51 protein-coding genes, 1 tRNA gene and 1 pseudogene (1 of these 53 running past the window's edge) are annotated in these 57,671 nt (G+C 68.6%); 46 read left to right on the top strand and 7 right to left on the bottom strand.

The features are described 5' to 3' along the window. From B8W67_RS10310 to nrfD, 4 genes are all read left to right on the top strand, one after another. On the top strand, window positions 1-176 hold the 3' portion of the coding sequence (locus B8W67_RS10310) for a carboxymuconolactone decarboxylase family protein (RefSeq protein ID WP_069392237.1). The gene continues 160 nt to the left of window position 1, outside the view; only the last 176 of its 336 coding nucleotides appear in the window; its start codon lies off the left edge, out of view; it ends in the stop codon at window positions 174-176. Window positions 177-225: 49 nt separating this feature from the next. Continuing rightward, window positions 226-3,423 (top strand): formate dehydrogenase-N subunit alpha, encoded by a 3,198-nt coding sequence (gene fdnG / locus B8W67_RS10300; protein ID WP_207567700.1) that lies wholly within the window; start codon window positions 226-228, stop codon window positions 3,421-3,423. After that, window positions 3,423-4,421 (top strand): 4Fe-4S dicluster domain-containing protein, encoded by a 999-nt coding sequence (locus B8W67_RS10295; protein ID WP_085303870.1) that lies wholly within the window; start codon window positions 3,423-3,425, stop codon window positions 4,419-4,421. The genes fdnG and B8W67_RS10295 overlap by 1 nt, the downstream gene beginning before the upstream one ends. Before the next feature lie 71 nt (window positions 4,422-4,492). Then, the gene (nrfD, locus tag B8W67_RS10290) at window positions 4,493-5,464 is read left to right on the top strand and encodes an NrfD/PsrC family molybdoenzyme membrane anchor subunit (protein ID WP_085303889.1); all 972 of its coding nucleotides are present in this window, start codon (window positions 4,493-4,495) and stop codon (window positions 5,462-5,464) included. Between the two features lie 35 nt (window positions 5,465-5,499). Here nrfD and B8W67_RS10285 read toward each other — a convergent pair whose 3' ends face one another. Then, the gene (locus tag B8W67_RS10285) at window positions 5,500-6,126 is read right to left on the bottom strand and encodes a TetR/AcrR family transcriptional regulator (protein WP_085303868.1); all 627 of its coding nucleotides are present in this window, start codon (window positions 6,124-6,126) and stop codon (window positions 5,500-5,502) included. Between the two features lie 117 nt (window positions 6,127-6,243). Between B8W67_RS10285 and B8W67_RS10280 the strand changes: the two genes are divergently transcribed. Both B8W67_RS10280 and B8W67_RS10275 read left to right on the top strand, forming a co-directional pair. Next, complete coding sequence (locus B8W67_RS10280; RefSeq protein WP_069392242.1) at window positions 6,244-7,323, top strand: oxygenase MpaB family protein; 1,080 nt, start codon at window positions 6,244-6,246, stop codon at window positions 7,321-7,323. Beyond that, window positions 7,320-8,657 carry an oxygenase MpaB family protein gene (locus tag B8W67_RS10275; RefSeq protein WP_085303866.1) on the top strand — a complete coding sequence of 446 codons (1,338 nt, stop codon included), beginning with the start codon at window positions 7,320-7,322 and terminating at the stop codon, window positions 8,655-8,657. The genes B8W67_RS10280 and B8W67_RS10275 overlap by 4 nt, the downstream gene beginning before the upstream one ends. A 21-nt stretch (window positions 8,658-8,678) precedes the next feature. On the opposite strand, the gene B8W67_RS10270 is transcribed toward B8W67_RS10275, so the two are convergent. From B8W67_RS10270 to B8W67_RS10260, 3 genes are read right to left on the bottom strand one after another with little or no spacing between them, the layout of a single operon-like run. Next, the gene (locus B8W67_RS10270) at window positions 8,679-8,888 is read right to left on the bottom strand and encodes a hypervirulence associated TUDOR domain-containing protein (protein ID WP_069392244.1); all 210 of its coding nucleotides are present in this window, start codon (window positions 8,886-8,888) and stop codon (window positions 8,679-8,681) included. Beyond that, window positions 8,885-9,880, bottom strand: coding sequence for a selenide, water dikinase SelD (gene selD, locus B8W67_RS10265; protein WP_085303864.1), 996 nt, complete (start codon window positions 9,878-9,880; stop codon window positions 8,885-8,887). Before selD ends, B8W67_RS10270 begins: the two co-directional genes overlap by 4 nt. Beyond that, window positions 9,877-10,128 carry a hexameric tyrosine-coordinated heme protein gene (locus B8W67_RS10260; RefSeq protein WP_069392246.1) on the bottom strand — a complete coding sequence of 84 codons (252 nt, stop codon included), beginning with the start codon at window positions 10,126-10,128 and terminating at the stop codon, window positions 9,877-9,879. The genes selD and B8W67_RS10260 overlap by 4 nt, the downstream gene beginning before the upstream one ends. 108 nt (window positions 10,129-10,236) lie before the next feature. Here B8W67_RS10260 and B8W67_RS10255 point away from each other — a divergent pair. The 5 genes and pseudogenes from B8W67_RS10255 (at window position 10,237) to B8W67_RS10235 (ending at window position 14,783) form a co-directional block, all read left to right on the top strand. Further along, window positions 10,237-10,332 (top strand) — tRNA-Sec (locus B8W67_RS10255). Window positions 10,333-10,408: 76 nt separating this feature from the next. Then, a pseudogene (locus tag B8W67_RS10250) lies at window positions 10,409-10,952 on the top strand (IS607 family transposase); the annotation flags it as partial. 190 nt (window positions 10,953-11,142) lie between these two features. Further along, the gene (selA, locus tag B8W67_RS10245; protein WP_085303862.1) at window positions 11,143-12,474 is read left to right on the top strand and encodes an L-seryl-tRNA(Sec) selenium transferase; all 1,332 of its coding nucleotides are present in this window, start codon (window positions 11,143-11,145) and stop codon (window positions 12,472-12,474) included. Next, window positions 12,471-14,312, top strand: a complete 1,842-nt coding sequence (gene selB, locus B8W67_RS10240) for a selenocysteine-specific translation elongation factor (RefSeq protein WP_234806722.1) — start codon at window positions 12,471-12,473, stop codon at window positions 14,310-14,312. The genes selA and selB overlap by 4 nt, the downstream gene beginning before the upstream one ends. Before the next feature lie 9 nt (window positions 14,313-14,321). Continuing rightward, a complete protein-coding gene (locus B8W67_RS10235) occupies window positions 14,322-14,783 on the top strand; it encodes a carboxymuconolactone decarboxylase family protein (RefSeq protein WP_085303860.1) in 462 nt (153 codons plus the stop codon). Here B8W67_RS10235 and B8W67_RS10230 read toward each other — a convergent pair. Beyond that, a complete protein-coding gene (locus tag B8W67_RS10230) occupies window positions 14,780-15,427 on the bottom strand; it encodes a DJ-1/PfpI family protein (RefSeq protein WP_085303886.1) in 648 nt (215 codons plus the stop codon). The genes B8W67_RS10235 and B8W67_RS10230 overlap by 4 nt on opposite strands. A gap of 165 nt (window positions 15,428-15,592) precedes the next feature. Here B8W67_RS10230 and B8W67_RS10225 point away from each other — a divergent pair, with 165 nt between their 5' ends. Genes B8W67_RS10225 through narI form a run of 4 tightly spaced genes read left to right on the top strand, consistent with a single transcriptional unit; the run spans window position 15,593 to window position 22,336 of the window. Then, window positions 15,593-19,324: a nitrate reductase subunit alpha gene (locus B8W67_RS10225; protein ID WP_197747594.1), complete on the top strand. Its 3,732-nt coding sequence runs from the start codon at window positions 15,593-15,595 to the stop codon at window positions 19,322-19,324. Beyond that, window positions 19,321-20,952, top strand: coding sequence for a nitrate reductase subunit beta (gene narH / locus B8W67_RS10220; RefSeq protein ID WP_085303858.1), 1,632 nt, complete (start codon window positions 19,321-19,323; stop codon window positions 20,950-20,952). Before B8W67_RS10225 ends, narH begins: the two co-directional genes overlap by 4 nt. Then, window positions 20,949-21,599 carry a nitrate reductase molybdenum cofactor assembly chaperone gene (gene narJ, locus B8W67_RS10215; RefSeq protein ID WP_085303856.1) on the top strand — a complete coding sequence of 217 codons (651 nt, stop codon included), beginning with the start codon at window positions 20,949-20,951 and terminating at the stop codon, window positions 21,597-21,599. Before narH ends, narJ begins: the two co-directional genes overlap by 4 nt. Next, the gene (narI, locus tag B8W67_RS10210) at window positions 21,587-22,336 is read left to right on the top strand and encodes a respiratory nitrate reductase subunit gamma (protein ID WP_234793894.1); all 750 of its coding nucleotides are present in this window, start codon (window positions 21,587-21,589) and stop codon (window positions 22,334-22,336) included. The genes narJ and narI overlap by 13 nt, the downstream gene beginning before the upstream one ends. On the opposite strand, the gene B8W67_RS10205 is transcribed toward narI, so the two are convergent. Then, window positions 22,330-23,349 (bottom strand): hypothetical protein, encoded by a 1,020-nt coding sequence (locus B8W67_RS10205; protein WP_133056092.1) that lies wholly within the window; start codon window positions 23,347-23,349, stop codon window positions 22,330-22,332. The two genes, narI and B8W67_RS10205, sit on opposite strands and share 7 nt — an antisense overlap. A gap of 101 nt (window positions 23,350-23,450) precedes the next feature. Continuing rightward, window positions 23,451-23,804, bottom strand: a complete 354-nt coding sequence (locus B8W67_RS10200) for a hypothetical protein (protein WP_069392269.1) — start codon at window positions 23,802-23,804, stop codon at window positions 23,451-23,453. Window positions 23,805-23,935: 131 nt separating this feature from the next. On the opposite strand from B8W67_RS10200, the gene hisN reads away from it, so the two are divergent. The 31 genes from hisN (at window position 23,936) to B8W67_RS10045 (ending at window position 57,486) form a co-directional block, all read left to right on the top strand. Further along, on the top strand, window positions 23,936-24,754 hold the full coding sequence (gene hisN, locus B8W67_RS10195; protein WP_085303853.1) for a histidinol-phosphatase: 819 nt from the start codon (window positions 23,936-23,938) through the stop codon (window positions 24,752-24,754). 38 nt (window positions 24,755-24,792) lie between these two features. Further along, entirely contained in the window at window positions 24,793-25,119 is a 327-nt protein-coding gene (locus B8W67_RS10190; protein ID WP_133056091.1) for a DUF2563 family protein, read from the top strand. A 4-nt stretch (window positions 25,120-25,123) separates the two neighbouring features. Beyond that, the gene (locus tag B8W67_RS10185) at window positions 25,124-26,644 is read left to right on the top strand and encodes a putative alpha/beta hydrolase (protein WP_085303849.1); all 1,521 of its coding nucleotides are present in this window, start codon (window positions 25,124-25,126) and stop codon (window positions 26,642-26,644) included. Further along, complete coding sequence (locus B8W67_RS10180) at window positions 26,644-27,330, top strand: hypothetical protein (protein ID WP_133056090.1); 687 nt, start codon at window positions 26,644-26,646, stop codon at window positions 27,328-27,330. Before B8W67_RS10185 ends, B8W67_RS10180 begins: the two co-directional genes overlap by 1 nt. 177 nt (window positions 27,331-27,507) lie before the next feature. Continuing rightward, window positions 27,508-28,908 (top strand): acyl-CoA dehydrogenase family protein, encoded by a 1,401-nt coding sequence (locus B8W67_RS10175; RefSeq protein ID WP_085303845.1) that lies wholly within the window; start codon window positions 27,508-27,510, stop codon window positions 28,906-28,908. A gap of 60 nt (window positions 28,909-28,968) precedes the next feature. Continuing rightward, window positions 28,969-30,177 carry an acyl-CoA dehydrogenase family protein gene (locus B8W67_RS10170; protein WP_069393737.1) on the top strand — a complete coding sequence of 403 codons (1,209 nt, stop codon included), beginning with the start codon at window positions 28,969-28,971 and terminating at the stop codon, window positions 30,175-30,177. A gap of 19 nt (window positions 30,178-30,196) precedes the next feature. Next, window positions 30,197-31,900: an aldehyde dehydrogenase family protein gene (locus B8W67_RS10165; RefSeq protein WP_085303843.1), complete on the top strand. Its 1,704-nt coding sequence runs from the start codon at window positions 30,197-30,199 to the stop codon at window positions 31,898-31,900. A gap of 133 nt (window positions 31,901-32,033) precedes the next feature. Next, window positions 32,034-33,140 (top strand): homogentisate 1,2-dioxygenase, encoded by a 1,107-nt coding sequence (locus B8W67_RS10160; protein WP_085303841.1) that lies wholly within the window; start codon window positions 32,034-32,036, stop codon window positions 33,138-33,140. Further along, window positions 33,137-34,339: an alpha/beta hydrolase family protein gene (locus B8W67_RS10155; RefSeq protein ID WP_085303839.1), complete on the top strand. Its 1,203-nt coding sequence runs from the start codon at window positions 33,137-33,139 to the stop codon at window positions 34,337-34,339. Before B8W67_RS10160 ends, B8W67_RS10155 begins: the two co-directional genes overlap by 4 nt. After that, window positions 34,336-35,541, top strand: a complete 1,206-nt coding sequence (locus tag B8W67_RS10150) for a CaiB/BaiF CoA transferase family protein (protein ID WP_069393733.1) — start codon at window positions 34,336-34,338, stop codon at window positions 35,539-35,541. Before B8W67_RS10155 ends, B8W67_RS10150 begins: the two co-directional genes overlap by 4 nt. Next, window positions 35,538-36,491 (top strand): hydroxymethylglutaryl-CoA lyase, encoded by a 954-nt coding sequence (locus B8W67_RS10145; protein WP_085303837.1) that lies wholly within the window; start codon window positions 35,538-35,540, stop codon window positions 36,489-36,491. The genes B8W67_RS10150 and B8W67_RS10145 overlap by 4 nt, the downstream gene beginning before the upstream one ends. An 8-nt stretch (window positions 36,492-36,499) precedes the next feature. Then, the gene (locus B8W67_RS10140; protein ID WP_085303835.1) at window positions 36,500-37,111 is read left to right on the top strand and encodes a TetR/AcrR family transcriptional regulator; all 612 of its coding nucleotides are present in this window, start codon (window positions 36,500-36,502) and stop codon (window positions 37,109-37,111) included. Window positions 37,112-37,132: 21 nt separating this feature from the next. After that, the gene (locus B8W67_RS10135) at window positions 37,133-38,377 is read left to right on the top strand and encodes an acyl-CoA dehydrogenase family protein (RefSeq protein WP_085303833.1); all 1,245 of its coding nucleotides are present in this window, start codon (window positions 37,133-37,135) and stop codon (window positions 38,375-38,377) included. Further along, window positions 38,374-39,375: a phosphotransferase family protein gene (locus tag B8W67_RS10130; protein ID WP_085303831.1), complete on the top strand. Its 1,002-nt coding sequence runs from the start codon at window positions 38,374-38,376 to the stop codon at window positions 39,373-39,375. The genes B8W67_RS10135 and B8W67_RS10130 overlap by 4 nt, the downstream gene beginning before the upstream one ends. Continuing rightward, window positions 39,372-39,719 (top strand): DUF6285 domain-containing protein, encoded by a 348-nt coding sequence (locus B8W67_RS10125; RefSeq protein ID WP_085303829.1) that lies wholly within the window; start codon window positions 39,372-39,374, stop codon window positions 39,717-39,719. The genes B8W67_RS10130 and B8W67_RS10125 overlap by 4 nt, the downstream gene beginning before the upstream one ends. 59 nt (window positions 39,720-39,778) lie before the next feature. Further along, window positions 39,779-40,177 carry an Rv3143 family two-component system response regulator gene (locus B8W67_RS10120; protein WP_069393727.1) on the top strand — a complete coding sequence of 133 codons (399 nt, stop codon included), beginning with the start codon at window positions 39,779-39,781 and terminating at the stop codon, window positions 40,175-40,177. Between the two features lie 170 nt (window positions 40,178-40,347). Then, window positions 40,348-40,725 carry an NADH-quinone oxidoreductase subunit A gene (locus B8W67_RS10115; protein WP_069393726.1) on the top strand — a complete coding sequence of 126 codons (378 nt, stop codon included), beginning with the start codon at window positions 40,348-40,350 and terminating at the stop codon, window positions 40,723-40,725. Window positions 40,726-40,759: 34 nt separating this feature from the next. Next, a complete protein-coding gene (locus B8W67_RS10110) occupies window positions 40,760-41,314 on the top strand; it encodes a NuoB/complex I 20 kDa subunit family protein (RefSeq protein ID WP_069393725.1) in 555 nt (184 codons plus the stop codon). After that, window positions 41,287-42,027 carry an NADH-quinone oxidoreductase subunit C gene (locus B8W67_RS10105; protein WP_084229050.1) on the top strand — a complete coding sequence of 247 codons (741 nt, stop codon included), beginning with the start codon at window positions 41,287-41,289 and terminating at the stop codon, window positions 42,025-42,027. Before B8W67_RS10110 ends, B8W67_RS10105 begins: the two co-directional genes overlap by 28 nt. Then, window positions 42,024-43,361: an NADH dehydrogenase (quinone) subunit D gene (gene nuoD, locus B8W67_RS10100; RefSeq protein WP_069393723.1), complete on the top strand. Its 1,338-nt coding sequence runs from the start codon at window positions 42,024-42,026 to the stop codon at window positions 43,359-43,361. The genes B8W67_RS10105 and nuoD overlap by 4 nt, the downstream gene beginning before the upstream one ends. A 47-nt stretch (window positions 43,362-43,408) precedes the next feature. Beyond that, window positions 43,409-44,197, top strand: a complete 789-nt coding sequence (gene nuoE / locus B8W67_RS10095; protein WP_069393742.1) for an NADH-quinone oxidoreductase subunit NuoE — start codon at window positions 43,409-43,411, stop codon at window positions 44,195-44,197. Next, a complete protein-coding gene (gene nuoF / locus B8W67_RS10090; protein WP_069393722.1) occupies window positions 44,185-45,522 on the top strand; it encodes an NADH-quinone oxidoreductase subunit NuoF in 1,338 nt (445 codons plus the stop codon). Before nuoE ends, nuoF begins: the two co-directional genes overlap by 13 nt. Before the next feature lie 20 nt (window positions 45,523-45,542). Beyond that, the gene (locus tag B8W67_RS10085) at window positions 45,543-47,918 is read left to right on the top strand and encodes an NADH-quinone oxidoreductase subunit G (RefSeq protein ID WP_085303882.1); all 2,376 of its coding nucleotides are present in this window, start codon (window positions 45,543-45,545) and stop codon (window positions 47,916-47,918) included. Further along, window positions 47,915-49,159, top strand: coding sequence for an NADH-quinone oxidoreductase subunit NuoH (gene nuoH, locus B8W67_RS10080; RefSeq protein WP_085303827.1), 1,245 nt, complete (start codon window positions 47,915-47,917; stop codon window positions 49,157-49,159). The genes B8W67_RS10085 and nuoH overlap by 4 nt, the downstream gene beginning before the upstream one ends. Beyond that, the gene (gene nuoI, locus B8W67_RS10075; protein ID WP_069393720.1) at window positions 49,152-49,730 is read left to right on the top strand and encodes an NADH-quinone oxidoreductase subunit NuoI; all 579 of its coding nucleotides are present in this window, start codon (window positions 49,152-49,154) and stop codon (window positions 49,728-49,730) included. Before nuoH ends, nuoI begins: the two co-directional genes overlap by 8 nt. Continuing rightward, window positions 49,727-50,539 carry an NADH-quinone oxidoreductase subunit J gene (locus B8W67_RS10070; protein WP_085303825.1) on the top strand — a complete coding sequence of 271 codons (813 nt, stop codon included), beginning with the start codon at window positions 49,727-49,729 and terminating at the stop codon, window positions 50,537-50,539. The genes nuoI and B8W67_RS10070 overlap by 4 nt, the downstream gene beginning before the upstream one ends. Next, the gene (gene nuoK / locus B8W67_RS10065; protein WP_069393718.1) at window positions 50,536-50,835 is read left to right on the top strand and encodes an NADH-quinone oxidoreductase subunit NuoK; all 300 of its coding nucleotides are present in this window, start codon (window positions 50,536-50,538) and stop codon (window positions 50,833-50,835) included. The genes B8W67_RS10070 and nuoK overlap by 4 nt, the downstream gene beginning before the upstream one ends. An 8-nt stretch (window positions 50,836-50,843) precedes the next feature. Beyond that, a complete protein-coding gene (nuoL, locus tag B8W67_RS10060; RefSeq protein ID WP_085303823.1) occupies window positions 50,844-52,757 on the top strand; it encodes an NADH-quinone oxidoreductase subunit L in 1,914 nt (637 codons plus the stop codon). Then, window positions 52,754-54,307, top strand: coding sequence for an NADH-quinone oxidoreductase subunit M (locus B8W67_RS10055; protein WP_069393716.1), 1,554 nt, complete (start codon window positions 52,754-52,756; stop codon window positions 54,305-54,307). The genes nuoL and B8W67_RS10055 overlap by 4 nt, the downstream gene beginning before the upstream one ends. A gap of 5 nt (window positions 54,308-54,312) precedes the next feature. After that, the gene (nuoN, locus tag B8W67_RS10050) at window positions 54,313-55,893 is read left to right on the top strand and encodes an NADH-quinone oxidoreductase subunit NuoN (protein WP_085303821.1); all 1,581 of its coding nucleotides are present in this window, start codon (window positions 54,313-54,315) and stop codon (window positions 55,891-55,893) included. Window positions 55,894-55,956: 63 nt separating this feature from the next. Continuing rightward, window positions 55,957-57,486: an acyl-CoA synthetase gene (locus B8W67_RS10045; RefSeq protein ID WP_084229049.1), complete on the top strand. Its 1,530-nt coding sequence runs from the start codon at window positions 55,957-55,959 to the stop codon at window positions 57,484-57,486. The last annotated feature ends 185 nt before the right edge of the window (window positions 57,487-57,671 follow it).

The following is a 57,671-nucleotide window of genomic DNA, read 5'->3' as shown; positions in this document are numbered from 1 at the left end:
CCCACACCACCCAGTGCCCCTACTGCATCCAGGGCCACACCAAGCTGGCACACCGCAAGGGTGCCAGCGACACCGAGATCATGGAGGCGATCTGGGTGGCCGCCGAGATGCGCGCGGGCGGCGCCTACGCCCACTCGACCCTGGCGCTCACCGAGCTGAACAAACTGGCGCACTGAGCCGCCATCCGCGCCGGCGGTAACGCCGTGATGGGCTAGCCTGATGGCCATGGCCGCACGCAAGTTTCTGCTGGAGTGGCCGGTGTTGCGGCAACTGCGCTCCGGGGACCTGTTGGGCCGCGGACCGGCCGTGACGTCGGCCCGCACCCGCGCGACCACGCCGCGCACCGCCACCGCCGACAAGGTCGTCCAGAGCGTCTGCCCCTACTGCGCCGTCGGGTGCGGCCAGCGGGTTTTCGTCAAGGACGACACCGTCATCGGCATCGAAGGTGACCCGGATTCGCCGATCTCACGGGGCCGACTCTGCCCGAAGGGCGCGGCCAGCGAGCAGTTGGTCAACGCCCCCGGGCGCCAGACCCGGGTCCTCTACCGGCCGCCGGGCGGCACCGAGTGGCAGCCACTGGAGTTGCACACCGCAATCGACATGATCGCCGACCGGTTCATCGACACCCGGCGGCGCACCTGGCAGGACGTCGACGAGCGGGGCCGGCCGGTGTACCGCACGCTGGGGATCGCCGCGCTCGGCGGGGCGACGCTGGACAACGAAGAGAACTATCTGATCAAGAAGTTGTTCACCGCCGCCGGTGCGATCCAGATCGAGAACCAGGCCCGTATTTGACACTCCGCCACGGTTCCCGGTCTGGGAACCTCGTTCGGGCGAGGCGGCGCCACCCAGAGCCTGCAAGACATGGCCAACGCCGACTGCATCGTCATCCAGGGCTCCAACATGGCCGAATGCCACCCGGTCGGGTTCCAGTGGGTGGAGGAAGCCCGGGCCCGCGGCGCCACCGTCATCCACGTCGACCCGCGGTTCACCCGCACCTCGGCGGTCTGCGACAAGCACATCCCGATCCGGGCCGGCTCGGACGTGGCGCTGCTGGGGGCGTTGATCAACTACGTGCTCACCCATGACCTGTGGTTTCACGAGTACGTCCTGGCCTACACCAACGCGGCCAACCTGATCGCCGAAAACTACCGGGACACCGAAGATCTCGGTGGGCTGTTCTCCGGCTTCGACGCAGAAACCGGGACCTACGACCGGTCCAGTTGGGCGTACGCGCGCCAAGACGGAACCGCTGACGGGGCGCCGCTGCGCGACGAGACGCTGCGCGACCCCCGCACGGTGTTCCAGATCCTCAAACGCCACTACGCCCGCTACACCCCACAGATGGTCGCCGAGGTCTGCGGGATCACCGTCGGCGACTTCGAGTATCTGGCGGCCGCGATGACCGCCAACTCCGGGCGGGACCGCACCACCTGCTTCGCCTACGCGGTCGGCTGGACCCAGCACACCTTCGGTGCCCAATACATCCGCACCGCAACGATCCTGCAGTTGCTGCTCGGCAACGTCGGCCGCCCCGGCGGAGGCATCATGGCGCTGCGCGGGCACGCGTCCATCCAGGGATCCACCGACATCCCCACCCTCTACGACCTGCTACCCGGCTACCTACCGATGCCACGTGCCGGCAACCACGACACCCTCGGCGACTATGTGGCCGCGGTGGGACCAAAGGACCGGAAAGGCTTCTGGGCCAACGCCGATGCCTATCTGATCAGCCTGCTCAAGGCGTGGTGGGGCGATGCTGCCCACCCCGACAACGATTTCGCCTACGGTTACCTGCCGCGGCTGACCGGGGCGCACGGCACCTATCAGACGGTCACCGGGATGCTCGACGGCGACGTCGAGGGCTACTTCCTGCTCGGCCAGAACCCGGCGGTCGGTTCCGCCAACGGTCGCATGCAACGGCTCGGGATGGCGCAGCTGAAATGGCTGGTGGTGCGTGATTTGAACCTGATCGAATCCGCCACCTGGTGGCGCGACGGCCCGGAGATCGCCTCCGGGGAGCTGCGCGCCGCCGACATCGACACCGAGGTGTTCTTCCTGCCGGCAGCCACCCACGTGGAGAAGTCCGGCACCTTCACCCAGACCCAGCGGCTGCTGCAGTGGCGCCATCAGGCGGTCACCCCGCCCGGGGACTGCCAGAGCGAACTGCAGTTCTTCGTCGAGCTCGGTGCGCGGATCCGGGCGAAACTGGCCGCCTCCACCGATCCACGGGATCGCCCGCTGCTGGATCTGGCGTGGGACTACCCCACCGACACCGACGGTGAGCCGGACCCGCAGGCGGTGCTCGCCGAGATCAACGGCCACCGGCTCACCGGCCCGGATGCCGGGGCGCCGCTGGCGTCGTTCACCGAGCTGCGCGCCGACGGCTCCACCGCGGCCGGATGCTGGATCTACACCGGCGTCTTCGCCGACGGGGTCAACCAGGCGGCCCGGCGCACCCCGCACGGCGGCGAGGGCCCCACCCAATCCGCCTGGGGCTGGGCGTGGCCGGCCGATCGACGAATCCTGTACAACCGGGCCTCGGCGGATCCGGCGGGCCGGCCGTGGAGTGAACGCAAACGCTACATCTGGTGGGACGCCGATCAGCGCCGCTGGGTCGGCCACGACGTTCCCGACTTCATCGTCGACCGCGCCCCCGACGCCCGCCCCGCACCCGGTGTCGGCGGGCCCGACGGGCTTGCCGGGGACGACCCGTTCGTGATGCAGGCCGACGGCAAAGGCTGGCTGTTCGCCCCGACCGGGGTGGTCGACGGTCCGCTGCCCACCCACTACGAACCGCAGGAATCCCCCGTCGCCAATCCGCTGTACCCCCAGCAGCAGAACCCGGCACGGGTGCTGTTCCCGCGTGCCGACAACTTGTCGGCGCCCAGCGCCGGCACACCCGGCGCCGAGGTGTACCCGTACGTGTTCACCACCTACCGGCTCACCGAGCACCACACCGCCGGCGGGATGAGCCGCTGGCTGCCGTATCTCTCGGAGCTGCAACCGGAGATGTTCTGCGAGGTCTCCCCGGAGTTGGCAGCGCAGCGCGGTCTGGAGCCCTACGGGTGGGCGACGATCATCTCACCGCGCACCGCGATCGAGGCGCGGGTGCTCGTCACCGAACGGATGACGCCGCTGCGCGTGGCCGGTCGCACCGTGCACCAGATCGGGCTGCCCTACCACTGGGGGGTGGGCTCCTCGGCGGTGGTCAGCGGGGACGCCGCCAACGACCTGCTCGGCATCACCTTGGACCCCAACGTGCAGATCCAGTCGTCGAAGACCGGGTCCTGCGACATCCGCCCCGGGCGACGTCCCCGCGGTCCGGCGTTGCTGGCCCTGGTCGCGGAGTATCAGGTGCGCGCGGGTGCGACGATCGAGACCGGCAACCGTCATCGCAGCGATCCGGCGAAGGAGGGCTGATGGGTCAGCTGAGCGGACCGACCGATCCGAGCCGGGATGCGCGCTGGCGGCACACCGCGGCGCGCAAGGGCTTTTTCACCGACACGTCGATCTGTATCGGCTGCAAGGCCTGCGAGGTGGCCTGCAAGGAGTGGAACCACATCCCGCCCGACGGTGAGCTGGAACTGCTCGGCTCCTCCTACGACAACACCGGGGCGCTCGGGGCCAACACGTGGCGCCACGTCGCCTTCGTCGAGCAGGACCGCGACCGCATCGCTGCGGCCCGCGAGTCCGGGCGCGCGCTGGTGGATCTGGGCATGCCGCGGGTCGGCGCGACCCCCGGCACTCCTGCCGACGCCACGCCCCCCGACACCGCACCGCCGGACACCCCGGAGTTCCGCTGGCTGATGGCCTCGGACGTCTGCAAACACTGCACGCACGCCGGCTGTCTGGACGTCTGCCCCACCGGGTCGCTGTTTCGCACCGAGTTCGGCACCGTGGTGGTCCAAGACGACGTCTGCAACGGCTGCGGATCGTGTGTGGCCGCCTGCCCGTTCGGGGTGATCGAGCGGCGCGCCGACGGCACCGCCGCCCCCAAGACCGACCGGGGGCCGCAGGGCCGCGAATCCGGCATAGCGGAATCCGGCATAGCGCAGAAGTGCACGATGTGCTACGACCGTCTGGTCGGCGACGCGCAGCCCGCCTGCGCGCAGACCTGCCCGACGGAGTCGATCCGCTTCGGCGACCATGCCGACATGGTGGACCGGGCCCGCTCCCGGGTGGCCGAGCTGCACGCGCAGGGGCTCACCGAGGCCCGGCTGTACGGGGCCAATGAGCGCGACGGGGTCGGCGGCACCGGATCGGTCTTTCTGCTGCTCGACGAGCCGGAGGTCTACGGGCTACCGCCGGACCCGCGGGTGGGCACCGCCGACCTGCCGCAGATGTTCCGCCGCTCCGGGATGGCCGTCGCCGGGATGCTCGCGGCGGCGGCGTGGGCGTTTCTGCGGGACGCGCGGTGAGCTCGACCGGTCCGGCCGCGCCGCGCCGCGGCGGCAAGCGGCGCCGCGGCGGTGGTCGTCGTGAGCAGCCGATGGTGCCCGACGTGGCGTTCAGCTCCTACTACGGCCGGCCGGTGGTCAAACCGCCGCCGTGGGACGCGAAGATCGCGGCCTACCTGTTCCTCGGCGGGGTGGCCGGCGGCTCGGCGCTGCTGGGCGCCGGTGCGCAGCTGACCGGGCGCCCGACGTTGCGGCGCAACTCCCGGCTGGCGGCGCTGGCGGCGACGGGGTTGGGGGCGCTGGCGCTGGTGGCCGATCTGGGCCGTCCGGAACGGTTCCTCAACATGCTGCGCACGGTGAAGCTGACCTCGCCGATGAACCTGGGGTCCTGGATCCTCTCCGCGTTCGGTGCCGGAGCGGCGGTGGCCGCCGCCGCCGAGGTCGACCGGATGACCCGGCGGCGGCTGCCGCTGGGCCCGCTGCGGCGGCTGCTGCACGCCGCGGAGGGACCGGCCGGGCTGCACGCCGGGGCACTGGGCCCCCCGCTGGCGGTCTACACCGCGATCCTGCTCTCCGACACCGCCACCCCGACCTGGAACGCCGTCCACCGCGATCTGCCGTTCGTGTTCGCCGGGTCGGCCGGGCTGGCCGCCGGCGGGTTGGGCATGGTCACCACACCGGTCGCCGAGGCCGGCCCGGCCCGTCGGCTCGCCGTCGCCGGCGTGCTCGCCGACCTGGTGGCCACCGCGGCGATGGAGGCCCGCATCGACCCGATCGTCGCCGAGCCGCTGCACCGGGGCCGGCCCGGACGGTCGCTTCGCTGGGCGCGACGCTGCCTGATCGCCGGGGGGATCGGCGCCGCCGTCTCCGGGCGGTCACGGCCGGTGGCGGTGGGCTCGGGGCTGGCGCTGCTGGCCGGTTCGGCGCTGACCCGGTGGGGCATCTTCGAAGCCGGCATCGCCTCGGCACGCGATCCGCGCTACACGATCGAACCGCAGAAGCGTCGGCTGGCGGCGCGGCGGGCGGCCGGGATCACCGACGACGCGATCACGACGGTCGAGTAGCCCACGGCCGCATAGCCCGCGGTCGACTGATCGCGTTAGCCCGCAGTCTGTGCCGCAAGGATCTGGTTCGCCCCCACCAACAGTGCCGCGGCGCGGTCCAGCAGCGACTCCTTGCTCATCTCCGGTGGCCGGTCGATCGCGATACGCAGCGCCAGTTGGAGCACCGTGCCCATGCCCAGATAGAGGATCTCGTCGGCGTCGGCCGAGCCCAGCTGCGGGTAGTGCTGCAGCAACGTCAATCGGGCCAAATGGTGCAGGTGCTCTTCGATGTCGGGCAGCACGTTGCTCTGGTTGCCCATCGGTAGATCGTTGATGACCGCGCCCATCACCCCGCGATGTTCTTCCAGGGCATCGACGAGCACGGCAAGCACATGGCGGGCGCCGGCGGTCACCTCCATCGCCAATGCCTCGGCGAGCGCGGCGACCAGCCTGCGCATGATGTCCTCTTCGGCGCGGGCACGCAGGGCGAGAACGATCGCGTCCTTGTCGGTGAAGTAGCGGTAGACGGTGCCGATGCTCAGATGGGCTTCCTCGGCGATCCGATTCGTCGACAGACCCCGGTAACCATCACGGTCCAAAAGTTGAGCAGAACCGTCAAGAATTCCCTCGATTGTGCGCTGCGCCCTGATCTGACGCGGAACACTCCGAGTTGACCTGGGCATTTACATCACCTTTGGCGTGGTGTCGGTCCGATAAAAAGTGAGTGGAAGTCGAGTCTGTTTCAACTCTAACCTGAATTGTGAGGTAGCACACCCAGTTGCCCGACAGAAAGGCTCACGATGGCCCCGTTCGACGGTCTCCTCCCCTCGTTCAATCCCATCGACGAAGTGGTCCGGATCGTGCTCCCCCTCGACGACGGATCGCCGCTCGATCTCTCACCGATCTGGGCCGAGCTTTCTCGGCGGCCCACCGCGCTGCTCAATCCGATGGATCTGTTCTTCGAAATCCAGCGACCGGAGTACTTCAAGAAGGCGCGCTTCGACGGCCCCCTGGGCGATCCGGGCTGGTTCGGCCCCGACAGCGCGGCCTGGTACGTCCACACCCACACCCCGTCGGTGGTGGTGGGCATGGTCAACACCGCGATCATCGACATCCTGCACCAGGACATCCAGTACGCCGTCTACGACCACTCCAAGCTGGTCGGCCGATGTCCCAACGGCACTGTTCGCTCGGGCACATTCTCCAAAGATGGCCTCATGGTGCGGGCCGGCCATACGTTCTCCTTCTTCACCGGGGTTGTCTACGGCTCCACCGAGACCGCCGAATCGCTGTGCCAGACCGTCAAGGCCATGCACCACCGCGTCAAGGGCACCCGACCCGACGGCAAAGCCTACGACGCCGATGAACCGGAGTTCTTTCGCTGGACCTACGCCACTGTGGTCGACGGGCTTGCCGGCGCGCATCGGCGTTATCATCCGAATCCGTTGCGGGGCAGCGATCTCGACCAGTTCTACCGCGAGTACTCCCGGATCGGGGAGGCCCTCGGCGGCACCGACCTGCCGCAGACCAGGGCTGAATGCCGTCGTGTGCTCACCGAATCACCGTCGGCGAAGGAGGTCGGGCTCAACGACGACAACGTCAAGTATCTGCAGCTGCTCAACCCCCCGGGGCTGAACCCGCTGCGTCCGATCTACGACTTCGCCTACTGGGTGATCATGGACATGATGCCCGAACCGGTCCAGACAGCGGTCGACTTCCGCCAACCCAATCTTCTGGTCCGCCAGGCATATCGGCACACCGCACGGGCCCTGCTGAACGCGCCGCGGCTGCTCGGGGAGATCCGTGAAGTCGAAGCCGCCCGCCGCCGCGTCTCCGGGTCGCCCCGCCTGCGCGTGGTCTCCGACAAGGCCGCCTCATGACCGAGACCCTCGTCGCGCCGACCACGACCCATGCCTACGACTACTACTACCGGGAAGGGATGCCGCTGCGACCGCCGCCCCCGCGGTTGCGCCGCGACCCGGCCTGGTCGGCGCTGTCGGTGTTCGACGCGTTCCGACCGAGCAATCCCTCACCGCGACAACGTGGGTTGCTGGAGCTGTTCATCGACCACTACTGGCAGGGCGATGCGCTGATGGACGCGGTCGTGGAACGCTTCCGCGCAATCGGCATGAAACGCGGACGACAACTGCTCGAGCAGGCCCTCGACGAGGGCATCGAGAGCCTGGCGGACCCGCCGGTCGAACTGGTGGAGCTGTTCGCCAGCCTGGACCGCGCACCGCGCTGGCACGACCCGGTGATCTGGGAGCGGGGCCGCCAGCTGTGGATCGACTGTTCGCTGGCCGGCAAGATCGGCATGGGCATCCAAGACGCCATCGGCACCTTCGTCGGCGAAGAGGTGTCCTCGGCGACCGGGGCGACCAAACGGTTCGTCAACGCTCCTCTGGTGCGCAACCTCGAGACCGCGAAATGGTTCCACGCCGCCACCAAACCGGGATTCCTCGACCGCCACAGCACGGAGTTCAAAGACACCGTGCGGGTGCGGCTGATGCACTCCCAGGTGCGACTCGGCTTGCGACGGTCCTGGGGCGATGAGCATTTCGCCCGGCACGGCAACCCGATCTCCACCAGCACCACGCTCGGGGCTGCGGTGACCTTCGCTCTGCTGCCGATGCTCACCGACCACAATCACGGCCGTCGGGCCAGCACCGCGGACATGGACGCGGTGATGCGGTATTGGGCCTATATCGCCTACGTCTTCGGCGTCGCCCCCGAGATCATCCCCACCACCGCCGCCGACGGTGTCCTGCTGGCCGACTACATGGTGGCCACCGCGGGCGGGCCGACCGCGGGCACCACGGTGATGACCCAGGCGGCCGCCGACAACCTCGCGGGACTGCCCGGAACGGCCGGCTTCCTCGCCCGCGCGGCGGTCGCCCCGGTCCTCGGCGCGGTCGCGTACTACAGCGGCGCGCCACTGGCGCGCGCCCTGGTCTCGGCCACACCGTATCGGGATGTGCCGCTGCAGCCGTGGACGACGTTGACCGGGCTGGCCGTGCATGCCGCCGTCAAGTACCGGATGGTGCTCGACAAGGTTCCGGGCGCCGCGCTGCGCCGCTCACTGCGGGCCCGCCACAGCGACCCCTGGTGGGCGCTGAATGTGCAGATCGCCCAGGTGTTGGCGCGCCGCTCCGGAGTCGGCCACACCGGCTATCGTCATCACGACGCGACCGCCGACGGCTGCCCGGTGCACTGAGCGGTTCGCCGGGACCGTCGCTCAGCGGGTCTTGTGCAACGCTGAACCCTTGTGCATGGCGACGTGATCGGTTTTGTCGCTTTTGATCTCATACTGCGGGTCGTCGGGGCTGCAGCGGCGCATGTGCCCCTTGTACTCCACATCGCGGGTGTGCACCGCGGTGATGGTTCCGCTGACATGACCGGCCTCGGAGTTCCACGACACGTGGTCACCGACCTTGAACTCGCTCATGATCGCACCTCGATTCCGTTGCCGGCCACCAGCTCTCCGATCACCGGGTAGCCGGGCACCTCCCCCGCGACCAGCAGGCCGCCGGAGGTTTGCGCATCGGCCAGCAGAAGCAGATCGTCCTCACCGACACCGGCGCCGACCCGCAGGTGCGGCCGTACCCACTCCAGGTTACGGCGGGTGCCCCCGGAGATGTAGCCGTCGCGCAGCGCCTCGCGGGCCCCGGCGAGCACCGGTACCGCCGCCGCGTCGACCACCGCGGCCACCCCGGAGGCGCGACACATCTTGTAGAGATGGCCCAGAAGACCGAATCCGGTCACGTCGGTGGCCGCGGTCGCCCCGGCGGCGACGGCGGCCGCAGCGGCTCCGGCGTTGAGTTCGACCATGGAGGCCACCGCCTCGGCGAACACCTGCCCGGTCTGCTTGTGCCGGTTGTTGAGCAACCCCACCCCGATCGGTTTGGTCAACGTCAGCGCCGCACCGGGGCGGGCGGCGTCGTTGCGCAGCAGCCGGGCCGGGTCGGCCACCCCGGTCACCGCCATCCCGTACTTGGGTTCGGGGTCGTCGACAGTGTGCCCGCCGATCACCGGGCAGCCGGCCTGCGCGGCGACCGCCTGCCCGCCGCGCAGCACCTCGGTGAGCATCTCCAGCGGCAGCACCTCGCGCGGCCAGCCGACCAGGTTGACCGCGACCACCGGGCGTCCACCCATCGCATAGATGTCCGACAGCGCGTTGGCGGCCGCGATCCGCCCCCAGTCGTAGGGATCGTCGACCACCGGGGTGAAGAAGTCCGCGGTCGCCAGCACCGCCAGGTCGTCGCCGACGCGGACCGCGGCGGCGTCATCGCCGTCGTCGAGGCCGACGAGGATGTCCTCACCGGCCTGCCCGGTCAGCCCGCGCACCGCCTCTTCGAGCTCACCGGGCGGGATCTTGCAGGCGCAGCCGCCGCCGTGGGCGTATCCGGTCAGCCTGCCCGGGGTGCTCGGGGCGCTCAACGGCGCCAGTAGTCGTTCGCCGCCGCGATCGTCTGGAACTCCAGCGCGACGACCTGCGCGGCGGCGATCAGCCCCTCGGCGTCGTCGGCGTACTCCGGGCGTCCGCCCTTGAGCACCTCGACGTTGGGCTGGATGTTCTTGATCGAACGGCGGGCGATCTGAAACGCCAGCGCCCGGCCCTCTTCGGGGGTGGCGGTGATCAGGGTTCCGCCCGGAACCAACGGCGGGGCCTCATCGGGAGTGGTCATCGGCGCTCCTCACATCGGGTTGGCTGTGCACCTTGCCTGCACTGTATCCGGCGCCGTGTCGGGCGGTCTGCCGGTTCCGCAGGAGGGCCGGTCAGTTAGGTTGGCCGCGGAGGCGTTTGGGTTCCTGGTGGTCCCCCCGGTCTTCAAAACCGGTGAGGCCGAGCAGCTCGGTCTGGCGGGTTCGATTCCCGTCCGCCTCCGCCACCCCGCTCGAGGAGGGTTGTGAGCTGTTGCGTGTTGAGTGGGTTTTGGTGTGCGTAAGTGTGTTCTACTTGATGTCGTGAACCTGGCGGATTGGGCAATCGGTTGGTGTGAATCGCCATAGGGCTTATCGCTGGTTTCGTGAGGGGGCGTTGCCGGTGCCCGCGGAGCGGGTGGGCCGGCTGATCCTGGTCAAGACGGCTGGCGGTTGGTCAGCGGGTTCATCGGCAACGGTGGTGTACGCGCGGGTTTGCAGTCATGATCAGCGCTTGGATTTGGATCGGCAGGTGGCCCGGCTGACCGAATGGGCTACTGGCCGAGGTCTAGGTGTGGGTCAGGTGGTGTGCGAGGTCGGTTCAGGGTTGAACGGCAAACGGCCCAAACTGCGCCGGATCTTGTCAGACCCTGATGTCAGAGTGATCGTCGTGGAGCATCGTGACCGGCTGGCGCGCTTCGGGGTGGAACACCTGGAGGCGGCGCTGTCGGCGCAGGGCCGCCGTATCGTGGTCGCCGACCCGGGTGAGACCACCGATGACCTGGTGCGCGACATGACCGAGGTGTTGACGTCGATGTGCGCCCGGCTGTATGGGCGTCGCGGTGCGGGTAGCCGGGTGATGCGTGCGGCCCCATCGGTACCCGGGCCAACCATCACAGTTGGTACAGGCCATGGCGCCGACACTGCACAAGGCGGTGCCGGCGGAGTATCGGTAAGACCCCGCACCAGCAGGGCCCGACGCGGCGAGGCCAAAACCCAAACCCCGCAAGGGGACGCCGCATGACAGTGCAACCAAAACACACTCAACGGCAACGGTTGTGAGCCACACCGATCCGCGGCGTGCGATCCCGCGCACCGATGCGCTGCTGGCACTGCCGGCGGTGACCGCGGCCCGCGCGCGTCTCGGCGAACAGGTGGTGCGCAGTGTCGTACGCGAGATGCAGGAACGCGCCCGCGCCGGTCGGCTGGCTCCCGAGGCGGTGCCCGACGCGGTGGCCGCGGCGCTGGCCGATCGCACCGCCACCACGTTGCGCCCGGTGCTCAACGCCACCGGGGTGGTGGTGCACACCAACCTGGGTCGCGCACCGTTGGCGCCGGCGGCGGTCGCGGCACTGCACACCGCCAGCGGCTACGTGGACGTAGAGATGGATCTGACCGGCGGGGTCCGCTCGGGGCGCGGGCTGGCCACCCGTGCGGCACTACGCGAGGCCTGCCCGCCGGCCGGCGACGCCCTGGTGGTCAACAACGGAGCCGCCGCGCTGGTGCTGGCCACCACCGCATTGGCGGCCGGCCGCGAGGTGGTGGTCAGCCGCGGCGAGCTGATCGAGATCGGCGCCGGTTTCCGGCTGCCGGAGCTGATCGCGGCGACCGGGGCCCGGCTGCGCGAGGTGGGCGCCACCAACCGCACCCACCTCGACGACTACGCCGCGGCGATCGGCCCGGCCACCGGGTGCGTGCTCAAGGTGCACACCAGCAATTTCCGCATCGAGGGGTTCACCAGCGCGGTGGGGCTGGCGGAGTTGGCCCGCCTCGCCGGCAGCCATGGGGTGGCACTTGTGGCCGACCTGGGCAGCGGACTGCTGGCCCCCGACCCGGTGCTGCCCGACGAACCCGACGCGGCCACCGCCCTGAGCGCCGGGGCGGATCTGGTCACCGCCAGCGGGGACAAACTGCTCGGCGGTCCGCAGGCCGGGTTGCTGCTCGGCCGCGCTGAGCTGATCGCGACGTTGGCGCGCCATCCGCTCGCCCGGGCGTTGCGGGCCGACAAGCTCACCCTCGCCGCGCTGGAGGCGACCCTGAGCGGCGGCGTCACCCCCGTCACCGCGGCCCTGCACGCCGACCCGGACCGGCTGCGCCGGCGCGCCGAGCAACTGGCCGAGGCGGTCGGCGCGACGATGTGCGCCCACGACGGCCGCGTCGGCGGCGGCGGAGCACCCGGGGTGCCGCTGCCGGGCTGGGCGGTGGTGTTGCCGGAGGCGCTCGCCCCGCTGCTGCGCACCGGCACCCCGGCGGTGTTGCCACGAGTGCACCACGGCCGGTGCCTGGTCGACCTGCGGTGTGTCCCCGAGTCCGAGGACGCCCGGGTGGCGGCGGCGGTGACGGCCGCGCTGGAGGCCCTCGGCGACGGTCCCGACGGCCGGGCCCGGTGAGCCCGCTGCCCGCCCGCCATGTGGTGGCCACCGCCGGCCACGTCGACCACGGCAAAACCACCCTGATCGCCGCGCTCACCGGGATGCAGCCCGACCGGTGGGCCGAGGAACACCGCCGAGGGCTCACCATCGATCTGGGCTTCGCGTGGAGCACCCTGTCCGACGAGACAACCGTGGCGTTCGTCGACGTGCCCGGTCATCAACGATTCCTGGCCAACACGCTGGCCGGGCTCGGCCCGGCCCCGGTGGTGTGTTTCGTGGTCGCCGCCGACGAGGGCTGGCAGGCTCAGTCCGACGACCACCGCGACGCGATCGCCGCGCTGGGCATCACCTGCGGGGTGCTGGTGATCACCCGCACCGACCGCGCCCCCGACCGGGTCGAGGACGTGGTTGCGCAGGCTCGCACCGAGTTGGCCGGCACCGGCCTGGCGCAGGCCCCCGCCGTCGCGGTCTGCGCCCCCACCGGGGCGGGGCTGGACACCCTGCGGCACACCCTGCAGCAGGTGCTCGCGCCGGTCCCGCCGCCACCCCCGGTCGACCGGGTGCGGCTGTGGCTCGACCGAGCGTTCACCCTCAGCGGGGCGGGCACCGTGGTGACCGGCACGCTCACGGCCGGCGAACTGCGCCACGGCGGCGAACTGTGGCTGCACGGCGCCGCCGCAGCCCGACCGGTGGCGGTCCGCGCGCTGCACAGCTGCGGACAACCACAGCGCCGGCTGGGGCCGGTGTCGCGGGTGGGAGTGAACCTGCGCGGCGTCGACGTGGTGGCGGTGCACCGCGGCGACGCCCTGCTCACCGCGGAGGCCTGGCCGGTGACCGACGTGCTCGACGTGCGTCGCACCAGCGGCGAGCCCTACCGGTCGGTGCCCCAGCACCTGATGGTCCACGTCGGGACCGCGGCCGTACCGGCGCGGCTGCGCCCCCTCGACGACGACCACGCCCGGCTCACCCTCGCCCGGCACCTGCCGCTGATCGTCGGCGACCCGATGGTGCTGCGCCACCCGGGAAGCCCCCGGTTGCTCGGCGGTGCCCGCACCCTCGACGTCGAACCGCCGCCGTTGCGCCGGCGCGGCGCGGCCCGCAGCCGGGCGGGCGCACTGGCGCAACAGCCCCCCGACGGTGACATCGCCGTCGAGGTCATCCGCCGCGGCGCGGTCGCCCCCGACCACCTGCGTCGCCTCGGCTTTCCCGTCGACTCCAGCCCTCCGGCCGGGGTGCGCGCGGCGGGCCACTGGTGGGTGGCCGACAGCGACTACCGGCGGTGGTGCCGGATGCTCGTCGAGGCCGTCGAGCGCCACCACCGACGAGATCCGGTGGGCGCCGGGCTCTCCCGCGGCGCCGCGGTCGACCTGGTCGGCCTGCCCGAGCCGGCGCTGCTGGACGCGCTCATCGCCGAGACCGGGCTGACGCAGCGCGACGGCCGGCTGTGGACCCCGGGACACGACCGCGACCTCGGCGCGGCCGACGCGGGCATCACCGCGGTGGAGACCCGCCTGGCCGACGCCCCGTTCGCCGCACCGGAGGCTCACGAGCTGGCCGCCCTGCACCTGGGTCCGCGGGAGCTCGCCGCCGCCGAACGCGCCGGGCGGCTGCTGCGCCTCGCCGACACGGTGGTGGTGTTGCCGAGCGCCCCCGCGCTGGCGATGCGCACGGTGAGCCGGCTCCGCCAGCCGTTCACCGTCAGCGATGCCCGCCAAGCGTTGGGCACCACCCGCCGGGTGGTGCTGCCACTGTTGACTCACCTCGACGGGCGCGGCTGGACCCGCCGCGTCGACGCCGCGCACCGCGAGGTGGTGCGCTCGACGTCGTCGGCCGCCGACGGCGGCTCACGCGCTTAGACTGGGTTCATGACCGAGCAACGACTCGACATCCACGGCACCCACCCCGACGCCACCCGTGCGGTGTTGGCGATGGAATCCTTTGTGCGCCAAAGCGGACTGGACCCACGACTGGGCGAACTGGTGAAGATCCGCGCCTCCCAGATCAACGGCTGTGCGTTCTGCCTGGACATGCACCACCGGGATGCCCGCGCCCACGGCGAAGACCAGCGCCGCCTCGACGTCGTGTCGGCCTGGCGGGAGGCGTCGCAGCTGTTCACCGACGCCGAGCGTGCCGCACTCGCCCTCACCGAGAAGGTCACCCTGATCGGGGTGGCCGGGGTCCCCGACGACGTGTGGGAGCAGGTCACCGACGAGTTCTCCGAAGCCGACGTGGTGAATCTGCTGATGGCGATCGCCACGATCAACGTCTGGAACCGGTTGGCGATCGCGACCCACCAGCGTCTGCCCGATCGCGACGCGGACGCCTAAAGCTGCTCGCGGTCGTCGCGGTAGATCTCATAGGCAGCGGTGTACTCCATCACCCGCGCCACCTCGGCGACGAACCCCTCGTCGTGGCCGGCGCGGCGCAGCAGCTGAAACCCCATCTCCATACCCGAACTGATCCCGCCGGCGGTGATGACCCGGCCGGCGTCGACCACCCGGGCGCGGCTGACCCGGCACGCCGGCGCCAATTCAGCGAGTCGGTCGATCGGCACCCGACCCGGTGGCGTCGTCTCGGCGCGGTCACCTTCTTTGCGGCTGGTTGCGGCGATCCCGTCGAGGAGCCCCATCTGGGCGTAGATCCAGGAGCCGGTGCACACACTGGTCAACAGGGTGTTCGACGGCAGCTCCTCGATGTATTCGTGGAGGCGACGATTGTAGGTCTGGGTGCGGGTACCGGCCCCGCCGGGAATCAAAAAGGCATCCATCGACGGGCGGTCGGCGAACCCGTAGCTGGGCAACACGGTGAACCCGGCCTGGGTCTGCACCGGCCGCAACGCCTCGGCGACGAAGAACACCTCCAGCGTCGGATCGAACCGGCGTGCCACCGAGAACACCCCATAGGGGGCGGCGAAGTCGACCACCTCGGCGTCGGTGAACACGTAGATGCCCAGCCGGAATCCGTCGGTCATGATCACTCCTCGCACCGCCGCCGGGGTGCGGCCACACCGCCGGCAATTTCCCTACAGTGGGTTGTATAAACCATTCTCACCCAAATCGTCGACGGCAGTGGTAATACGAGACGCAGACGACACATCGCGCCACCGCACCGACGTCGACCGAGCCGAGGTGAGGAGATGACCGACACCCGCCGGGGGATGGCACCGCTGTTGCCCGGGGGCGAGCCGGTGGAGTCCCTGCTGCGCAGGGCGCAGTTCTTCAGCCCCGGCACCCCGAGCCCGGACTTCCGCGAGTTGCACCGTCGCGACGGCCGGCACGCCGAGGAGTTCTACCGCGAGCGCTGGCGCCACGGCAAGGTGGTGCGCTCCACCCACGGGGTGAACTGCACCGGCTCGTGCTCGTGGAAGGTCTACGTCAAAGAGGGCATCATCACCTGGGAGACCCAGCAGACCGACTACCCCTCGGTCGGGCCGGACATGCCCGAATACGAACCGCGCGGCTGCCCGCGTGGCGCCTCGTTCTCCTGGTACACCTATTCCCCATCGCGACTGCGCTACCCCTATGTGCGCCAGCCTCTGCTGGAGGTGTGGCGCGAGGCCCGGACCCGGCTCGGCGATCCGGTCGCGGCCTGGGCCGACATCGTCGCCGACCCGGTGCGCACCGCCGCCTACAAGAACACCCGCGGCAAAGGCGGGTTCCTACGCTCCAGCTGGGCGGAGGTCAGCGAACTGATCGCGGCCGCCCACGTCCACACGATCAAGGAGTTCGGTCCCGACCGCGTGGTCGGCTTCTCCCCCATCCCGGCGATGTCGCAGGTCTCCTACGCCGCCGGTACCCGGTTCCTGTCGATGATCGGCGGCACCATCTTGTCGTTCTACGACTGGTACGCCGATCTGCCACCGTCCTCACCGCAGGTGTACGGCGATCAGACCGACGTCCCGGAGTCCGGGGACTGGTGGAACGCCGCCTACCTGATCATCTGGGGCACGAACCTGCCGATCACCCGCACCCCCGACGCGCACTTCATGACCGAGGCCCGCTACCGCGGCCAAAAGGTGGTGGTGGTCAGCCCTGACTTCTCCGATCACACCAAGTTCGCCGACGACTGGCTGGCCTGTAACCCCGGAACCGACGGGGCGCTGGCGATGGCGATGGGCCACGTCGTGTTGACCGAGTTCTTCCGCGACCGGCAGGTCCCCTACTTCCAGACCTACGTCAAGACCTACACCGACCTGCCGTTCCTGGTGACCCTGCGGCCCCGCGACACCGAGTCGGGGGCGTCTCCCACCTACGTGCCCGATCGGTTCCTCACCGCCGCCGACCTCGGCGAGACCGACGAGGGCGCACCGCACCGCACCGTGCTGATCGACAGCGCCACCGACGAACCGTTCTTCCCCAACGGCACCCTTGCTGACCATTTCTCTGAATCCGGCAAGGGCCGCTGGAACCTTGACCTCGGTGGGCGCGACCCGCTACTCAGCGTCTATAGCTCCACCGACTCCGCCGTCGACGCCGTCACCGTCGATCTGCCCCGCTTCGACATCGGAGCCACCGAGGGCGGGGCCACCGTGCGTCGCGGCCTACCGGTGCGCCGGATCGGTGACCGCCTGGTGTGCACCGTGTTCGACCTGCTGATGGCGCACTACGCGGTCGGCCGCGACGGCCTACCCGGGGAATGGCCGACCGGCTACGACGATGCGAGCCAACCGCACACGCCGGCCTGGCAGGAACGGATCACCGCTGTACCCGCCGAAGCCACGGCGCGGGTGGCGCGGGAATTCGCCCGCACCGCCGAACTCTCCAACGGCCGGGCGATGATCACGATGGGCGCGGGAACCAACCACTGGTACCACTCCGATCAGATCTACCGCACGTTTTTCACCCTGACCATGCTCTGCGGCTGCCAGGGCGTCAACGGCGGCGGCTGGGCGCACTACGTCGGGCAGGAGAAGGTGCGTCCGCTGACCGGCTGGCAGCAGGTGGCGTTCGCCTTCGACTGGCAGCGCCCCACCCGGCACATGACCGGCACATCGTTCTTCTACCTGCACAGCGACCAGTGGCGCTACGAGAGGTTCGGCGCCGAGGAACTCGCCAGTCCCCTGGCACGCGGCCTGTTCGCCGACAAGGCGATGGCCGACACGATCGCGCAGGCCAGCCGACTGGGCTGGACACCGTCGCATCCGGCGTTCGACCGCAACCCGCTGGACATCGCCGATGCCGCCGCGGCGGCCGGCAAGCCCGTCGCCGACTACGTCGTCGACGAGATCAAGTCGGGCCGGCTGGGTTTCGCCGGGGAGGACCCGGACAATCCGGTGAATTTTCCGCGGGTGCTGACGGTGTGGCGGGCGAACCTGCTCGGCTCCTCGGGCAAGGGCATGGAGTATTTCATGCGCCATCTGCTCGGCGCCGATAATGCGGTGCGCGCCACCGAATCTCCGCCGCAGGTACGCCCCACCGAGGTGGCCTGGCACGACGACGCGCCGCGCGGCAAGCTCGACCTGGTCACCACCGTCGACTTTCGGATGACCTCCACCTGCAGCTACTCCGATATCGTGCTGCCCGCGGCCACCTGGTACGAGAAGCACGACCTGTCCACCACCGACATGCACCCGTTCGTGCACTCGTTCAACCCGGCGATCGCCCCGCCGTGGGAGGCGCGCACCGACTTCGACGCGTTCGCGACCATCGCCGAGCAGTTCTCCCGGCTCGCGGCGCGACACCTGGGCTCCCGCACCGACGTGTTGGCGGTGCCGCTGATGCACGACTCCGCCGACGAACTGGCCCAGCCCGGTGGCGTGGTCCGCGACTGGCGCTACGGGCAGTGCGACCCGGTGCCGGGGGTGACCATGCCGAAGCTGGTCACCGTCGAACGGGACTTCACCGCGGTCGCCGACAAGATGGCCGCCCTGGGTCCGCTGGTGGAAACGGTGGGGACCGGTGTCAAGGGCATCCAGTGGAAACCGACGAACGCGGTGGAGTACCTGCGCCGCACGAACGGGGTGGTGCGCGGCGGCGTCGCGGCCGGCCGACCGTCGCTGGCCCGCGATATCCACATGGCGGAGGCGATCCTGGCGCTGTCGGGCACCACCAACGGGGAGGTGGCCCTGCAGGGCTGGGAGGCGATGGAGGAGCGCACCGGGATGCGGCTGGTGGATCTGGCCGAGGAGCGTGCCGGCGACCAGATCACGTTCGCCGACACCCAGGTTCAGCCGCGGGCGGTGATCACCTCCGCGGAGTGGTCGGGCAGTGAGACCGGTGGGCGGCGCTACTCCCCGTTCGTGGTCAACGTCGAGCGCCTCAAACCGTGGCACACGCTGACCGGGCGGATGCACTTCTTCCTCGACCATGACTGGATCGCCGAGTACGGCGAATGGTTGCCGTGCTATCGCCCGCCGTTGAACTACATCAGCCACTTCGGCGAGCAAGGCCTGCCCGAGGAGCGTCGCCCCGAGATCACGGTGCGCTATCTGACCCCGCATTCGAAGTGGTCGATCCACTCCGAGTACCAGGACAACCTGCACATGTTGCGGCTGTTCCGCGGTGGGCCGGTGATCTGGATGAGCCCAGCGGACGCGGCGACGATCGGGGTGGCCGACAACGACTGGATCGAGGCCTACAACCGCAACGGGGTGGTGGGGTGCCGGGCGGTGGTCACCCACCGGATGCCCAAGGGAACGGTGTTCATGTACCACACCATGGACCGGCATCTGATGACCCCGATCACCGAGGTCTCCAAACTGCACGGCGGCGGGGACAACGCGCTGACCCGGCTGGTGATCAAACCCACTCACCTGATCGGGGGCTATGCGCAGTTGTCGTTCGGGTTCAACTACTACGGGCCCACCGGAAGCCAGCGTGACGAGATCACCGTCATCCGGCGACGTTCCCAGGAGGTGAGATACCGATGAGGGTGATGGCCAACGTGGCCATGGTGATGAACCTGGACAAGTGCATCGGCTGCCATACCTGCACCGTCACCTGCAAGCAGGTGTGGACCAACCGGCCGGGCACCGAATACGTCTACTTCAACAACGTGGAGACCAAGCCCGGGGTCGGCTATCCCAAACGTTACGAGGACCAGGACTACTGGCACGGCGGCTGGACGCTGGACAAGAAGGGCAGGCTGAAACTGAAAGCCGGTGGGCGGCTGCGCAAACTGCTGTCGATCTTCTACAACCCCGACCTGCCGTCCATCGACGACTACGGCGACCCGTGGACCTACGACTACCAGAGCGTCATCGACGCCCCGCTGGGCACCCCGAACCCCACCGCCCATTCGATCTCGGCGCTGACCGGCAAGGACATGAACGTGTCGTGGGGCTCGAACTTCGACGACGACCTCGCCGGTGCTCCCGAACACGCCATCCACGACCCGAACCTCGCCGGGCTCGAGGAGAAGGTGAAGATGGAGTTCGAAGAAGTCTTCATGTTCTACCTGCCGCGAATCTGCGAGCACTGCCTCAACCCGTCGTGTGTGGCGTCGTGTCCGTCGGGGGCGATGTACAAACGCGCCGAGGACGGGATCGTGCTCGTCGACCAGGACCGCTGTCGCGGCTGGCGGTTCTGTGTTTCCGGATGTCCTTACAAGAAGGTGTATTTCAACCACCGCACCGGCAAGGCCGAGAAGTGCACGTTCTGCTTCCCGCGCATCGAGCAGGGGTTGCCGACCATCTGCAGCGAGACCTGCGTCGGGCGGCTGCGGTATCTGGGCCTGTTCCTCTACGACGCGGACAAGGTGCTCGACGCCGCCGCCACCCCCGACGTGCAGGACCTCTATCAGGCGCAGCTGGACGTGTTCTTGGACCCCCACGACCCGCAGGTCCAGGCCGAAGCCGAACGGTCCGGTATCCCCCACGACTGGGTCGAAGCGGCCCAGCGCTCCCCGTGTTACGAGTTGGCGGTCCGGCACAAGGTGGCGCTGCCGCTGCATCCGGAATACCGCACCCTGCCGATGGTTTGGTACATCCCACCGTTGTCCCCGGTGGCCGACGTGGTCAACGCCGCCGGCTACGACGCCGCCACCCCCGACAACGTGTTCGCCACCATCGATGCGCTGCGGATTCCGATCGACTACCTGGCGAACCTGTTCACCGCCGGCGACTCCGAGCTGATCCGCACCGTGCTGCGCAAACTGACCGTGGTGCGCACCATCCAGCGCGCCGCACAACTCGGTTTGGAGATCGATGAGAACCTGCCGGCGTCGGTCGGCGCCACCTCCGAGGAACTCGACGATCTCTACCGGCTGCTGGCGATCGCGAAATACGAAGAACGCTACGTCATCCCGCCCGCTCACCAGGAGGAGGCGGGACGGCTCATGGGGCAGCACGAACAGTTGTTCTGCAGCCTGGACACCGACGGCGGCCCCGGCATGGGCGGGATGGGCCCACCCGGCCCACACGGGGTCAGCTCCTATCAACCCGGGCAGGTAAAACCCGACGCCGGCAACCCCGCGATCCCGACGTCGGGATTCAACCTGCTCAACTGGGACGGCCGCAGCACCGCCTCGGGCATGTTCCCGGAGCCGGGGCCGGCATGAACACCGCCACCGCGAAACTCGCCTCGGTGCTGCTGCAATACCCGACCACCGCGCTCTTCGACGGGCTCGCGGAGCTGACCGCGTTCGCCGCCGAGACCGGCCCGAAACCGGCCCGGCGCCATTTCGGCCGTTTCCTCGACTGGCTGGGATGCACCCCGCCGGACGCGGTGGCCCAGCACTATGTCCAGACGTTCGATCTACGGCGGCGCTGCACGCTGTATCTGACCTACTACCGCTACGGCGACACCCGCAAACGGGGAATGGCGATGGTGATCGTCAAAACCGCCTACCGCGACGCGGGGTTCGTTCCCGACGAGGAGGAGCTGCCCGACTATCTGCCGATGATGCTCGACTTCGCCGCGCTCTGCCCACGAGGCGCCCGGCTTCTCACCGGCCACCGCACCGATCTGGAACTTCTGCGCCGCGGGCTGGCGGCCGCCGAGTCCCCCTACGCCGACGTGGCGGCCGCGGTGATCGCTGCGCTGCCCAAACTGGGCCGCTACGAACTCAACCAGGTGCGCAGCGCCTGGGCTTCCGGGCCACCACAAGAAGACGTCGGGCTCGAACCGTTCGCCCCGCCGGACTATCTGGCCGGCTACGGCGCTGCACCGACCTCCTCGTTGGGAGCAGAGCAGTGCCGAACATAACCACCTGGCACCTGTGGTGGTGGGTGATCCTGCCCTACATCTCGATCGCGGTGTTCATCGTCGGCCACATCTGGCGGTGGCGCTATGACCAGTTCGGCTGGACCAGCCGCTCCACCCAGCTGCAGGAGCAACGGATCCTCAAATGGGGGGCGCCCCTTTTCCATTATTCGGCGTTGGCCGCGATCGCCGGGCACGCGATGGGGATTTTGGTCCCGAAGTCGTTCACCGACTGGATCGGTATCCCCGAGACGCTCTACCAGGACGTCTCGGCGATCGCCGGGTCCGCCGCAGCGGTCGGCGTGCTCGCCGGAGGGGCCTTACTCACCTTCCGGCGTACCGCGGTGCCGCGGGTGCGCGCGACGACCAGCCCGGTGGACTACCTGGCATTGATCCTGCTGGGGGTCATCGTGCTACTGGGCATCTGGCTGACTCTGGGCATCCAGGACACCGCCCACTACGAGTATCGGGACACCGTCGGGGTGTGGTTCCGCAGCCTGTTCGCCCTGCACCCCAATGTCGCGGTGATCATGGATGCGCCGCTGATGTACAGGGTGCATGCGATCGCGGCGTGGGCGATCTTCCTCGTCTGGCCATTCAGCCGGTTGGTCCACGCGTGGAGCTATCCGCTGTGGTATCTGTGGCGGCCCTACATCGTGGTGCGCCACAGCGCGCCGCGTTTGCCACAGGAGCCGGGTACCGGCGGGCGGCGGTGGCGCAAGATCGGGGTGCGTTACTGAGGAGGCGAGGTCTCGGTGCCGGCCCCGTGGGCGTGGCTGCCGGGGAGACTGCTGTCGCGTCGGCTTCGGCGCGACAGGAGCACATGCCAGACCGGCGCCACCACACCGCAGAACGTCATTATCACCCCGATCGGCGGGGCGCTGTCGAGCACCGCGACGCCGGCGACAGCGATCAATAGGCCGTTCACCACGAGCACGGGGGTGCTCCACCACCGTTCGGGACTCAACGGCCCCGCCAGCACGGTGGGGTCGCTGCGGCGCAGACGCAGCACCCGCCATGCCCCCGCCGCCATCATGGCGAGAATGACCGCTAGGGCCGCGAAGAAGAACCCCATCCGGGTCGGCAACTCCGGGTTCGGGGCCACGAATGCGCTGACCGCGATCACGCCGAAAATGCCGGCGGCCAGCGCGCCCAGGCCGGCTCCGATCCGCCACGGCATCGGGTTGATCGGGTGGGCCACCGGTTCCGCCAAGGCGGCGGCGCCGACCTCGTCGCCTGCCGTCGGCGCCGTCGGGGTCGGCAGGACCAGAAGGAGCGCGGCGGTGCGGTCGGGGACCAGGATACCGGTGTGCACGCTTGCCGCGATACCGTTGTACACCAGATCCCACAACCGTTGGTTCCGTTGGGCCAGAGCCAGATCCAGGCGGTGGACGGAACGGCCCGCCGAATCGATGAATGAGATGTCGCCGCCGTTGACGGTGACGTCGCTGAGTTCATACAGGCTCACCCAGGACTTGCCCTGCTGCAGCCACCGAGCACCGGCCAGCAGCCACTCCCGGGACCCGATCAACCACCAGCACAGCGTGGCGAGCGCGCCGACGGTGATGGCCAACGTCACGGGATGCTCACGGACCGACAAACCGCTGCCCCACCAGATCAGTGCGGCGACAACCCCCGCGAGCGACAGCGCGATCGCGAGGTCACGCCAGAATAGCCGCCGCGAGGTGGTCACCCACTCCAGCGGCGGGCCCCACAGCTCCTGTGGGGGAAGGGCATACCGGGGCTTTCCCAACGGTCGCACCGTTGCGGCCGTCCCCTCGTAAACGCGCGGCGCCCGAGGCGGTCGCGGCAGGCCGGTTTGGCGATCGGGCGCAGTGGGTTGCGGCCACGCCGTCATTGCGGGCGGTCGCCTCCATCGAGCGGCCCGCCCGCCGCTGCGGTGAACTGCCAGTTGTCCGGGTTGCGCTGCGAGTACACCACCGGGCGCAGCTCGCCCATCTTCGGCCAGTCCACGACGTCGACCGCGGTGCGTCGATACACCGAGTACTCACTGACCGTGGGCCCGTTGATCACCCCGGCGATGGTGACGTACTGCTCACCGGTGACGTCATCCGGGCGCGGGCTCACCCCGGTGATCAACAGCGTGCCCTCCTGGGCGTCGGAGGGCCGGCGCCACTTTTTGAGCAGTGGGGCGGCCAGCACCGCGATGGTGGCGATGATCAGCAGCAGCACCCAGAAGTCCCACACGCCGCCCATCCTAAGAGGTCCTCTGCGCAGCCGCCGGGACGTTCGTGGTAAGACTGCAGCCACGACCTGCGGCGACCACCCGAAGCCAGCGTCCGATGCGGGTCACGGCACCACAGTGAGGAGCGGCACCGGTGAGTCCCACCCTGGACGCGGACGTGGCGCTGGCGTTGACGCTGGCCGACGGTGCCGACGCGCTGACCGTGGATCGCTTCGGCGCCCAGGATCTGCGGGTCGACACCAAACCCGATCTGACTCCGGTCACCGACGCCGACCGGGCGGTGGAGACTGCGCTGCGCGAGGCGTTGGCCCGCCACCGGCCCGACGACGCCGTGCTCGGTGAGGAGTTCGGCGGGCGGGCCCGCCTGACCGGGCGCCAATGGGTCATCGACCCGATCGACGGCACCAAGAACTTCGTGCGCGGCGTGCCGGTGTGGGCCAGCCTGATCGCCCTGCTCGATGACGGGGTGCCGGTCGTCGGGGTGGTCAGCGCCCCCGCGCTGGGGCGCCGGTGGTGGGCCGGACGCGGACTGGGCGCATTCACCGCCGTCGACGCGGGGCCACCGCGGCGTCTGGCGGTCTCGGCTATCGCCGAGTTGTCGGCGGCCAGCCTGGCGTTCTCCAGCCTCTCCGGCTGGGCCGACCGCGGAATCCGGGACCGGTTCGTCGCGTTGACCGACGCGGTGTGGCGGGTGCGCGGCTACGGCGACTTCTGGTCCTACTGCCTGCTGGCCGAGGGCGCGGTCGACATCGCCGCCGAGCCGGAGGTGTCGCTGTGGGACCTGGCCGCCCTCGACATCCTGGTCCGCGAAGCCGGCGGCACGTTCACCGATCTTGCCGGTGAGCCCGGTCCGCACGGCGGCAGCGCGGTCGCGACCAACGGGCTGCTGCACGAACGGGTGCTGGACCAGCTCAGACCGTTGCGTCCCGAATCGGGCACCGCCCCGAATTAGCGTGATCCACGAGTACCGACTCGGGTTATTCTTGGCCGGTGAACGTCGGGGATATGGCTGCCAGCGCCCCGTTGTTGGTCGGGGGCGGCGCGGCATGTGGGCATGCGGCCGGGGCCGCGCAGATGGGCGCCGAACGGCTCGGTGGCCTCAGCGCCGCGACGACGGTCTTCGGTGATTTCGCCGAGGCGCGACAATTTCACGGTGCCGTCACCGCCGCCCGCGACGACCACCACAACCGGTTGGCTGAACACCAGCGGGCGTTGACCGCCTACGTGGCCCGGGCCAACGAGACCGCCCAGGTGTTCACCGGCACCGATCGGCGCAACGCCGCAGCGATCACCGACACGACCGCTGGGCTGGCCTGACCTGGTGGAACCACCCGTTCTGGTCAACCTCGACATCGCGCAACTGTGCGCCCAGGCCGGCGGGGATCCCTGGAAGCTCAACGACGAGGTGCAGGCCGGCGACCCCGCCGAGATCAACAACCTCGCCGACGCCTTCCACAACAGTCTGGCCTGCATCGAGGAGACCGACGCCAACTGGGTCCAAGCCAAACAGCGATTCCAGCAGGCCTACCAGCACGACGGTGGCAGCCGCCATCCGATCAACGAATCCGCCGAAGTCATCGCCACCACCGAACAACTCCACCTGCAACGCGGCCAGGTCGAACAGATCGCCGTCGGGTTGGAGACCATCGCCACCGCACTGGCCACCGCACAAACCGATAGCGAGGCCGCGCTGGCCTGGCCGAATGTCGCACTGCACTTTCTCGACGAAGCCATCTCCGCCGCCGAAGCCGACGGCCAAGACACCACCGCCTACTACAACTCCGCGGTCACCGTGGTGCGCGAAGCGCTCGACGAAATCACCGGCATCCGCGCCACCTACACCACCGTTTTGAGCACCCAGGAAGCGGTCATGACAGCCTCCACCGGCTATCACCCCCAGGTCATCGATGACTTCGACGGCGCCGCCGACGACGACCCCACCCCCGCAGCCCAACGCTACGACCAGACCCACCGCGACGCCGATCAGGCCCTCGTCGATCACGCCCAACAAACCGGCGAATGGACCGACGACGCCCGCGCCGCCGCCGCCCGACTCCGCGACAGCGCCACCGTCGCCGACCCCGACGCCCCCGCCGAGGCCCGCAGACTCGCCGGCGAACGCCTCGATGACTACAACAACGCCACCTTCATCGGACCGCTACCCCAAGACACCGTGCTGGGTGGCGATGCTCGGAGCACCGCACGAACGCGTCTCGCTTTGCAACGCCAACTCGAGGCGGGCGAGTTCGCTCCGGGTTACAAGGCCATGACCGCCGACGAAGCCACAAAACTCCTCGACCAGGTGGAGGCCAAGGCCCGGGTCAACGCGCTGCGAGGCCTGCAGCTGCAACTCCAGCAAGCCGGCATGACCCCCGAAGGCGCCGCCAAAGTTGTCGATGGCATTGCACAGGGGACCGTGCCGCAGGAATACGTCGACGCGGCGTCTGCGGCAGGAAGTGCCTTCGGCGCCGGTGAGGATGCCATCAAGAAATTCTCCGAACTAGTCCCCACCGGCCGGCACTGGGGCCCTGGCACCGCATTCTCGGCAGACGACATCAAAGCGTTGGGAAGACTCGGCGGGCGGGTCGGGTTCGTTGGGAATGTCATCGACCTCGGTAACGCCGTTTATGACTTGACCCACGGGGTCTCACCGGCCGAGGTCGCCGCGAAGACCGGCGGTGGAATGTTGGGAGCGTGGAGCTACGGCACCCTCGGCATGACGGCCGGAGGATTCATCGCCGGCCCACCAGGGGCGTTCATCGGCGCACTGTTGCTCGGGACTTACGGCTCGATCAAAGGTCAAGAGGCCGGGGAGAAGGCACTCCATTGGGTGACGGAGTAATGCATCTGGGGTTCATTGTCCCCGCACTCATCGGAATTCTTTTAGCCGCCGTACACCCCGGCCGTACTCGACGCACCAGACGGCGCATTTATTGGCTCGGCTCGCTGTTGGCGACCGTCTCCGGATTCTTCATCGCCTATCCAACGGACTGGAAATCAGGATCCGTCATCGCCTTGCTCGTCGCTGGGACCATGCTGGGGCGGGCCTACTTCTACACGCCTTTCATCAAAATCAATGGGAAAGTCTATGCGCTTCGTGTGATCGACGACCCCTCGGACGAGGGCGTCGAATCGACGAGTGGGAGTACGGAAACCCTTGCCCAGGAAGTGGCACCCAACGCCTACGCCGGGCTCATCGCAGCCGGGAAAACATGGTGGCTCCTGGTCGTGGTGACCGTGATCAGTGTGGTTTCACTCTACCCGCGTATCACGCCGCTCAATGCGATCACCGTAGGCGTACTCGCCATTATCGCATTCGTGTTCGGATACCACGACGGAAGTTGGGGCCAGTCGATCGCCCGGGCTCAATGGATACAATTCGGTGTCGTCACGATCATCACCGTGGGCATATTTCCTTTTTTCTACCTCTGCGCACACCGCCTGGGCCGGCGCTGGCCACTACGACTGGAGCGGGCGTGGGGAAATCCGGCACCGCCCCCACATCGAGAACACCACAACACGGAATAAGAACCCGTCCCAACAACTGATGGAATAGCGGTCCGCTCCGCGGCGTGGGCGAACCGAACCACTGTCCCCGCGCGCCATGCGCTCACTGTGAGGTGCGTTACAAACCTCGTACCTTACTCCGGAGTAAGATACGGTTTAGCGCACCATCCCCTTCCAGTTCGTTACGTGAGGCTGTCGATGACCAACACCGCACCGCAGACCACCGGCTCCCGCCAGCGCCGCCGTAAGGCCGGCCACGAGAGCGCGGTGGGAATGCAGAAGCACAAGCGCACCGCCACCGATATCGGCCTGGCGCTGATCACCCCGATCGTCGGGCAGGAGTTCCTCGATAAGTACAAGCTGCGCGACCCGCTCAACCGGACGCTGCGCTACGGCATCAAACAGTCCTTCTCGGTCGCCGGGGCCACCAGCCGCCAGTTCAAACGGGTCCAGGGCTTCACCGGCGGCCCGACGCGGCTCAAGACCGGCAGCGGCCGCGACTACTTCGATCTCACCCCCGACGAGGACCAGCAGCTCATCCTCGACACCGTCAACGAGTTCGCCGAAGAGGTGCTGCGTCCGGCCGCCCTCGACGCCGACGAGGCGGCCACCTACCCGCCGGAGCTGATCGGCAAGGCGGCCGAACTCGGCATCACCGCGGTCAGCATCCCGGAGAACTTCGACGGCATCGCCGAGCAGCGCTCGAGTGTCACCAACGTGCTGGTGGCCGAGGCACTGGCCTACGGCGACATGGGCCTGGCGCTGCCGATCCTGGCCCCCGGCGGGGTGGCCGCCGCGCTGACCCACTGGGGCAGCGCCGACCAGCAGGGCACCTACCTCGGCGAGTTCGCCGGGGAGAACGTGCCGCAGGCGTGCGTGGCGATCGCCGAACCGCAGCCGCTGTTCGATCCGACCAACCTGAAGACCACCGCCACCCGCACACCCAGCGGTTACCGCCTCGACGGGGTGAAGTCACTGGTCCCGGCGGCGACCGAAGCGGAGCTGTTCATCGTCGGCGCCCAGCTCAACGGCAAGCCGGCCCTGTTCCTCGTCGAGTCGTCGAGCGAGGGCGTGTCGGTCAAGGCCGACCCGTCGATGGGGTTGCGCGCCGCCGCCCTCGGTCAGCTCGAACTCAACGGGGTGCGGGTGCCGCTGTCGGCCCGACTCGGCGAGGAGGAGGCCACCGACGAGGACTTCTCCGAGGCGCTCGCGCTGTCCCGGCTGGGCTGGGCGGCACTGGCGGTGGGCACCAGCCACGCCGTGCTCGACTACGTGGTCCCCTACGTCAAGGAGCGTGAGGCCTTCGGTGAGCCGATCGCCAACCGGCAGGCGGTGGCGTTCATGTGCGCCAACATCGCCATCGAGCTCGACGGTCTGCGGTTGATCACCTGGCGCGGCGCGTCGCGCGCCGACGCGGGGCTGTCGTTCGCCCGCGAGGCCGCGCTGGCCAAACGACTCGGCACCGACAAGGGCATGCAGATCGGCCTCGACGGCGTGCAGCTGCTCGGCGGGCACGGCTACATCAAGGAACACCCGGTGGAGCGGTGGTACCGCGACCTGCGTGCCATCGGTGTCGCCGAAGGCGTGGTGTTGATCTGAATGCCGGTCAAGCCCTGATCCGTATCCCCGTACCTGCTGTATCGAGCTGAAAGAACTGTCATGGCAATCAATTTGGAAATGCCCCGCAAGCTGCAGAGCGTCATCGAGAAGGCGCACCAGGGCGCAGCGGAGATGTTGCGTCCGATCTCCCGCAAATACGACCTCGCCGAACACGCCTACCCGGTCGAGCTGGACACCCTCGCTGACCTGTTCGAGGGGGTGTCGGAGGCCGGCGCGTTCGCGATGGCCGGCGCCGAGGCCTTCCGCGACACCGAGGACACCGGCAAAAACCGCAACGGTGCGAACATGTCCGCGCTGGTCAACGCCCTGGAGATCAGTTGGGGCGACGTCGGCCTGCTGCTCTCGGTGCCCTACCAGGGGCTGGGCAACGCGGCGATCTCCGGGGTCGCCACCGACGAGCAACTCGAGCGCCTCGGCAAGGTCTGGGCGGCGATGGCCATCACCGAGCCCGGCTTCGGCTCGGATTCGGCGGCGGTGACCACCACCGCCACCCTCGACGGCGACGAATACGTCATCAACGGCGAGAAGATCTTCGTCACCGCCGGCTCGCGCGCCAGCCACATCGTGGTGTGGGCGTCGCTGGACCGCTCCAAGGGCCGCGCCGCCATCAAGTCGTTCATCGTGCCGCGCGAGCACCCCGGTGTCACGGTGGAGCGACTGGAGAAGAAGCTCGGCATCAAGGCCTCCGACACCGCGGTGATCCGGTTCGACAACGCCCGCATCCCCAAGGACAACCTGCTGGGCAGCCCTGAGATCAACACCGAGAAGAGCTTCTCCGGGGTGATGGAGACCTTCGACAACACCCGCCCGATCGTCGCGGCGATGGCCGTCGGGGTCGGCCGCGCGGCTCTGGAGGAGCTGCGCACCCTGCTCACCGAGGCCGGTGTGGAGATCAGCTACGACAAGCCGTCGCACGCGCAGAGCGCCCCGGCGGCGGAATTCTTGCGGATGGAGGCCGACTGGGAGGCCGGCTACCTGCTGACCTTGCGCTCGGCGTGGCAGGCCGACAACAACATCCCCAACTCCAAAGAGGCGTCGATGGGCAAGGCCAAGGCCGCTCGGGTGGGCACCGACATCACCCTCAAAGCGGTCGAGATGGCCGGGACCAGCGGGTACTCCGAACAGCTGTTGTTGGAGAAGTGGGCGCGCGACTCCAAGATCCTCGACATCTTCGAGGGCACCCAGCAGATTCAGCAACTGGTGGTGGCGCGTCGGCTGCTGGAACTATCCTCGGCTGAACTGAAGTAGCAACGACAGCGAGGCCCCCATGCTCGACCCAGCCGTCCAGCACCGGATCGACCAGGCGCTCGACGAGCTGGGCGCTGGGGAACGCGCCTGGGCCGCCCAGTCGCTGAGCGGGCGGCGTGACCTGCTTGATCAGGTGCGCCGACGCACCGTTGAGCACGGAGCCGCGTGGATCGAGGCGGCCGGCGCCATCAAAGGCCTGGCGGCGGACTCACCGCTGGTCGGCGAGGAGTGGCTTTCCGGGCCGTATGCGCTGGCCGCCGCCGCCGGCGCCTACGCCGAGAGCCTTGCCAAGCTCGCCGACGGCAAAAGCCCCCTCGACGGTGTCGATATCACCACCACACCGGGCGGCCAGACGGCCGTCACGGTGCTGCCGGCCAGTGTCTTCGATCACCTGCTGCTCTCGGGGTTCTCCGCGCAGGTCTGGCTACAGCCGGGCGTCGACCGTGACCGGGCGGTCGCAGCGGCCGGACTTGCCCAGCGCGACCCGGGCCGCACGCAGGGCATCGGAGTGGTGCTCGGCGCGGGCAACATCTTCTCGATCGCGCCGCTGGACACCCTCTATGAGCTCATCGCCCACAACCGGGTGGTCGCACTCAAACTCAACCCGATCACCGATCCGTTGCGTCCCGTGCTCACCGACGTGCTCGCGCCACTGATCGACCTCGGGGCGGTGCGCATCCTCACCGGCGGCGCCGACGTCGGCGACTATCTGGTGCGCCACCCGTCGGTGAGCCACGTCCACATGACCGGCAGCGCCGCCACCCACGACGCGATCGTCTTCGGCACCGGCGCCGACGGCGCCGAGCGCAAGGCCGCCAACCGGCCCCAGCTGACCACACCGATGACCAGCGAGCTGGGCGGGGTGTCGCCGACGATCGTGCTGCCCGGGCAGTGGAGTGACGCCGACATCGATTTCCAGGCCCAGCACGTGGTCACCCAGCGGCTGCACAACAACGGCTACAACTGTGTTGCCGCGCAGGCGATCGTGGTTTCGGCACGCTGGCCCCAGCGTGAGCAGTTCCTCACGGCGGTGCGCCGCCTGCTCGACGCCGCCCCCGGCCGGCCGGCCTACTATCCCGGTTCCGACGACCGGGTCGCGAGTGCCCAGCACCACTACCCCACCAGCGTCCGACTGGGCCCCGACAGCGGTCGCGTCCTGATCACCGACCCCGCCGACCGGGACGCACTGTTGCAGACCGAGTATTTCGCCCCTGTGCTCGGCGTTATCGAACTCGACAGCGACGGTGAGCAATTCGCCATCGAGGCGGCCCGACTGGCAAACACCGATTTCGTCGGGACCCTGGGGGTGAACATCATCGCCCACCCGCACACCATCGGCGAACTCGGCACCGCATTCGACACACTGGTGGAAAGCCTGCACTACGGGACCGTGGCGATCAACGCCTGGACCGGCGTGGGATATCTGACCCCACACGCGACATGGGGGGCGTTCCCCGGGCACACCCCCGACGACGTGCAGAGCGGAATCGGTGTGGTACACAACGGTTTTCTCATCGCCGACCCTCAACGCACCGTGGTACACGGGCCGTTCCGGCCCTCTCCCCGCTCACTGTTGGCCGGCGAGATGTCGCTGTCCCCCAAGCCGCCGTGGTTCGTGACCAACCGCACCGCGGCGACCACGGGGCGCTTGCTCACCGAGTTCGCCGGAGACCCCGGCTGGTTGAAGTTGCCGGGCATCTTCGCTTCCGCCCTGCGCGGCTGATCCCACCCCTGCGCGGCCGCGCCGACTATCGCTAACCCGCACCGCAGTGCGGCCGTCGCCGGGGCTTGTGCCCGATCAAAACAAAAAGTAATGTCACTTTCAGTTCCGTTGCTTCACCGACCCGGGAGATCCCATGGAATCCTTCGTCCACCTGCGTAAAGGCACCACACCCCGGCGCCTGCACGCCGACCTCGACGGGCTCAAAGACGACGAACTGGGCCGTGGCGGCTTCGTCGGGCGCACCGCCAACCTGTACCGCCGCCACGACCCCACCGCCTACCGCGCGGAGGGCCCCCTTCGCCCGGTCGATGTCCTCACCGACCAGCTCAGCCCCACCGATGCCGACGACCCGGCCGGTGGACCGCTGCTGCTGTTCCACAACGACGACTGTCGGATATCGCTGTCGCGGCGCACCGCGACGATGCCGTTTTTCATCCGCTACGTCGACGGTGACCTGCTGTGCTTCGTCCACGCCGGTGCCGGGGTGCTGCAGACCGAGTTCGGTCTACTGCCCTATCGCACCGGCGACTGGGTCTACCTGCCGAAGGCCACCACCTGGCGCCAGGTGCCCGAATCCGCGACAACACTGCTGATGATCCAGGCCACCGACGAATTCCGGGTTCCCCCCGCCGGGCCGCTGGGCCGGCATTTCCCGTTCGATCCGTCCCAGGTGTCGATCCCCGAACCGGCCCCGTTCGACGACGAGCCGATCGCACCGGACCGCGACGACTATCCGGTCCGACTGATCCACGAGGGCGGGCCGACCACGCTGTACTACCAGCACCACCCGCTGGATGTCGAAGGCTGGCGCGGCGACAATTTCGCGTTCACCTTCAACATCGCCGACTACAACGTGATCACCTCCGACTCGGTGCACCTGCCGCCGACGGTTCACCTGTTCATGCAGGCCACCGGCGTGTACGTGATGAACTTCCTCCCGAAACGCGCCGAGAACGTGCCCGGCACCGAACGCACCCCGTGGTATCACCGCAACGTCGACTACGACGAGATCGCGTTCTTCCACGGCGGATCGCTCAACGGAATCCCGATGCCGCCCGGCCTGATCAGTCACGCCCCGCAAGGGGTCCACCACGGTGCACCCGAAGCCGCCCGCGAGCGTTCCCGCCGCAAGTTCGACGAGTACGACCACATCGACTGGCAGGTGATCGCCGTCGACGCCCGCCGACGCCTCACCCCCTCCCCCGACATCCTCACCAACGACCTGGGACAGCACGCATGAGCACACCGGTAAAACACGACTACGACCGCATCCCGTATCTGGTCGCCTACCAGAACACCTCCGGGGTACGCGACGTCTACGGCGGTATCGCCGAGTTGGTGGTCCTGGAGAGCTATCTACTCAAACCCAAGGACAACCCCAGCGACACCGTCTTGATGTTCATGCACCCGATCGGCGGCGGGGCGTATCTGCCCATGATGAATGGTTTGGCCCGCGCAGGGCACCATGTCATCTACTGCAACAGTCGATTTCGTGGCACGGACTCGGCCCTGCAGATGGAGAAGGTCGTCCAAGACCTCGGTGAGGCCATCAAGGACGCCAAGAACCGGCTCGGCTACACCAAGGTGGTGCTCGCGGGTTGGAGCGGCGGTGGGTCGCTGTCGATGTTCTACCAGCAGCAGGCTCACAACCCGACAGTGACCGCCAGCCCCTCAGGCGACGGTCCGGATCTGACCCAATTGGGTCTGATCCCCGCCGACGGCATCATGCTGCTGGCCGCCCACATCAGCCGCCACGGCACCCTCACTGAATGGCTCGACGCCTCCATCCTCGACGAAACCGATCCGACCAAACGCGACCCGGAACTGGACCTGTACAACCCGGACAACCCCAACCAGCCGCCGTACAGCGAAGAGTTCCTCACCCGCTACCGAGCGGCCCAAATCGCCCGTAACCGACGCATCACCGCGTGGGTGAAAGACAAACTCGCCGAGCTGGACTCGGCAGGCCGCGGCGACGAGGAGTTCGGTTTCGTCGTGCACGGAACCATGGCCGACCCCCGCTGGCTCGACCCGTCCGTCGACCCCAACGAACGCAAGCCGGGAACCTGCTATCTCGGCGACCCACGGGTGGTCAACATGAGCCCGATCGGGCTGGGCCGGTTCTGTTCACTGCGCAGCTGGCTGTCCCAGTGGAGCTACGACGATGCCAACGGCGACGGCATCGAATGCGGCAAGGACATCGAGGTGCCGGCCCTGGTCATCGGCAACCTCGCCGACGACGCATGCACCCCCAGCCACACCCGCCGGCTCTACGAGGGGATCGCTCACCCCGACAAGGAGATCCACGAGATCCCGGGGGCCAACCACTACTACGCCGGTCCCGACCAACGCGACACGCTGCGCCAGGCAGTGGGCACCGTCACCGACTGGCTCGACCGCCACGGGTTCACCGGCACCGACGGGCAGGGCTCGACGTGAGTGCCGCCGGCGCCCTCGACGGGATCCGAGTACTCGAACTGGGCACGTTGATCTCCGGGCCGTTCGCCGGCCGGCTGCTCGGCGACATGGGCGCCGAGGTGATCAAGATCGAATTGCCGGGCAAACCGGATCCCCTGCGCACCTGGGGCCAAGCCGAACTCGACGGTCACCACTTCTTCTGGACCGTGCACGCACGCAACAAGAAGGCCGCCACCCTGGATCTGCGCCACCCGCGCGGCCGTGAGCTGTTTTTGCAGCTCGTCGCAGAATCCGACGTGATCGTGGAGAACTTCCGCCCCGGCACCCTGGAGCGCTGGGACCTCGGCTACGACGTGCTGCGCGAACACAACCGCGGCATCGTCGTGGTGCGGGTCTCCGGCTACGGGCAGACCGGGCCCGACGCCGGGAAAGCCGGCTACGCCTCGGTCGCCGAAGCAGCCAGCGGACTGCGCCACATGAACGGTTTCCCCGGCGGCCCGCCGCCGCGGTTGGCGCTCTCACTCGGTGACAGCCTCGCAGGCATGTTCGCCGCTCAAGGCGCCCTGGCGGCACTGTACCGGCGCACCGTCACCGGAGAGGGCCAGGTGGTCGATGTCGCCTTGACCGAATCCTGTTTGGCGATCCAAGAATCCACCATCCCCGACTACGACGTGGGCGGGGTCGTCCGCGGACCGTCGGGGACCCGTTTGGAGGGCATCGCGCCGTCGAACATCTACCGCTCCGCCGACGGGAGTTGGGTGGTGATCGCCGCCAATCAGGACAGTGTGTTCGTTCGGCTCTGCGCCGCCATGAGCCAACCGGAACTCGCCGATGATCCCCGATTCGTCGACCACGGTGCCCGCGGGCGCCACCAAGACGAGCTCGACGAGATCATCGGCGCCTGGGCCGCCGAACGCGCCCCGGCCGACATCATCGCCACGCTCAGCGACGCCGGAGTGATCGCCGGGCCGATCAACACCGTCGCCGAGGTCGTCGCCGACCCGCAACTTCAGGACCGCGGCATGATCGCCGACCACTTCGATGAGCGCATCGGGCGTAACGTGAAGGGCCCCGGGATCATGCCGCTGCTCTCCGAATCCCCGGGTGCGATCCACCGCGCCGGATCCGCCCGGCCGGGCCAGGACAACACCGAGGTGTTCACCGGCCTTCTGGGTGTGACCGCCGAGGAGCTGGAATCGCTACGCACCGAGGGAGTGCTATGACCACGCCAGCGACCACGCCAGCGACCACGCCGGCGACCACCCCGGCGACGACTCTGCCCGGCCACGTCACGATCCGTGAGGTCTCCCTGCGTGACGGCCTGCAGAACGAGAAGCCGGTCAGCCTGCAGGCCAAACTGGACCTGCTGGCGGCGATCGCGGCCACCGGGGTGACCGAAGTGGAGGCCACCGCGTTCGTCTCCCCGTCGAAGGTCCCCGCGATGGCTGACGCCCCGCAGATGGCTGAGGCGCTCTCCGGCTTCCCCGACATCGCGTTCTCCGCGCTGGTCGCCAGCCCCAACGGGGCGCGTCGGGCCATCGCCGCAGGACTGACCGACGTGCAGTTCGTGGTGGCGGCCACCGACGAGTTCAGCCGCGCGAACGTGGGGCGCTCCAGCGACGAGGCGGTCGCCCAGATCGCCGAGATCACCGCGATCGCCCACGACGCCGACACCACCGTCGAGGTGATCATCGCGACCTCCTGGGACTGCCCGTTCGAGGGCCCCACCCCCACCGGCCGTGTGGTCGACATCGCCGCGGCGGCCCGTGACGCCGGTGCCGACCGACTGGCAATCGCCGACACCATCGGTACCACCACCCCGCGGCGAGTGACCACCCTGATCGACGCGCTGCGCCCGGTCATCGCCGACCTGCCGCTGGGGGCGCACTTCCACAACACCCGCGGCACCGGTCTGGCCAGTGCCTACGCCGCGGTCGGTGCCGGGGTCACCCGACTGGACGCCTCGATCGGCGGGCTGGGCGGGTGCCCGTTCGCCCCGGGAGCCACCGGCAACATCGCCACCGAGGATCTGGCATATCTGCTTCGCGACAGCGGAATCGATACCGGAATCGACCTCGATGCCGCGATTCACGCCGCGGACGTCGCCCGCCAGGTCGTGGGCCACGACCTGCCCAGCTCGCTGCTGCGAGCCGGGGATCGGCTCCGGAAGTAGTCCCGTCGATGCCCGCCCCCACCTTGAGCACCAAGGGCCGCCAGACCCGGTCGGCCCTGGAGCAGGCGGCCCGCAAGCTCTTCGCCGAGCGGGGTTTTCACGGCACCACGCTGGCGGACATCACCTCGGCGGCGGGTCGCTCCCCCGCGGTGTTCTATCGCTATTTCACCGACAAAGAAGATCTCCTGGCCGCGCTCGCCGAGTCGTTTCTACACGACGTCGTCGCGCCTTCCGGCATGACCGTCGCGCTACCGGAATCCCCCGACGACACCGAGTTCTTCACCGCCACCGTCGCCGCCTACTGGAACACCTTCAAAAGTCACATCGGGATCATGATCGCGGTGGCGCAATTGGCGGCCACCCAGCAACGGTTCGCGGCGGTGCAAAACGAGTTCCGCCGATTCGGCATGGAGATCGTGGCCGCCTCGGTGCGCCACGCGCAACAGCAGGGCTACGGCCATGATCTCGACCCCGAACCGACAGCCGCCGCGATCGCCCTGCTGTTCGAGAATTTCACCACCGTCTTCGCCGGCTCATCGAGCCTGGGCGTGACCATCAGCGACAGCGATGCGGTGGCGACACTGGCCACCATTTGGAAGAAGACCCTGTACGGCGGCTGACCCGAGAGGAACCGAGTGCCCGTGGATTTCACCCTGCCCGACCATCTGCCCGCGCTGCTGGACGAGATCGACGCGTTCATCGACGCCGAGATCGCCCCGCTGCAGGCCGACCATATGCAGTATTTCGACCACCGTCGGGAGTTCGCGCGCACCGACCTCGACAACGGAGGTATCCCGGCCCGCGCCTGGGAGGATCTGCTCGACGAGATGCGACGACGCGCGGACCGGGCGGGGTGGTTGCGCTATAGCCTGCCGTCATCGCTGGGTGGACGCGACGGCACCAACCTCGACATGGCCGTCATACGCGAGCATCTGGCGCACAAGGGGTTAGGCCTGCACAACGACCTGCAGGACGAGTCGTCGATCGTGGGCAACTTCCCACAGGTGATCATGATGGAGCGCTTCGGCACCGCCGCGCAGCGCGCCGAGTGGTCCGAGGCGCTGATCACCGGGGAACGCTCGATGGCGTTCGGGCTCAGCGAACCCGACCACGGCTCCGATGCCACCTGGTTGGAGACGACGGCCGTGCGCGACGGTGATAGCTGGGTGATCAACGGCACCAAACGGTGGAACACCGGGGTGCACCGGGCCAGCCACGATCTCGTCTTCGCACGCACCTCGGGCGAGGCCGGATCGGCGACCGGGATCACCGCCTTGTTGGTGCCCACCGACGCCCCCGGCTTCAGCGTGCCGTTCTACTGGTGGACGTTCAACATGCCCAGCGATCACGGCGAGGTCGAGTTGCGCGACGTGACCGTACCTGCCGATGCAGTGCTCGGCGAGGTCGATCGCGGCTTGGAGGTTGCCCAGACTTTCCTGCACGAGAACCGGATCCGGCAGGCCGCGTCCAGCCTCGGGGCCGCGCAGTACTGCATCGACCGAGCCGCCCAGTACGCCCGTGAACGGGTCGTGTTCGGCAAACCACTCGCGCGGAACCAGGCGGTGCAGTGGCCGCTGGCCGAGTTGGCCACCGAGGCCCAGATGGTGCGTCTGTTGGTGTACTACGCGGCCTGGCACCTCGACCGCGACCACCACCTGGAGGTCTCCGACAAGGTGGCGATGGCCAACTACCGGGCCAACCGGCTGGTGTGCAACGCCGCCGACCAGGCGATGCAGACCTTCGGCGGTCTCGGCTACAGCCGGCACGAACCGTTCGAGCACATCTACCGCCACCACCGCCGCTACCGCATCACCGAGGGCACCGAGGAGATTCAGATCCGCCGGGTCGCCCAGCGGTTGTTCGGTTTCGACAAGCGGCGCCGATGAATCCCGACCACCTGCGTGCGGCGCTGCCGACGGTGCTCGCTCCGGCCCTCGGCACGGTCGAGGTGAGCAACCTGCGTGCGCTCTCAGGCGGGGCCAGCCGCAGCACCTGGGCGTTCGATGCGGACGGTCCCGACGGGCAGCGTGCGCTGATCCTGCGCTGCGGCGCCGGTGATGATCTGCACGCCTCGATGGAGTTGGAGGCCGCCGTGCAGACCGCGGCAGGTGCCGCCGGGGCACCGGTCCCGCGGATCCTGGCCGCCGACGACTCCCCGAGCACTCTGGGGGATCCGTATCTGATCTGTGAGGCGGTGCCCGGTGAGACCATCGTGCGCCGGATCTTCCGTCAACTCGACGCCGCACCGCACGGGAACGGCCGCACCGGCCGGCAGCGACTGCTGACCCAGTGCGCCGAGGCGCTCGCGGCGATCCACCGCGCCGACACCGCTGCGCTGGGCACCGAGGCTCCCGATCAGCTCGCACTGTGGCGTGCGGAGTGCGACGCGGTGACCCCCACCGACGAGGCGACCGCACCGTTCGAGTGGGCGTTTCGCTGGCTGGCCGCCCACCGCCCGCCGGACGGCCCCCCGCGGCTGGTGCACGGGGATTTCCGGATGGGCAACCTCATCGTCGACGAGGACCGGTTGACCGCCGTATTGGACTGGGAACTGGTGCATCTGGGGCAACCGATGGACGATCTGGCCTGGTTCTGCATCCGGGCCTGGCGGTTCGGTGCCCCGGTCGAACAGAGTGCGGGCGGTCTCGGCGGCATCGACGAGTTCCTGGGCGCCTACGAGGGCGCCGGCGGGGCCCCGGTGGACCGCACCGCGTTCCACTGGTGGCTGGTGCTGGCCACGCTGCGGTGGGGCATCATCTGCCGCTACCAGGCCCACCGCCACTTGAGTGGGCGTGCCCGCTCGGTCGAGTTGGCGACGATCGGGCGGCGGGTCGCCGAAACCGAATGGGATCTTTTGACCCTGCTTCGAAAGGCACAGCAATGAGCGCGGGACTGTACGGTCGTCCGACCGCCGCCGAACTGGTGGAGGCGGTCATCGAATTCCTGACCACCGAGGTGGCCGCAGCCACCACCGGAGCGGTCGCCTTCCACACCAAGGTTGCCGCCAACGCCCTGCGCATCGTGCAGCGCGAATTGCACGAGGGCGCGACCGGCGCCGACGCCGCCGCCGCGGCGCTTAACGGCCTGGGATTCGACGACGAGGCCGCAGTGGCCGCCGCGGTGCGTGCCGGGGACTTCGACGAGCGCGGCGACGAACTCACCGCAGCCCTGGAAACGCTGGTGCGCCACCGACTGGCGGTGGCCCACCCCGGCTACGCCGGCGACTGAGCCGGCCGTGGCCGGCGAACAGCGGCCACGATCGACCCCGGAGCAGTACCATCGCCCTCGTGCCCCCCTCCGACACCGCGCCGTTGCGCGTCCTGGTCTACAGCGACGACGCACGCACCCGCGCCCAGGTGATGACGGCGCTCGGCACCCGATTGCACCCGGACCTGCCGCCGTTGCAGTTCACCGAGGTGGCCACCGAACCGGTGGTGATCCGCGAGGTCGACGCCGGCGGCATCGACCTGGCCGTCCTCGACGGAGAGGCCGCCCCGGCCGGCGGGATGGGCATCGCCAAGCAGCTCAAAGACGAGGTCGACCCGTGTCCCCCGATCGTGGTGCTCACCGGCCGGGCCGACGACGCGTGGCTGGCGAAATGGTCGCGCGCAGAGCTCGCCATTCCCCACCCGATCGACCCGATCGCGCTGAGTCACGCGGTGTTGGAGTTGCTGCGCGCGCGGTGAACGGCACAGCCGCCACCACGCCGACGATCTACGGCGAAATCGCTCAGTCCGACCACCACCGTGGTTAGGCTGTGGTGGAGTTCACAATCCGATCCCTGGGTGTCCCAGTCCACAAACTCCTAGGCTCGGCCTGAGCTCACCCACGATGCCTGGAGGAGTGCTGCTGCCGGATGACCCTCTACACCCCGATCCTGATTCTTGCGGCGCTCGCCGCGGCGTTCGCGGTGGTGTCTGTGGTCGCGGCACGGTTGGTGGGGCCGTCGCGGTACAACCGCGCGAAACTCGAGGCCTACGAATGCGGTATCGAACCGGTCGACCAGCCGGTGAGCGGGCCGCACGCCGCAGCGGGGCAGCGTTTTCCGATCAAGTACTACCTGACCGCGATGTTGTTCATCGTCTTCGACATCGAGATCGTCTTTCTCTATCCCTGGGCGGTCGCCTACGACCGCTTGGGGGTGTTCGCGTTGGTCGAGATGGCGCTGTTCGTCGCGGTGGTGTTCGCCGCCTACGCCTACGTGTGGCGTCGCGGCGGATTGAGTTGGGACTGAAACCGGGGCCGGGGAAAGAACGAGGAGGACGCAGATGGGTCTGGAGGAACAACTGCCCAGCGGTCTGCTGCTGTCCACCGTCGAATCGTTGGCGGGCTATTTCCGCACCGGTTCGCTGTGGCCGGCGACGTTCGGCTTGGCGTGTTGCGCGATCGAGATGATGTCGACGATGGCGCCCGACTACGACCTGTCGCGCTTCGGCATGGAGGTCTTCCGTGCCTCGCCGCGTCAAGCAGACCTGATGATCGTGGCCGGCCGGGTCAGCCAGAAGATGGCCCCGGTGCTGCGTCAGATCTACGACCAGATGGTCGAGCCGAAGTGGGTGCTGTCGATGGGGGTGTGCGCCTCCTCGGGCGGGATGTTCAACAACTACGCGATCGTGCAGGGTGTGGACCATGTCGTCCCGGTCGACATCTATCTGCCGGGCTGTCCGCCGCGCCCGGAGATGCTGATGTACGCCATCCTCAAGCTGCACGAAAAGATCCGGGAGACGCCGTTGGGGGTCAACCGGGAACGCGCGATCGCCGAAACCGAGCAAGCGGCACTGTCCGCCCCGTCCACATGGCAGATGAAGGGATTGTTGCGGTGAGTCGCCCCGACGAGCCCGGCATCGACACGGACGCGACCCGCGGCGCGGAGAGCGGCGAGGTGATCGGGGTGCGTCGCGGCATGTTCGGTGTCGCCGACACTCCTGACACGTCCGGCTACGGCAAACTGGTCCGCGAGATCGAATTCCCCGGGCGAAGCCCGCGGCCCTACGGCGGCTACTTCGACGAGGTGGTCGATGGCCTGGCAGACGCCCTGCAGCGCAACGACGTCCACCTCGATGACGCCGTCGAGATGGTCGTGGTCTACCGCGGTGAGCTCACCCTCTACGTCTTCCGGGAACACCTGGTGACGGTGGCCCGGCTGCTGCGCGACGAACCGGACCTGCGGTTCGAGTTGAGCCTGGGGGTCTCCGGGGTGCACTACCCGGAGGATCCCGACCGGGAGCTGCACGCGGTGTATCCGCTGAAGTCGATCACCCACAATCGGCGTATCCGCTTGGAAGTCGTTGCCCCCGACAACGATCCTCACATCCCGTCGCTGTTCTCGATCTACCCGACCTGCGACTGGCACGAGCGGGAGACCTATGACTTCTTCGGCATCGTCTTCGACGGCCACCCGTCGCTGACGCGTATCGAGATGCCCGACGACTGGCAGGGCCACCCGCAGCGCAAGGACTACCCGCTCGGCGGGATCCCGGTGGAGTACAAGGGCGCGCAGATCCCGCCGCCCGACCAGCGGAGGGCCTACACGTGACGACCCGTCCCACCACCGGCTCCCCCCAGCCCACCGGCGAGACCGTGCTCAGCGTCGGCGGGCAGGACTGGGACGAGATCGTTGAGATCGCCCAGTCCGCCGACCCCGGTGAGCGCCTCGTGGTCAACATGGGGCCGCAGCATCCCTCCACCCACGGGGTGCTGCGGCTGATCCTGGAACTGGAAGGCGAAACGGTCACCGAGGCCCGCTGCGGGATCGGCTATCTGCACACCGGGATCGAGAAGAACCTCGAGTACCGCTACTGGACCCAGGGGGTCACGTTCGTGACCCGCATGGACTATCTGTCGCCGTTCTTCAACGAGGTGGCGTTCTGCCTGGGGGTGGAGAAGCTGCTCGGCATCACCGAGGAGATCCCCCCGAGAGTCAACGTGATCCGGGTGCTGATGATGGAGCTCAACCGGATCTCGTCGCATCTGGTGGCGATCGCGACCGGCGGCATGGAGCTGGGTGCCCTCAGCGCGATGCTCTACGGCTTCCGGGAACGCGAGCTCGTCCTCGACATCTTCGAGACCATCACCGGGCTGCGGATGAATCATCAATACGTCCGGCCCGGCGGGGTCGCCCAGGATCTGCCCGAGGAGGCCTATCCGCAGATCCGAGATTTCCTCACCCTGATGCCCCAGCGACTCAACGACATCGACGACCTGCTGACCGAGAACTACATCTGGAAAGCCCGCACCAAGGGGGTCGGCTACCTCGACCTGACCGGGTGCATGGCGCTGGGTATCACCGGTCCGGTGCTGCGCTCCACCGGGCTGCCACACGATCTGCGCCGCGACGAACCGTACTGCGGTTACGACGATTACGAGTTCGATGTGATCACCGACGACGGCTGTGACGCCTACGGCCGCTACCTGATCCGGATCAAGGAGATGACCGAATCACTCAAGATCGTCGAACAGTGCCTGGACAAACTGCAGACCATGGGGCCCGGGCCGGTGATGGTCGAGGACCGCAAGATCGCCTGGCCCGCGGACCTCAAACTCGGTCCCGACGGTCTGGGCAACTCCCCCGAGCACATCGGATGGATCATGGGTCACTCGATGGAGGGGCTGATCCACCATTTCAAACGGGTCACCGAGGACCTGTGGGTCCCGCCGGGGCAGTGCTACACCTCGGTGGAATCCCCGCGCGGCGAACTCGGCGTGCACATGGTCTCCGCCGGCGGCACCCGGCCGTACCGGGTGCACTACCGCGACCCGTCGTTCACCAACCTGCAGGCGGTGGCCGCGATGTGTGAGGGCGGGCTGGTCGCCGACGTGATCGCCGCGGTCGCCAGCATCGACCCGGTCATGGGTGGTGTGGACCGGTGAGCACCACCGACGGCACCCCCACGAACAAGACCGGCCGCGGTCGGCTGATGCCACCGACTGCGGGCACCGGCGGCGAGCGCGTCTTCGTGCAACTCGGCCCCCCACCGAGCGAGCCGAACCAGTTCAATTATCCCGACGCCCCGAAAACCTATCCGCCGCAGGTGCGGGAGCGACTCGCGGCCGACGCCGCCGAGATCATCGCCCGCTACCCGAAACCCAAATCGGCGATCCTGTCGCTGCTGCACCTGGTCCAGGGCGAGGACACCTACCTGACCCCCGCGGGCCTGGGGTTCGTCGCCGAGGTGCTGAACCTGACCGGTGCCGAGGTCGCCGCGGTCGCATCGTTCTACTCGATGTACCGGCGCGCCCCCACCGGGGACTACCTGGTCGGGGTCTGCACCAACACCCTCTGCGCCGTGATGGGCGGTGACGCGATCCTGCAGGCCCTCAAAGAGCACCTCGACATCGACGACGAGGAGACCACCGCCGACGGCGCGGTCACGCTGTGCCCGGTCGAATGCAACGCGGCCTGCGACTACGCCCCGGTGGTGATGGTCAACTGGGAGTTCTTCGACAACCAGACCCCACAGTCGGCGCGCGACCTCGTCGACGCACTGCGCAGCGGTCAGCCGGTCAACCCCACCCGCGGCCAGCCGCTGTGCCGGTTCCGCGACACCCAGCGCCAACTCGCCGGCTTCCCCGACGAACGCCCCGACCACGGGCAGGGCGGCGCCGGGGCGGCGACCGTGGCCGGGCTGGCCGAGGCACGCCGCCGCGACATGGCCGCACCGCCATCCTCGGCGATCTCCCCGGAGGAGCGGCGATGGCGTACCTGACCCCGCTGACCCCCGTACTCAGCCGGTACTGGGATGAACCCGAGTCGTGGACGCTGGAAACCTACCGGCGCCACGACGGCTACCGCGGGCTGACCGCCGCGCTCGCGATGGAGCCCGACGCCGTCATCGAGATGATCAAGCAATCCGGGCTGCGTGGACGCGGCGGGGCCGGCTTCTCCACCGGAACCAAGTGGTCGTTCGTCCCGCAAGACGCCGACGGCCCCGGCGCCAAACCGCACTATCTGCTGGTCAACGCCGACGAATCCGAGCCGGGCACCTGCAAGGACATGCCGCTGCTGCTGGCCAGCCCGCACACGCTGATCGAGGGGATCATCGTGTGCTGCTACGCGATCCGGGCGCGGCGCGCCTTCATCTATGTGCGCGGCGAGGTGCTGCCGATCCTGCGCCGGGTGCACGCTGCGGTGGCCGAGGCCTACGACGCCGGGTATCTCGGCGAGAACATCGGCGGCTCCGGGTTCAGCCTGGACGTCACCGTGCACGCCGGGGCAGGCGCCTACATCTGCGGTGAGGAGACCGCCCTGATCGACTCGCTGGAGGGCAACCGCGGTCAGCCCCGTCTGCGTCCGCCGTTCCCCGCGGTCGCCGGCCTCTACGGCTGCCCCACTGTGGTCAACAACGTGGAGTCGATCGCCAGCGTGCCGGCGATCATGCTCAACGGCGTCGACTGGTTCCGGTCGATGGGCAGCGACAAATCCCCGGGTTTCACGCTGTATTCACTCTCCGGGCACGTCACCCGGCCCGGCCAGTACGAGGCACCGTTGGGTATCACGCTGCGCGAGTTGCTCGAATACGCCGGCGGGGTCCGCAACGGGCACCGATTGAAATTCTGGACCCCGGGCGGGTCGTCGACCCCACTGCTCACCGAGGAGCACCTCGATGTGCCGCTGGACTACGAGGGCATGGCTTCGGCCGGGTCGATGCTGGGCACCAAGGCTCTTCAGATCTTCGACGAGACCACCTGCGTGGTACGCGCGGCGCGGCGCTGGTCGCAGTTCTACAAGCACGAATCGTGCGGCAAATGCACTCCCTGCCGAGAGGGCACCTACTGGCTGGTGCCGATCTATGAACGACTGGAGACCGGCCGCGGCACCCGCGAAGACCTCGACACCCTGCTCGACATCGCCGACGTGCTGTTCGGAAAGTCGTTCTGCGCGTTGGGTGACGGCGCGGCCATGCCGGTGCAGTCCTCGATCCGGTACTTCCGTGACGAATACATCGCCCACGTCGAGCAGGGCGGCTGCCCCTTCGACCCGGCGGCGAGCATGTTCGTACCCGAGCACGGAGCGCAAGGAGGCCCGCCGTGACACGGTCGGAGAAACCGGAGATGGTGACGTTCACCATCGACGACCAGAAGGTGACCGTGCCCAAGGGCACGCTGATCATCCGCGCCGCCGAGCAGATCGGCATCGAGATCCCCCGCTTCTGCGACCATCCGCTGCTGGACCCGGTGGCCTGGTGTCGTCAGTGCCTCGTCGAGGTCGAGGGTCAACGCAAACCGCAACCGTCGTGCGCGGTGGCCGGCGCCGACGGGATGGTGGTGCGCACTCAGCGCACCTCACCGGAGGCCGACCGCGCCCAGAACCTGGTGATGGAACTGCTGCTGATCAACCACCCGCTGGACTGCCCCACCTGCGACAAAGGTGGGGAATGCCCCCTGCAGAACCAGGCGATGACCCACGGGCGCACCGAAACCCGGTTCGAGGAGGCGAAACGGGTCTACCCCAAACCGATCAACATCTCCTCGCAGGTGCTGTTGGACCGCGACCGCTGCATCCTGTGCGCACGATGCACCCGATTCGCCAACGAGATCGCCGGCGATGTGTTCATCGAGATGATGAACCGCGGTGCGCTGCAACAGGTCGGCATCTACGAGGACGAGCCGTTCGACTCGTACTTCTCCGGCAACACGGTGCAGATCTGCCCGGTGGGGGCGCTGACCGGGTCGTCGTACCGGTTCCGCGCCCGCCCGTTCGACCTGGTGTCCACCCCGAGCATCTGTGAGCACTGCGCGTCAGGATGCGCCCAGCGCACCGATCACCGCCGCGGCAAGGTGATGCGCCGGATGGCCGGGGACGACCCGGAGGTCAACGAGGAGTGGAACTGCGACAAGGGCCGGTGGGCATTCACCTACGCCACCCAGCGTGACCGGATCACCACCCCACTGATCCGCGACGACGACGGCGCGCTGATCCCGACGTCGTGGCCCAATGCGCTGGCGGTGACCGCCCGCGCTTTGGCCGCGGCCCGCGGCGCCGCCGGTGTGCTGGTCGGGGGACGCCTCACCGTCGAAGACGCCTACGGCTACGCGAAGTTCGCCCGCACGGCGCTTCGCAGCGACGACATCGACTTCCGGGCCCGGCCGCACTCGGCGGAAGAGGCCGCGTTCCTGGCCGCCCACGTCGCCGGCACTGCGGTGGGGGTCACCTACCACGACCTGGAGGCAGCGCCGGTGGTGCTGCTGGCCGGTTTCGAACCGGAGGAAGAATCACCGATCGTCTTTCTGCGACTGCGTAAAGCGGCCCGCAAACACCACACCCGCGTTTTCTCTCTCGCGCCGTTCGCCGACCGCGGGACCGACAAGATGTTCGCCACGTGCCTGCCGACCGCGCCCGGCGCCGAGGCGGCCGTTCTCACCGCGATCCGCACCGGCGGGCACCACGGTGAGCTCGCCGAGCTGCTGAGCCGGCCCGGGGCGGTGATCCTGGTCGGGGAACGGTTGGCCACCGCCCCCGGGGCCCTGACGGCCGCGGCTGCCCTTGCCGACGCCACCGGCGCACGGGTGGCGTGGGTGCCCCGGCGCGCCGGCGAGCGGGCGGCCCTCGACGCCGGGGCGCTGGCCGGTTTGCTCCCCGGGGGACGTCCGCTCACCGACCCCGACGCCCGCGCCGAGCTGTGCCGGCTGTGGCGCCTCGCCGACCTGCCCACCGCACCCGGTCGCGACACGGCGGCGATCCTGGCGGGCGCCACCGACGCCACGCTGAGCGCCCTGCTGGTCGCCGGCGTGGAACCCGCCGACCTGCCCGATCCGGCCGCGGCCCTCGCGGCCCTGGACGCGGTGGATTTCCTGGTCAGCGTCGAACTGCGGCACAGCGCGGTCACCGAGCGCGCCGACGTGGTGTTCCCGGTGGCCGCTGCCGCGGAGAAGGCCGGAACCTTTATCAACTGGGAGGGCCGCCACCGGCGCTTCGACGTCACGTTGCGCGACACCGGCGCCCTCTCCGACCTGCGGGTGCTCGACGCTTTGGCCGCCGAGATGGGGGTGGAACTGGGGCTTCCCGGAGTCGCCGCGGCGCGCGGCGAACTCGACCAGCTCAACGCGTGGACCGGGACACGCGGGGCCGGTCCGACCGAGCCCGCCGCCCCGGCACCCGAACCGGGCCGCGGCGAGGCCGTGCTCGCCGGGTGGCGGATGCTGCTCGACGCCGGGCGCATGCAGGACGGCGAACCGCACCTTGCGGGCACGGCGCGTGCCCCGGTGGTGCGCCTCGATCAACAGACCGCAGCCGAGATCGGCGCCGCCGACGGCGAGCAGGTCACCGTGGCCACCGAGCGCGGAGCGATCACGTTGCCACTGTGTGTCACCGCCATGCCGCCGCGAGTGGTGTGGCTGCCGATGAACTCCGCCGGCTCACCGATGCATGACCGTCTCGGGGTCACCACCGGCGCGGTGGTGCGCATCGAGCGGGGGGCACAGCCATGACCGGGTTCGGCAACGACGTGTGGTGGCTGATCGTCGCCAAAGCGGTGGCCGTCTTCGTCTATCTGCTGCTGACGGTGCTGTTCGCCATCGTCATCGAACGAAAAGTTCTCGGCCACATGCAGATGCGACCCGGGCCCAACCGTGTCGGACCGAAAGGCTGGCTGCAGAGCCTCGCCGACGGCATCAAACTCGCCCTCAAGGAGGGCATCATCCCCACCGACGTCGACAAGGTGATCTACACCCTGGCGCCGTGCATCACGGTGGTCCCGGCGATCACCGCGTTCGCGGTGATCCCGTTCGGGCCGGAGGTGAGCGTGTTCGGCCACCGCACGGCGCTGCAGCTGACCGACCTGCCGATCGCGGTGCTGTTCATCCTCGCGATGTCCTCGATCGGGGTGTACGGGATCATCCTGGCCGGCTGGTCGTCGGGTTCGACCTATCCGCTGCTCGGCGGGATCCGTTCGACCGCACAGGTGATCTCCTACGAGGTGGCGATGGGCCTGGCGTTCGCCGCGGTGTTCCTCTACGCCGGGACCATGTCCACCTCGGGAATCGTTGCCGCCCAGGACCGGATGTGGTTCGCGTTTCTGCTGTTGCCGTCGTTCTTCGTCTACGTCACCGCGGTGGTCGGCGAGACCAACCGCGCTCCGTTCGACCTGCCCGAGGCCGAGGGCGAACTCGTCGGCGGTTTCCACACCGAGTACTCCTCGCTGAAGTTCGCCATGTTCTTCCTCGGCGAGTACATCAACATGACCACGGTCTCGGCGCTGGCGGTCACGTTGTTCATGGGCGGCTGGCATGCCCCGTGGCCGTTCAACATGATCGACGGCGCCAACACCGGCTGGTGGCCGGTGCTGTGGTTCACCGCCAAGGTGTGGGGATTTCTGTTCCTCTACATCTGGCTGCGCGCCACCCTGCCGCGACTGCGCTACGACCAGTTCATGGCCCTGGGCTGGAAAATCCTCATCCCGCAGGCACTGCTGTGGGTGCTGGTCGCCGCGGCCATCCGCAGCCTGCGCAACGACGGCTTCGCGCACTGGGAGCTCACCTTGGTGGTGATCAGCGCGGTCACCGCGGCGGGTCTGCTGGGGTTCTTGCACCACCGGTTCGCCACCGCGCGCGGCTATCCCACCGCTTCGCCGCCGGCACCGGGCACCACCGCCGGCGCCTACCCCATCCCGCCGCTGCCGGCGCACGACGCCGCCGGCCGGCAGGCCAGCAAGGAGGAGATCCATGGCTAGTGTCAAAGGTGCTCTCAACGCCCTGGCCGGGTTCGGGGTCACGCTGAGGACGATGTTCAAAAAGCCGATCAACGACGGCTACCCGGAAACCAAAAAACCTACCGCGCAACGCTTCCACGGACGCCACCGGCTCAACCGTCACCCGGACGGGTTGGAGAAGTGCATCGGCTGCGAACTGTGCGCCTGGGCCTGCCCGGCCGACGCCATCTATGTGGAGGCCGCCGACAACACCGACGAGGAGCGCTACTCCCCCGGCGAACGCTACGGCCGGGTCTACCAGATCAACTATCTGCGCTGCATCGGCTGCGGTTACTGCATCGAGGCGTGCCCGACGCGGGCACTGACGATGACCAACGACTACGAGATCGCCGCGGACAACCGCGCCGACATGATCTGGGAACGTGACCAACTGCTGGCGCCGCTGGAACCGGGGATGACCGCTCCGCCGCATGCGATGCCGCCAGGGGCCACCGACAAGGACTACTACCTGGGCAATGTCACCGCCGACGGGCTGCGCGACAACCCGGATCTGTTCGCGCTGCTGGATCGAGCGAAACAGGGCAAAGCATGACGGTCCCCACGTTGATCACCGGCTCGGCCGGGCCGGTCGCCGACACGCTGGCGCGCACCAGCACCGGTGAGGCGGTGGTGTTCTGGCTGCTCGGCGTCGTCGCGGTGATCGGCGCACTCGGGGTGGTGATGGCCAACAAAGCGGTGTACTCGGCATTGTTCCTGGCGATGACGATGCTGTCGCTGGCGGTGTTCTATTTCCTGCAGGACGCCATGTTCCTCGGCGTGGTGCAGATCGTGGTCTACACCGGGGCGGTGATGATGCTGTTCCTGTTCGTGATGATGCTGATCGGGGTGGATTCCCGCGAATCGCTGGTGGAGACTCTGCGCGGGCAACGAATCGCCGGACTCGCCGCCGGGCTCGGGTTCGGGGTGCTGCTGATCGGGGCGATCGGTGCTGCCGCCGCCGCACCGGCGTCGGTCACCGCGACCGCCGGTCCGGCACCGGGAACCGACGGCAACGTCGAAGGGCTCGCGGCCTTGATCTTCACCCGCTACCTGTGGGCGTTCGAATTGACCGGGGCACTGTTGGTCACCGCGGTGCTCGCCGCGATGGTGCTGGCCCACCGGGAGCGGCTCACCGCGCGCCCCACCCAACGGGAGCTGTCGATCCGTCGCTTCGCCCACGGTGGCCACCCCACCCCGATGCCGACACCGGGGGTCTATGCCCGCCACAACGCCGTCGACGTCGCTGCGCTGCTGCCCGACGGATCGTTCTCGGAGCTGTCGGTGCCGCGGTTGCTGCATCAACGCACCGTCGGCCACACCGGAAACGCCACCCGCAGCGACCAGCAGGGGGCCCAGCAGTGAATCCCGACAACTACCTGTACCTCTCGGCGCTGCTGTTCACCATCGGCGCAGCCGGGGTCTTGTTGAGACGCAACGCGATCGTCATGTTCATGTGCATCGAGCTGATGCTCAACGCCGCCAACCTGGCGTTGGTGACATTCTCGCGCACCCACGGCCAGCTCGACGGCCAGATGGTGGCGTTCTTCACGATGGTGGTGGCTGCCTGTGAGGTGGTGGTCGGGTTGGCGATCATCATGACGATCTTCCGTGCCCGCAGATCGGCTTCGGTCGATGACGTGAACCTACTCAAGGGCTGACCGCGCATATGACACATCTGAGTTGGCTGCTGGTGGCGCTGCCCACCGCGGGGGCGTTCGGCCTGCTGGTCGGTGGCCGCCGCACCGACCGGTGGGGGCACCTGGCCGGCTGTGCCACCGTGCTCGGTTCGTTCGGCCTCGCGGTGGCGCTGTTGATCGAGCTGGCTGGCCGCCCCGCCGGGGACCGGCAGATCCATCCGCACCTGTTCTCCTGGGTCCCGGTCGCCGACCTGCAGGTCGACTTCGGTGTGCTCGTCGACCCGCTGTCGATCTGCTTCGTGCTGTTGATCACCGGGGTCGGGGCGCTGATCCACATCTATTCCATCGGGTACATGGCCGACGACCCGGACCGGCGACGGTTCTTCGCCTACCTGAACCTGTTCGTCGCCGCGATGTTGCTGCTGGTGGTCGCCGACAACTATCTGGTGCTCTACCTCGGGTGGGAGGGCGTCGGGCTGGCCTCCTACCTGCTGATCGGTTTCTGGTATCAACGTCCCACCGCCGCGGCCGCCGGGAAGAAGGCGTTCGTGTCCAACCGGGTCGGCGACTTCGGGCTGTCGCTGGCGATGTTCGCGATGTTCGCCAGTTTCGGCACGCTCTCCTACGAGGGTGTGTTCACCGCCGCCGACACCGCCTCGCAGGGCATGCTCACCGCGATCGGATTGCTGCTGCTGCTCGGCGCGTGCGCCAAATCAGCGCAGATACCGGTGCAGGCCTGGTTGTTCGACGCGATGGAGGGCCCCACACCGGTGTCGGCGCTGATCCACGCCGCCACCATGGTCACCGCCGGGGTGTATCTGATCGTGCGCTCCGGCCCGCTGTTCGACCTGTCCGCCGACGCGCGATCGGCGGTGGTGATCGTCGGTGCGGCCACCCTGCTGTTCGGGGCGGTGATCGGCTGCGCCAAAGACGACATCAAACGGGCCCTGGCCGCCTCCACGATCAGCCAGATCGGCTACATGGTGCTCGCCGCCGGGCTGGGCGCCGCCGGCTACGCGTTCGCGATCCTGCACCTGCTGACCCACGGCTTCTTCAAGGCCGGACTGTTCCTCGGCTCGGGGGCGGTGATGCACGGCATGAACGACGAGCAGGACATGCGCCGCTACGGCGCGCTGCGCGCCTTTATGCCGATCACCTACCTCACGTTCGGCATGTGTTACCTGGCGATCATCGGGGTGCCGCCGTTCGCCGGGTTCTTCTCCAAGGACGCCATCATCGAGGCCGCGCTGGGATCCGGTGGGGTGCGCGGGATGACGTTGGCCGCCGTCGCGGTTCTCGGCGCCGGGATCACCGCGTTCTACATGACCCGGGTGATGGTGATGACGTTCTTCGGAGAGCGCCGGTGGGCAGCCGACGAATCCGAGGTGACCGCGCAGCGCGCGGTGCAGCATCCGCACGAGGCGCCGGCGGTGATGACCGGGCCGATGATCGTGCTGGCCGGCGGGGCGCTGTTCGCCGGGGTCGTCTTGGCGTTCGGGAGGCTGGAGCGGTGGCTGGCCCCGGTCGTCGGCCCCGGCCACCTCGAGTCGACCCACGCTGTGCCCGCGTGGGTGAGCGCATCGGTGACCTTCGCGGTGGTGCTCGTCGGTGTCGCTGTGGCCTACGCGATGTATGCCCGTCGCCCGGTGCCGGCCACCGCCCCCACCGACGTGTCGGCGTTGACGGCGGCGGCCCGCCGCGACCTGTACGGCGACGCGGTCAACGAGGGGCTGTTCATGCGTCCCGGTGACCGGACGGCGCGCGCCCTGGCCTACGTCGACGACGTCGGCGTGGACGGCTCGGTCGATGCGCTGGCCGCCGGGGTGCGTCGTGCTTCCGGGGCGCTGCGCGCGGTGCAGACCGGGTTCGCCCGCAGCTACGCACTGATGATGTTGGCCGGAGCGGTGCTGCTGGTCGCGGTGGTCTTGGTGGTGCAACGATGATGGGGATTCCGTGGCTGTCCGCACTGTGGCTCCTTCCGGTCGCCGGCGCGGTGGTGGTGATCCTTTTGCCGGCCGCCGCACCGAAGCCGGCGAAGGTGGTCGGGCTGGGTGTGAGTCTGGCGGTGCTGGCTCTCGCGGTGGTGATCACCGTCGGGTTCGACACCTCCGGCTCCGCGGCGCCCTACCAGTTCGTCGAATCCCATTCCTGGATCCCGGCGTTCGGCGCTGGATACACCCTCGGGGTCGACGGCATCGCGGTGGTGCTGGTGTTGCTGACCGCACTGCTGGTCCCGATTCTGATTCTCGCCGGATGGAACGACGGGGGAACCCGAAGCCGCGGTGTGCACGCCTACGTCGCGCTGACGTTGACCGTCGAGTCGATGGTGCTGATCTCGCTGGTCTCCCTCGACGTGCTGCTGTTCTACGTGTTCTTCGAAGCGATGCTGATCCCGATGTACTTCCTCATCGGAGGATTCGGTCACGGGCGCAACCGCTCGCAGGCGGCGTTGAAATTCCTGCTGTACAACCTGTTCGGCGGGTTGATCATGCTGGCCGCGGTCATCGGGGTGTACGTGGTGACCGCGCAGCACGGCACCGGCACCTTCGATTTCCGGGCGGCGGTGGCGTTGTTCTCCCCCGACTCCGGTGTCGTCGACCCGGGGGTGCTCAAGGCGCTGTTCTTGGGATTCATGTTCGCGTTCGCGATCAAGGCCCCCCTGTGGCCGTTTCACCGGTGGCTGCCCGACGCGGCGGTGGAGGCCACCCCGGCCAGCGCGGTGCTGATGATGGCGGTGATGGACAAGGTCGGGACCTTCGGGATGCTGCGCTACTGTCTGCAGCTCTTCCCCGACGCGTCCACCTACTTCCGTCCCGCGATCATCGTGTTGGCGGTCGTCGGGGTCGTCTACGGCGCGATGGTCGCGATCGGTCAGACCGACATCATGCGGTTGATCGCCTACACCTCGATCTCGCACTTCGGATTCATCATCCTGGGGATCTTCGTGATGACCTCCCAGGGTCAGAGCGGGTCGACGCTGTACATGTTCAACCACGGGCTGTCGACCGCGGCGGTGTTCCTCATCGCCGGCTTCCTCATCGCCCAGCACGGCAGCCGCCGGATCGCCGACTACGGCGGCGTGCAGAAGGTCGCCCCGGTGCTCGCCGGCACCTTCCTGGTCGCCGCGATGGCCACCCTGTCGCTGCCCGGGCTGGCACCGTTCATCAGTGAATTCCTGGTGTTGATCGGCACATTCAACCGGTATTGGCTGGCCGCGGTGATCGGCACGACCGCACTGGTGCTCTCCTCGATCTACATGCTCTGGCTGTATCAGCGGGTGATGACCGGACCGGTGGCCCACGGCAACGACCGCCTGCGCGACCTGGTACCGCGCGAGGTCGTCGTCGTCGCCCCCCTGATCGCGCTGCTGCTGTTTTTGGGTTTCTATCCCAAACCGGTTCTCGACATCATCAACCCGGCCGTCGGACACACCATGACCACGATCGGTCAGCACGATCCGGCGCCGCACAACGCGGAGGGACCGGTGCCGTGACCGCTATGCCCACTCCGAGCATCGAATACACCCTGGTGTTTCCGCTGCTGATCGTCTTCGGCGCCGCGGTGGCCGGCATCGTGGTCGAGGCCTTCGTGTCGCGGGCGTGGCGCTACCGCGTGCAGGTCGGCTTGACGCTGAGCGCCTTGGCGGCCGCGTTTGTCGGTGTCGTCGTGGTAGCCAATCACACTGGGCCCCAAGGGCGCACCGCAGTGGTCGGAGCCCTCGCCGTGGATCGTCCTGTGCTGCTGGTGCAGGGAACGGTGCTGTTGGTGGCGCTGATGGCGGTGATGTTCATCGCCGAACGCACCCTGGCCGCACCACGCGCCGAGGCGCAGACGCGGTTGGCGAGCGTGGCCGCCGGACTTGACTCGTTCACCCCACAGGGCTCGGCCATTCCCGACGGCGCGGTCGAACGCCAGGCGTTGCGCGCCGGCGCCATGCAGACCGAGGTGTTCCCGCTGACGTTGCTCGCGGTGGGCGGCATGCTGGTGTTCCCCGCCGCCAACGACCTGCTGACGATGTTCATCGGTCTTGAGGTGCTCTCGCTGCCGCTGTATCTGCTGTGCGGCCTGGCCCGGCACCGTCGCCTGCTCTCCCAGGAGGCGGCGATGAAATACTTTCTGCTCGGCGCGTTCTCCTCGGCGTTCTTCCTCTACGGCGCCGCCCTGCTCTACGGGGCCACCGGCACCCTGTCGCTGGCCGGCATCGCCGATCACCTGGGCACCCACCGCGTCGGCTCCCTGGCGCTGGTGGGTGCCGCACTGGTCGCGATGGGGTTGTTGTTCAAGGTCGGCGCGGTGCCGTTCCATTCCTGGATCCCGGATGTCTACGTCGGTGCGCCCACCCCGATCACCGGGTTCATGGCCTCGGCGACCAAGGTCGCCGCGTTCGGTGCGCTGCTGCGGTTCGTCTATGTCGCCCTGCCGCCACTGCAGGCCCAGTGGCGCCCGGTGTTGTGGCTGGTGGCGATTCTGACCATGGCGGTCGCGACGGTCGCGGCGGTCAGCCAGAGCGACGTCAAACGGATGCTGGCCTATTCGTCGGTCTCCCACGTCGGTTTCATCCTCACCGGTGTTCTGGCCGCCGTCCCCGCCGCGGTGTCCTCGACGATCTTCTATCTGATCGCCTACAGCTTCTCCACCGTCGGAGCGTTCGCGATCCTGGCGCTGGTGCGCGGCGCCGACGGCGTCGAGGACGCCGGCATGGCGCACTGGGCCGGGCTGGGCCGACGCTCGCCGCTGGTCGGGGTGATGTTTTCGCTGTTCCTGTTGGCGTTTGCCGGTATCCCGTTGACCAGCGGGTTCACCAGTAAGTTCGCCGTGTTCGCCGCCGCCGCCGAAGGGGGCGCGGTTCCGCTGGTGATCGTCGGGGTGATCGCCAGTGGGGTGGCCGCCTACTTCTACGTGCGGGTGATCTTGCTGATGTTCTTCACCGAACCCACCGACGACACTCCCGACGTCGCGGTGCCCGGAGCGTTGGGCAAGGCCGCGATCGCGGTGTGCGCAGCGGTTACCGTGCTGTTGGGGGTTCTGCCCCAGCCCCTTTTCGATCTGGTGAACGCGGCAACGCAGTTCGTGCGCTGACCGCTGCCGCCCGACGCGCACTACGCGCGTCACCGATGAGACCGTCACCGATGAGGAGGACACGTGTTTCCGGGAACCCACGCAGCCACTGACCCGCACCGCCCCGCGGTGCTCATGGCCGGCTCGCGCCAGGTCTTGACCTACGGGGAGCTCGAGGAGCGTTCGGCGCAGCTGGCCGCCGCGCTGCGCGCCCAAGGGCTGGTCCGCGGGGACGTGATTGCCGTGCTCGCCGATAACACCCCGGAGGTGTTCGTCATCTACTGGGCCGCCATGCGCTCCGGGCTCTACATCACCGCGATCAACCGGCATCTGAGCCCGGCCGAAGTCGCCCATATCGTGACCGACAGCGACACCCGGGTGCTGTTCGTCTCCGGCGGGCTCGCCGATCTGGGCCAGCGACTGCTCGATGAGCTGCCCGATACGGTGCAGCGCTACGGCTTCGGCGCTGCGATGGTCGGCTATCCGTCGTATCAGGAGCTGCTCGACGCGTCGGTACCGCCGCTCGACGACCAGCCCCGCGGCGCGGACATGCTGTATTCCTCGGGCACCACCGGCCGCCCGAAAGGCATCAAACCGCCGCTGCCCGACGCCCAGGTCGACGAGCCGGGCGAAGCGCTGATCACCTTGATGCAGGGTTTGTTCGGGATCACCGCAGAGACCGTCTATCTGTCTCCGGCGCCGATCTATCACGCGGCGCCGCTGCGGTGGTGTGCCGGCGTGCAGGCTCTGGGCGGCACCGTCATCCTGATGGAGAAATTCGACCCGGAGGCGACACTGGCGACCATCGAACGCCACCGGGTCACCGTCACCCAGATGGTGCCGACCATGTTCGTACGCCTGCTGCAGCTGCCCGAAGACGTCAAAACCCGCTACGACCACAGCTCGCTGCAGGCGGTGGTGCATGCTGCCGCACCATGTCCTCCCGAAGTCAAAGACGCCATGATCGCTTGGTGGGGGCCGATTCTCGTCGAGTACTACAGCTCCACCGAGGCGCACGGGCTGACGTTCATGACCGCGCCGGAGTGGGAACGCAAACGCGGCTCGGTGGGGCGCTCGGTGCTCGGCACGATCCACATCTGCGATGACGACGGCCGCGAGCTTCCGATCGGGGAGGTCGGCACGGTGTTCTTCGAACGCGAGGCGATGCCGTTCACCTACCACAACGATCCGCAGAAAACCCGTGCCGCTCAACACCGCGACCATCCGACCTGGACGACGGTCGGCGACCTGGGTTACGTCGACGACGACGGGTATCTGTTCCTCACCGACCGCAAGTCGTTCATGATCATCTCCGGTGGGGTCAACATCTACCCGCAGGAGATCGAAAACGTGCTCGCACTGCACCCGGCCGTCTTCGACGTCGCCGTGATCGGCGTGCCCGACCCCGAGATGGGCGAACAGGTCAAGGCGGTGGTGCAGGTGCGCGACGGTGTGAGCGCCGACGCCGCGCTGGCCGACGCGCTCATCGACTATGTGCGCGAACGCATCGCCCACTACAAGGCGCCGCGCTCGGTGGATTTCGTCGATGCGTTGCCCCGCACCCCGACCGGCAAGCTGGTCAAAGGTGATCTGCGGGCACGCTACAGCGACTGACTCCTCGCGCCGGACCGGATCGGAGCACGCCAGCCCCCCAGTTCGGTGGTGAGGCTCAGTGTTTGCCGATATTTGTGAGTCCCGACCTGGTAATCGGATTGGCAATCGGGCTCTACGCCACCAACCTGGGTCTGCGGGTTCTGATCCGTGATGGTTGTTGATTGTGGAGTATCCGGCCGTGGTTG

Source organism: Mycolicibacillus koreensis (assembly GCF_002104795.1).
GTDB lineage: Bacteria > Actinomycetota > Actinomycetes > Mycobacteriales > Mycobacteriaceae > Mycobacterium > Mycobacterium koreense.
This window is presented reverse-complemented; position numbering and strand designations above follow the sequence as displayed.

Coding starts and splice junctions, on each gene's coding strand:
- B8W67_RS10295 (WP_085303870.1), top strand. CDS start 3,423: ATGGGTCAGCTGAGCGGACCGACCGATCCGAGCCGGGATGCGCGCTGG.
- nuoH (WP_085303827.1), top strand. CDS start 47,915: ATGACCGGGTTCGGCAACGACGTGTGGTGGCTGATCGTCGCCAAAGCG.
- B8W67_RS10280 (WP_069392242.1), top strand. CDS start 6,244: ATGGCCCCGTTCGACGGTCTCCTCCCCTCGTTCAATCCCATCGACGAA.
- nuoN (WP_085303821.1), top strand. CDS start 54,313: ATGCCCACTCCGAGCATCGAATACACCCTGGTGTTTCCGCTGCTGATC.
- B8W67_RS10155 (WP_085303839.1), top strand. CDS start 33,137: ATGAGCACACCGGTAAAACACGACTACGACCGCATCCCGTATCTGGTC.
- B8W67_RS10175 (WP_085303845.1), top strand. CDS start 27,508: ATGACCAACACCGCACCGCAGACCACCGGCTCCCGCCAGCGCCGCCGT.
- nuoI (WP_069393720.1), top strand. CDS start 49,152: ATGGCTAGTGTCAAAGGTGCTCTCAACGCCCTGGCCGGGTTCGGGGTC.
- narJ (WP_085303856.1), top strand. CDS start 20,949: ATGAACACCGCCACCGCGAAACTCGCCTCGGTGCTGCTGCAATACCCG.
- B8W67_RS10165 (WP_085303843.1), top strand. CDS start 30,197: ATGCTCGACCCAGCCGTCCAGCACCGGATCGACCAGGCGCTCGACGAG.
- B8W67_RS10110 (WP_069393725.1), top strand. CDS start 40,760: ATGGGTCTGGAGGAACAACTGCCCAGCGGTCTGCTGCTGTCCACCGTC.
- B8W67_RS10145 (WP_085303837.1), top strand. CDS start 35,538: ATGACCACGCCAGCGACCACGCCAGCGACCACGCCGGCGACCACCCCG.
- B8W67_RS10125 (WP_085303829.1), top strand. CDS start 39,372: ATGAGCGCGGGACTGTACGGTCGTCCGACCGCCGCCGAACTGGTGGAG.
- nuoF (WP_069393722.1), top strand. CDS start 44,185: ATGGCGTACCTGACCCCGCTGACCCCCGTACTCAGCCGGTACTGGGAT.
- B8W67_RS10170 (WP_069393737.1), top strand. CDS start 28,969: ATGGCAATCAATTTGGAAATGCCCCGCAAGCTGCAGAGCGTCATCGAG.
- B8W67_RS10130 (WP_085303831.1), top strand. CDS start 38,374: ATGAATCCCGACCACCTGCGTGCGGCGCTGCCGACGGTGCTCGCTCCG.
- B8W67_RS10085 (WP_085303882.1), top strand. CDS start 45,543: ATGGTGACGTTCACCATCGACGACCAGAAGGTGACCGTGCCCAAGGGC.
- B8W67_RS10230 (WP_085303886.1), bottom strand. CDS start 15,427: ATGACCGACGGATTCCGGCTGGGCATCTACGTGTTCACCGACGCCGAG.
- narH (WP_085303858.1), top strand. CDS start 19,321: ATGAGGGTGATGGCCAACGTGGCCATGGTGATGAACCTGGACAAGTGC.
- B8W67_RS10260 (WP_069392246.1), bottom strand. CDS start 10,128: ATGACCACTCCCGATGAGGCCCCGCCGTTGGTTCCGGGCGGAACCCTG.
- B8W67_RS10225 (WP_197747594.1), top strand. CDS start 15,593: ATGACCGACACCCGCCGGGGGATGGCACCGCTGTTGCCCGGGGGCGAG.
- B8W67_RS10140 (WP_085303835.1), top strand. CDS start 36,500: ATGCCCGCCCCCACCTTGAGCACCAAGGGCCGCCAGACCCGGTCGGCC.
- B8W67_RS10070 (WP_085303825.1), top strand. CDS start 49,727: ATGACGGTCCCCACGTTGATCACCGGCTCGGCCGGGCCGGTCGCCGAC.
- B8W67_RS10275 (WP_085303866.1), top strand. CDS start 7,320: ATGACCGAGACCCTCGTCGCGCCGACCACGACCCATGCCTACGACTAC.
- B8W67_RS10105 (WP_084229050.1), top strand. CDS start 41,287: ATGGCAGATGAAGGGATTGTTGCGGTGAGTCGCCCCGACGAGCCCGGC.
- B8W67_RS10160 (WP_085303841.1), top strand. CDS start 32,034: ATGGAATCCTTCGTCCACCTGCGTAAAGGCACCACACCCCGGCGCCTG.
- B8W67_RS10180 (WP_133056090.1), top strand. CDS start 26,644: ATGCATCTGGGGTTCATTGTCCCCGCACTCATCGGAATTCTTTTAGCC.
- B8W67_RS10235 (WP_085303860.1), top strand. CDS start 14,322: ATGACCGAGCAACGACTCGACATCCACGGCACCCACCCCGACGCCACC.
- B8W67_RS10055 (WP_069393716.1), top strand. CDS start 52,754: ATGATGGGGATTCCGTGGCTGTCCGCACTGTGGCTCCTTCCGGTCGCC.
- nuoL (WP_085303823.1), top strand. CDS start 50,844: ATGACACATCTGAGTTGGCTGCTGGTGGCGCTGCCCACCGCGGGGGCG.
- B8W67_RS10270 (WP_069392244.1), bottom strand. CDS start 8,888: ATGAGCGAGTTCAAGGTCGGTGACCACGTGTCGTGGAACTCCGAGGCC.
- B8W67_RS10285 (WP_085303868.1), bottom strand. CDS start 6,126: ATGCCCAGGTCAACTCGGAGTGTTCCGCGTCAGATCAGGGCGCAGCGC.
- nrfD (WP_085303889.1), top strand. CDS start 4,493: ATGGTGCCCGACGTGGCGTTCAGCTCCTACTACGGCCGGCCGGTGGTC.
- nuoE (WP_069393742.1), top strand. CDS start 43,409: ATGCCACCGACTGCGGGCACCGGCGGCGAGCGCGTCTTCGTGCAACTC.
- B8W67_RS10115 (WP_069393726.1), top strand. CDS start 40,348: ATGACCCTCTACACCCCGATCCTGATTCTTGCGGCGCTCGCCGCGGCG.